The organism is Streptomyces sp. NPDC088554 (genome assembly GCF_044752945.1).
Classification (GTDB): domain Bacteria; phylum Actinomycetota; class Actinomycetes; order Streptomycetales; family Streptomycetaceae; genus Streptomyces.
Window position 1 is genome coordinate 1 of the sequence record NZ_JBIVMF010000031.1, and the last position, 57671, is coordinate 57671.

The following is a 57671-nucleotide window of genomic DNA, read 5'->3' on the forward strand; positions in this document are numbered from 1 at the left end:
TCTGCCACGGGACCAGCATGACGGGTCCGTGCCGTCCGTGCCGACACCCGGACGGCGCGCCACAACAGGGCAAACGTTGCCTGATGCGGCACTAGTTGAGAAAAATCGCCCGGCATGACCTACCCCGTACGTCCTTGAGCGGACGCTCATCGGCTGAGCATCGGCTGCATCCACAACAGTGTCGAGCCGACGGGGGCCTGTTGCGCCTCGCGGCGTAACCGCATGCCTTGAGAGGGCCCCGCTGACCATATGTCAGATAAAACTGTAGCGGTCATCGTAACGGTCTGTGCACGGTGCTAAGGAAGTTTGCCGGAGAGGTACGCCGGATCCTTGTCGAGATGGCCTGAATTGGCGCGTGCTCCAGAACGTCGGTTTCTCACCGGCTGGCACCGCCCGGGTTCGTTCGTGACTCTCTGGAGCACGAAGGCGTGTGGAGAAATGCCAGTCGAACAAGCCTCTGCCTGTACATCTGGAACCGCACCGTTCAGCCCTCGCCCTGCTGGGCGAAGGGATGGGCGACTTGGTCCATCCGTGCAGGGGCGAGCAGGCGGTCGAGCACGGCATCGTGTTCCTGGTAAACCGCCCGCCCTCCAGCGCGCAGAACGTCTGCCAGCTCGGGCTCGCATGCAGCTGGCAGTGCGCCGAGGGTTACGGCTGAGGGTGTGTGGCCTGCGGTGTGGGCGACGGCTGCTTCCATGGCGATCAGCTCGGCCCCGTAGATCTGCTGCACGGTGGCGGCGATCTGGATACCGGCGGCGTCCAGGTCGCCTGCGTAGCGCAGTGGGATGCCCTGGTCGAGGGCCAGTTGGAGGAGGGCGTGGTCGACGGCGCGCAGTTGTCCGCTGGTGCAGGCCATCGGCTGAGTGCTGGCGCGGTCCATCGCGGCTTCGAGGACAGAGGGGTTTTCGACGACGGTGAGGGTCTGCGGTGCCAGGCGGGGCGGGGTGCGGGTGAGGTCGAGAAGGTTGAGGGCCACGGGTGTGGTCGCCTCGTTGAGGCGGTGGTCGATGGGGCCGTTGCCGATGGCACGGACCTGGTGGAGCAGGACGGTGGCGGAGAGCCGGTCGGCGATGATGCCGTAGTCGGCGAGCAGGGCTCGGATGTGGTCGGGGCGGGTGGGTTCGGGCCGTCCGGCGAGTTCGGCCACTGCGGAGATGAGACGTTGTCCGGGCAGGGTCGCGGGATCGAAGTAGTGCGGGTCGCCCGCGTGGTCGTGGGCGAGTTTGGCCAGGGTGCGGGGCCGCTGATGCGGCAGTTCGCGGGTCAGGGCCGCGAGTGCGTCGATGAGCCGACGCGTCTGGGTGGCCGCGTCGTCCTCGATGCCGGCGGATTTGAGCCGGGCCAGCAGCAGTGGCAGGTGCGAAAGCCGGGTGGCGGCGTACTCCCACAGTTCCAGGCGCAGTTGGGCCGACTGGAGTCGGCTGTTCTTGCGGTTGACGATCGGGCGTCCCACGGCCCGCTCGACCAGGGTCTGCAGGTGGTCCGGGGGGAGGTCGAGGACCGCGAGGAGCTCGCGCAGGGGGATTTTGGTTCCTGCGGGTGTGTGCGGGACGCGGGTGCGGCCGCGGCGGCGCTGGGCGGGGGTGTCGAGCCAGGAGCGCAGGGCAGCCGCTCCCCCTGGTGGGAGGTCTGGCACGGTGACGGTGGCGATGTCGGCCGGGGCGTTGCCTGCGCTGAGGCGGTCGTGGATGACTCGCCATAGCGGTGCGAGGTCGGGGTCGTCGGCGATGAGTGTCAGGTCGGCCGTCACAGGCTGTCCTGGGGCTGAGGGGCCGTCAGGTCGAGGCTGAGGGGCTGGGCTTCGCCGTGGCCCCGCCACATCCACGGCACGGTGACGCGGTGGCGCCCGTTGGTGACGACCTCGTGGATCATGACGCGCTGTGTCTCCTTCTTGATCAGGGGGGTCATGAAGGGTGCAGTGGCCAGGACGTCGAAGTCCCAGGCCCTCAGCAGGGCGAGGACCTGGCGCAGGTTGGGGTCGTCGAAGGCGGCGTCGATCTCGTCGATGGACAGGAGGCGGGGGCCTCGGTAGCCGTCGGTGGAGTACATGGACCAGGCTGCGGCGAGCAGCGGGAGCATGGTGGCCAGGCGCCGTTCGCCCGTGGAGAGGGCTTCCAGCGGGTTGGAGCGAGGGGTGACTTCGCGGAACTTCTCCTTGCCGGCGGCTTCGAAGGAGGCGTGGGTGACGGAGATCTTCCAGTCGTGCCAGGCGCGGTAGTCGAAGGTGTGGGCGACGCGGTCGAGCCAGGGTTCGCCGGCCTTTTCGTTCATGCGCTGGCGCAGCACGTCGTACATCTGCTCGAAGGCGTCGTCGGACGGCGGCTGTTCGATCAGGTTCACCATGTGCTCGGCGGCCGGGTCTTTGCGGACGTCCCATTCGACTTGGACACCGACGTCGGCGACACCGGTACGGACACCCTTGAGGGTGGCGCAGATCTTGTCGACGAGGTTCCGGGCTGCTTCGCGGTGCACTTGGATGTCGCGCTGGAGCTGGGTGAACAGGCTTGTTTTGAGGGTCTGCTTGATGTCGGCGCGCAGGTCGTCCTCGAGCTGGGCGGCGGTGGCGTTGAGGGCCGTCACCGTGGTGCGGACGTCCTCGCCGCGTACGGAGGCGGGGTCGGCGACAACAGCACGCCGCCACGGGGTGTCTTCGATGCTGATGAGGGTGACTTGGCGGTCGAAGCGGGCCAGTGAGGTGCTGGCGGTGCGGGCACTGTTTTCCAGAGCGGTCAGGTGCCGGTCGCGCAGTCGTGTCAGGGCGGCGAGACGGTCGGTGCCGCCGGGAGCATCAGCGAGCAGAAGCCGGGCCCAGGCGAGTCCGGCGGTCAGATGGACGGGGTGGCCGGCGGTATCGGTGGGAACGTCGTCAGGGACGGCGGCCAGGTGTTCGTCCACGAGGCGGCCGAGACGGTGCAGGCAGGCATCCCTGGTGTTCTCGGCGGCCTCGCGCAGCGGAGTGATGGTCCGCAAAGTGGCCCGGGCTGCGCTGGCTGCCTGTGCGGCGTCCTGCTGGCGGCCTCGCAGGCTCTCGGCGTGGTCCTCGGCCTGCTGCAGAGCCTGTGCCGTGGCGTTGCGCTGGGCGGTGAGCTCTGCGTAGGCGGCTCCGTGCAGGGCTCGCATTTCGGCGACGTCGGCGGCTTCCTGCTGGGCGCTGCGCAACGCCCGCCCGGCGTCCTGCCGGGCAACGGTGCAGCGCTGCCGGCGGGTGTCGGCGTCCTGGCGGTCGCCGTCCGCGCGTGTGAGGAGGTCGGTGACGCGGCGGGCGGCGGGATCCCACGCCTGGAGGTGTCCAGTCATCTGGACAGCGGCATCGTAGTGGGCTGTGAGGCGGAGTGTGTCGGTGGGCAGTTGCCCACCGCCGGGCAGGGCCGCCGCCCGGTTGAGGGCGCGCAGGGCTTCCCGTACGGCTCCGCTGGCCTCCTTGTGGCGGCGGGTGGTCTTGATGACCTCGGTGCGGGCCTGGTTCAGGGCCTGTTCGGCAGTGTCTTCGTCCCGTTGGGCTGCCTGGACGGCCTCGATCGCCGGGTGGGGGAAGGCGGCCTGTTCGGCGTCGGCGGCTTCCTGGGCGGCTGCGGCCTGTGCGCGCGCCTGTTCGCTGCGCCGGGCTGTCTCGGTCTGTTCCTCGCACGCTGCTTCCGCGGTCTCGGCGACGGCCGCAGCCTGGGTTTCGGCCTGCCGGGCGTGCTGGTGCTCGCGCGCGGCGGCCGCCACGTGGGCGGTGCGGGCGGCCGCCGCGGCGTCCAGATCGGCCAGGACCTGTTGCAGGGCCAGGCGGGCGTCGGCCCGTAGCTGGACGGTGCGGCGCTCGGTGTCCTCGACGGCTCGGCGCTGGCGGACAACGTCATCGCGGGCCTGAAGAAGGCGGGTGGCAGGCGGGATACCGTCGCGTTCCGCGGTCGCGTCGTCGAGGTCCTGAAGGCGGCGCTGGTGCTCCAGGCGGGCGGCGTCCAGGAGCCCGAGGGCGGTGGACAGGTCTCGTTCAAGGCCTGCCACCCGTTCGCGGCGTGCCTTCTCTCGTGTCGTTCGGCCGATATAGGCCGCCCGGTAGCCGTGCGGGGCGCCGGCGGTGAGGACTCCGTGGGCGAGACGGCCCTCGGCAAGGGTGCTGCCCGGGGCGTCCACGGCGATGGCGGCCAGCACCTGGCGGACGCGGTCGGCGTCGAGGGCGGGGTCGGTTTCGACCACCAGCAGATCGGCCAGTGTGCGTCCTGTGGCTGCCGCTGTCGGGGTGAGGACGAGGTCGCCGGAGGTCACACGGCCGTCGGAAGTGACCAGGGCGTCGAGGAGACCTGCCACGAGGAGAGCGCCCTCGATGCGGTCCGCGTCGCCGGCCGGCAGGCCGGGGGCGAAGTCGACCAGGGCCCAGAGGGGAACGCCGTCGTCATGGCTGCGCGTGCGCCACAGGGGTGCGGGAGGAACGGGCGCGGCCCGGCGGCTGTCTGCCAGCTCGTTCTCGACGGCGGCGACCTTCTCGGCGGCCGCTTCCGTGTCCCGGCCGGCGGTATCCGCGCGGCCTTGCAGGCGCACCGTGGCGTGGGTGTGCGCCCGGGTCACGGCGAGCTCCAGGTCAGCCGGGCGCAGATCGTTGAGTTCGGTGGCTGGTGCGCAGAGGCCGGGCAGGGGGATGTCGGTGGCGGCCAGGTGGGTCAACTCGGTGCGCCAGGTGTGGAGTTCGCTGACCCAGGAGCCAGCTGCGTCCGTGGCGGCGGTTTCGGTGCGGGTGAGGGCGTGGCCGGCTGCGTCGAGCTCGGACTGGGCCTGGGTCTGGGTCTGCTGGTGGGTGTGGTGGGCGTCGGTGCGTCGGAGTTCGTCGGCTTCCGTGTCAGCCTGGGCCTGTTGCTGGGCAGTTTCGTGGGAGGCGGCGGCCTCGGCCGTCTCGGCCTGGGCGGCACGGTGAACCGCCCCGGCTCGAATGGAGGCTCGATTACGTGTAAGGATTGAGTCATGGCCCGTCCTTCCTCCTATCCCCCTGAGCTGCGCCGTCGCGCGGTGCGTATGGTCGCCGAGATCCGTGGCGACTACCCGACCGAGTCCGCCGCGATCAACGCGGTGGTCGCGAAGCTGGGCATCGGCTCGCGCGAGACGCTGCGCAAGTGGATCCGCCAGGACCAGATCGACTCCGGGTCCCGTCCGGGGACGACCACGGAGGACTCCGCGCAGATCAAGGCGCTCAAGAAGGAGAACGCCGAACTCCGCCGGGCCAACGACATCTCGAATGGAGGCTCGATTACGTGTAAGGATTGAGTCATGGCCCGTCCTTCCTCCTATCCCCCTGAGCTGCGCCGTCGCGCGGTGCGTATGGTCGCCGAGATCCGTGGCGACTACCCGACCGAGTCCGCCGCGATCAACGCGGTGGTCGCGAAGCTGGGCATCGGCTCGCGCGAGACGCTGCGCAAGTGGATCCGCCAGGACCAGATCGACTCCGGGTCCCGTCCGGGGACGACCACGGAGGACTCCGCGCAGATCAAGGCGCTCAAGAAGGAGAACGCCGAACTCCGCCGGGCCAACGACATCTTGAAGGCCGCAGCGAGTTTCTTCGCGGCCGAGCTCGACCGGCCACTCACACGCTCGTAGCGTTCATCGACGAGATGCGGGACCGCTTCGGCGGTGTCGAGCCGATCTGCCGCGTGCTCACCGAGCACGACTGCAGCATCGCCCCTTCCACCTACTACGCCCACAAGCAACGCCGGCAGGCACCCTCACCGCGTGCCGTGCGCGACGAGGAACTCAAAGCCCTGATCCAGGAGGTCTACGACTCCAACTACCGTGTCTACGGCGCCAGGAAGATCTGGCGGGAATTGAACCGGCAGGGACACCCAGCGGCCCGCTGCACCATTGAACGCCTCATGCGCGACATGGGCATCACCGGCGCGGTCCGCGGCAAGAAGGTCATCACCACGATCACGGACGCCTGTGCCGGGCGGGCCCCGGACCTCGTGGACCGCGATTTCGTCGCGAAGGCGCCGAACCGCTGCTGGGTCGCGGACTTCACGCATATTGCCACCTGGTCCGGCGTCGTCTACGTCGCGTTCGTCGTGGACACGTTTTCCCGCCGCATCGTCGGCTGGTCCGCCTCCACGTCCAAGGAGACCCAACTCGTGCTGGACGCACTGGAGATGGCGCTGTGGCAGCGTGACCGGGAAGGCCGCCCGCACGCGCCGGGAGAGTTGGTCCACCACTCGGATGCCGGCAGCCAGTACACCTCGTTCAGACTCGCCGAGCACCTGGACACGGCCCAGATCGCGGCCTCGATCGGATCAGTCGGCGACGCGTACGACAACGCCCTGATGGAGTCGACGATCGGGCTGTACAAGACCGAACTGATCAAACCCCGACGGCCCTGGAAGTCCCTCGCCCAGGTCGAGCTGGCCACCGCCGAGTGGGTCGACTGGTACGTCCACCGTCGCCTGCACGGTGAGATAGGGCACATCCCGCCCGCCGAGTACGAAGCCATCCACTACCAAGCAACCACGAAACACCAGGTCACAGCCACCATCTGAGATCTCCACCGAACCCGGGGCGGTTCACCACTCCGTCGAGCAGACGGCTGGGCAGTTGCAGGGCACGCACCACATCCACGACCGCCGTGCGGACCGCCGCAACGATGCCCCGCCCCAAGCGGGTCAGTGCCCACGCTTCCTGCCGCACGACCAGGCCCTGAAGACTGCGCACCGGGGCCGCGTAGTCATGAAACGGCTCGGCAAAGCGCCAGACGGCCAGCTGATCCAGCGATTTGCGCAGCTCGGTCTCCGGCAGCGGGTCGTGATAGCCGACCGCCCTCAGCTGCGCGGCGATGTCGGGCAACGTCGACATCGGCCCGCGCGTGGACAACTCCTCCAACGCGGCCAGCAGCGCCAAGTAACGCTCGCGCACCAGGTCCTCGGGCATCCCGAACACGTACCAGTCCCCCGGCACGACCTCTTGCCACCACATCCGCGGCTTCGACACACCACTCCCCCTCGCTGACATCCTGCCGTGTACCGGCGGGCCCTCCCCCAACTGCGAACTCCCGGGTGTATATCCGTTCACGGGAGTTCGGATAGCGACGCATTCGACGCTATCCACCACCACTGACAACGACACCGAGCCCTGGCGCCACAGAACCAGTTGAGACCCCGCTTCCTAATGCTGTTGTCAAGCAGCCGTAGTCATTGGAGGTGCGACTTGATAGCACCGTCGGTCACGGATCAGGGCCCACAGAACGTTGACGCGTCGGCGGGCGAGGGCGAGCACGGCCTGGACGTGCTTCTTCCCCTCCGCGCGTTTGCGGTCGTAAAACTTCCGCGAGTTGGGGTCGCAGCGGACGCTGACCAGCGCGGAGGTGTAGAACACCCGCTGGAGCCTGCGGTGGTAGGTGATCGGCCGGTGGAGGTTGCCGCTGACCTTGCCCGAATCGCGAGGCGCGGGGGCGACTCCGGCGAAGGCCGCCAGAGCGTCTGGCGAGTCGAATTCCTCCAGGCCGCCGCCGACAGCGGCGAGGAACTCCGCGCCGAGCACGGCGCCGATGCCGGGGACGCTCAGGAGGATGTCGGCGAGTTCGTGCTCGCGAAACCGGCCCTCGATGAGCTTGTCCATCTCGGAAACCTGCTGATTGAGGGCCATCACCTCCTCGGCCAGGGTGTGGACCAGCTTCGCGATGGTCTTCTCCCCGGGGACCGCGGTGTGCTGGCGCTCGGCGGCCTCGACCGCGGCCTCGGCCAGGGACCTCGCGCCTCGGACCTTGCGGTTGGCCAGCCAGGTGGTCAGCCGCGAGATCCCGGCGCGGCGGATCGCGGCCGGAGTCTGGTAGCCCGTCAACAGCCTCAGAGGCCCGGTGTTGGTGACGTCCAGGGTCCGCTCCAGGGCGGGGAACATGCTCAGCAGGGTGCCGCGCAGGCGGTTCACTGCGCGGGTGCGGTCCTCGACCAGGTCGGCCCGGCGTCCGGTCAGCAGCTTGAGTTCGATGGCGGCTTCGTCGCCGGGGCGGATGGGCCGCAGGTCGCGGCGCATCCTGGCCTGGTCGGCGATCACGTAGGCGTCACGGGCGTCGGTCTTGCCCTCGCCGCGGTAGCCGTCGGCGGCCCGGTTCACCAACCGGCCGGGGATGTAGAGGACTTCCTGGCTGTGGTTGAGCAGCAGCGCCAGCAGCAGCGCGGGTTCCCCACCCGTCATGTCGATGGCCCAGGTGACCGCGCGGCCGTCGGCCAGGTCGAGGACATCGCCGATCAGTTTCAGCAGCTCGTGCTCGTCGTTGGCGACCCGCCGCGACACCAGCGTCTCGCCTTCGGCATCCAGGGCGAGGCCGTGATGGTGGCTCTTCCCGCTGTCGATTCCCGCCCATATCCGGCTCATCGTGCTCCTGACGTTCATGTTCGTGCTGTTCCTGCCACGGACGACCTCGCCGGCATTGCTCTACGCAGCGACTTGTTCGCACTTCCTAATCGGCGGCCGAGTCGTCGTGGGGGCCGGGCGGCGAAGCGAGGTAAGCCACGAGACGGCAGCCGCCTGATAGTCACACCCAGCACCCCTGGGCGACCCAACCCTACGAATGGCTCGATCAACCCGACCAAGACGGTAGAGCCGCCTGTCTCAATGCAATGCGTACTCACTTTCGGTCCGGTCGGATTCCCAGGAGGCGAACAGGGCGTACTCATGCTCATCGCACACTGCCGCATCACTGCGGTGAACTGCAGAGTTGGACTTCCCGGCGGGGGCATAGCACGTAGCAAGATCTCGGATCTCGAGAAGAGCCCGGCCTGCCGGGCGCGGATTTCAAGGCCAGGAGAGAGTGCCTGAACAAGCCAATAATTCAAGGCACCGACAAGAATAGGAACTTCAGTTCTAATTCACTGGTGTGACCGGGCCGTGCCGACGGCGCGCAGGTGGGCGGCGATCCGGGTGAGGGTCCAAATGGTCGGGGGTGTACCGGGGCCGGCGGCCTCGGCGGCGGCGTTGACTGTCACCGCTTCGGCCACGGCCGACTCCGTTTCACGGTGGTGGTTGAGGAGCGGTCGGCGCCCTGCGGGGAACAGGGCCACGCGGTCCAGCCGCGCGGAGCCGCACCAGGATGGTGAAGACCCGTCATCGGGGCGACAGCAGGCAGCGGCTCATTGGTTCACGAAGTTCGTGCGCCACGGTTCCTCGCGCCAGCCGTCAGGTGCGATGGCCCGGACGGCTCGTAAGGCGCGGGCCCGGTGAGGAACATTCGGAGGGCTTTCCGCACGTCTTGGAGTTTCTGGTCCCAGAGGTAAGCGCGCTGGTGAGTTTCGGCACGGGCGCGTGCGCCGGCGAGGCCGGTTACCGTGCCCGCCGCGGCCCGGCCCGCGAAGCGCGGGCACGCCGTCTCCGATGCTCATGGCTTCGGCGAGAACGGCCGCCGCCGACACCGATGCGTTTCTCCCGCCCTTGCGCTACGCGAGGAAGACCGGCTGTGCGGTGTCGTCGGTCCAGTCGCCGTCGAAGAGCGGGGCAATGAGTGCGTGATGCTCCTCGGGGAGCCGGCCGGTGCGCCGGTGAGTGCGGGCCTTGGCGAACCAGGGGCCGAGCTTCACCGTTTCGCCGTCGACGAGGATCTCCTCGCGGGCGGTGGGGGCGCGGCCTTCGCGGGCGATGAAGAACTCCAGGAGCTGGACGGTCTGTTCGAAAGTCCGGCGGGGTCGGCGGGGCGAGGTGAGGGGGTTGGTGTCGGGGGTGAGGCCGATCTCGGTGAGGAGGTCTTGCTGGCGGGGGTGGAGGGTGGTGAAGCCGGTGAGCTGGCGGTGCAGCCAGCGTCCGGCCTTGACCGGGCCGATCAGCGTGTCCAGGTGCAGGGTGGCCGGGTCATGGCCGGCGGTGAGGTGGGCGCGGAGCGCGTGGTATTTGCGGTGCCAGTCGGGTCCGTGCGGGAGCTGCCAGTCGGGGTCGATGGCCGCGAGTGCTTCGGCTCGGGCGGGGTCGAACTGGTCCTTGGCGGCCAGGGAGCGCTGTTCGGCCAGGAAGGCGCCGCCGGGGGTGGCGGCGGGGATGGCGAGGTGGCCGTGGGCTCGGTGGTAGTCGGTGACGGTGGTGAGGTTGGCGCGCCAGGCGGCCTCGTGCTTGTTCCAGATCATGCCCAGGGCGTCGAGTTCGGCGATCCAGGCGGCGTCCAGGCGGCCGGCGGTGTGGGCGTCGCGCATGCCGGTGATGAAGGAGCCCAGGGTGTAGCCGGTGGGGTCTACGTGGTCGGCGGGGACGTCGAGGTGGCTGTACTGGTCGTGGAAGGACTGGGCGGCTGCGAGGCCTTCGCGGCGGGGGCGGGAGGCGGCATCGCGGGGGTCGAAGGAGGCCAGGTCCATCGCTTGGGCGATGCGTTCGGGGTGGACGGTGAAGTCGAAGTGCCAGCGGTGCTGGATGAGGCGGCTGGTCTCCTTGGAAAGTCGGTTGGCCTTGTCCGGCAGGCGCTCGGCGATGCGGTGGTCGTGGCTGGCCAGGGCGGTGGTGATCGCCCACACCGGCTCGTAGGCGGTGCCCAGGATGTCCTGCGGGTCGGCGCCGGGCGGGATGTAGACGGGGATGATCAGGCCGGCGATCTTGCCGCTCACCGACAGGCGCAGGGCTCGGCCGAGGGCCTGGACGCAGCGGCGTACGGAGCGGGTGGGGTCGGCGAAGACGATCGCGTCGACGCTGGGGATGTCGATGCCCTCGGAGATCAGTTTCGCGTTGGCGAGGATCGCACAGGGCGCGGCCGCGAAGTCGGCGAAGATGTCGGCGCGTTGCTGCGGGGTGTGCTCGCCGTGGACGAAGAACAGTTCCGGGTCTGTGTCGGGGCACAGTTCGGGGGCGGTGCGGCGCAACTGGCGCAGGGTGTGGCCGAGTTCGCGGGCGAAGCGTTTGGCGTCCTCGACGAGGTTGAAGTAGACGAGCACCCGGTGCAGTTGGTGGTCGCTCATGGCTCTGAGGACCGCGAGGTGCAGGGCGGTGGTGCGCAGGGCGTCGTCGGTGCCGGGGCGGGTGTGGCCGTTGTCGTCGGTGTCGGGGGTGGGGAGGTTGAGGCGGGTGCGCAGTTCGGTGTCGGTGAGGGTGGGGATGACGATGCGGTAGTCCGCGGCCCGGCCGTCCGCGACTGCCTGTGCGAGGGGGTATTCGTGGATCTTCTTGCCGTAGACGGCCTCGTTGTCCATCGAGTTGGCGTAGGAGTCCGGGTCGGGTGCGGTGGAGTGCCGTCGGCGGGGGCGGGTGGTGTCGGCGGACTCCGAGAGGTCTGGTGCGGCGATGAGGCGGGGGGTGGCGGTCATGTACAGGCGTCGCTCGGCGCGGATGCGGGTGGCGTCGTTGACGGCGGCCCATTTCTTGTCGGCGCGGCCAGCGATGCGGTGGGCTTCGTCCATGATCGCGAGGTCGAACGGGGGTACGTCGAAGCGGCTGTGCCGGGTGTTCTCGATCTTGTCGAGGGAGTCATAGGTACAGATCACCGTCAGAGCCGGGATCCGGTCCGCTCCCTCCCCCGTCACCGACATCAGGCCGGCCAGGGCGCGGAAGTCGCCGGTCGAGCCGACCCGGTGGGCCACCAGTGCGTCATGGCCGGAGGCATCCATCGAGGACACGATCAGCATGTGCTCGCTGTGCCCGTCGGCGCGCCAGGCCAGCGCGGTCTGCGCGGCCAGGTCCAGCGTCGGCACCACGAACAGCACCAGCCGTGCGTCGAGTTCGTCGGCGATGCGGATCGAGGCCAGGGTCTTGCCGGTGCCGGTGGCCGACACGTACAGGGCTCGTGTGCCGGGCCGGCGCAGGTGCCGCACCGCCCGCCGCACTCCCTGTTCCTGGTCCGGGAACAGCTGGGCCCGCTCGGGACGGCCGGGCCAGGACGGGGGGAGGACGGCGGTGCTCATAGCGGCCATGTTCCCAGCAGTGATGGGGCAGGCGGGCGAAGATGCGCTCGGGTCCGGGCATCACTCTGGCCGTGGTTACCCGTCCGGGAGCCTCAGGCACCGTGGTCCGGCTTCGTTGTCGGACCGGCGTGTGACGATGCGGTGGAGTACCTGGGAGGTCTGGACTTCGGCGATCGAGTGGGACAGCATCGGGCAGCCGGCCTTCGACCGGCTTGTCGAGGCACTGCTGCACTGCATGTTCGATGACAGCGGGCAGGTGGTCGTGGTCAACGGGCGCGGCGATGACGGCAGTATCGACGTGCAGGTTACCGGCGATCCCGGCTCTTGCGGATCTTCCAGCTCAAGTACCACCCGGACGGCTTCCCCGGCTCCCTGAAGGGCCGTAGGACAGCGATCAAGAAGTCGTTCCGGCGTGCCATGGCGCATCACCCGGCGGAGTGGACGCTGGTGGTGCCGTGCACGCTGACGGTCTCCGAGCGGACCTTCGTCGACAAGCTCGCCGACAAACTGCCGGTGGAGGTTTCGGTGCTGGACCGATCCGATCTGGACTGCCACTTCGCCGTACACGCCGATCTGGAGGCCAGTTTCACCCGTGATCAGTTGCGGGAGGCCGCCAAGGACTACGGTCGGGAAAAGGCTCTCCTGCTGGGTTCGGGCGATCTCGTGGAGCGTGTCCGTGCTCTGGGCTGCCGGGCGGACGGCATCGACGACCACTGGACGTGGGACTTCCAGCGCCAGGGCGACACCGTCATCCGGACGCTGCGCGGCAAGCACGCGTGGGGCCCACGAGGTCAGCTCAGTCTCCCTGCGTCTGATCGGCCGTACTGAGGCAGCGCCGACCTCAGCGCCGCGATCACCCGCACGCTCGGATTCGGGACCGCCGAAGAAGTCGTGCTGCCCCCCGAGGCGGTGGAGAGCCTGACGTGGAGAGCCTGACGGTCAACGGCCCGGCCTGGCTGTCCGAGACCGTCACCGCGACGCCGAGGTGACCTGGAAACCTGTCCCGCCGACCGCGGAGGCCGGCGCCGAAGTCGAGGTGGCCTTCCTCACCACCGACAGCGCCGTGGCCGCCCGGTACTCGGGGCGGCTGTGGACGGCCGGGACGAGCGGTGTTCGTACCCCATCCGCTCCCCCGTGGGCGCGCGGCCCCAGATCTGGGTGCGGGCGGTGCCGGCGGTCTGTTCCTCCTGGCTGGTGCACGAGGTCGGGCCCGAGGTCGAGGTGATGACCCCGACCGGTGTCTTCACCCCCGATCTGACCACGCCTCGCGGTGCATCTCTCCTACGTGAGTGCCGACGGATATGAGGCAGGCCCGAGCTTCCGCGCGCGGAACGCTTACCTGCGCGTTGCCATGGCGTTGAGTTTCAGACATCCCGCCGAAGACACATCTCAAACCAATCGGCACCAAACAGGCACGCGGTTCAAATTGTCCCTATCGGGTTAAAATAGTAGCCCGGTTGGAGTGACCAGCGAATTTTCAGGCCGGAACGCCTTATGGAGCTCGTGATGTGGCGTAAGGCGACGGCCGAGCGGGGTGCTGATCAGGCCAATCGAACGAGTGGGTGTTGCGGCCACACATGCGCCGTGAGAAATTAACGTGAGTCTTGATCCACATCGCCTACACCCATCGAAACTTTCGGCAACACGGAATTAACACATAGCCCGTTGTGCGCCTTGTTTGGTTGTCCATCGAGGCGCTTTCCCTCACCTCGCGCGCCCAAAAGAGTTCCGGGTGGGCTTGCGGTGCGTCGGCCTAGGTAAGTGCAGAAGTGACGCCACCCTCGGGGTGAGTATTTCTGCGGACATGTCTTGGCGGCCTAAACTGGGTCGCATTTTTGGCATGTCTAAAATTCGATATAAAAACATTCCCTGTGAATCCGCCTGAGGGTCTTGACCGTGTTTGATTGGGGATGCAACGATCGATGACGTAAGCGGTCAGGGAAACGCGTTGCGCTATTCCTTGATTCTCAGTCCGAAAAGGAGATTGCTATGAGCATGACCGTGTCGAAGACGGACGAGGCATACGAGCTCCGCGAGAACTCGGGTGAGTTCGGCGTCCAGGACCCGTTCCGTACCAACTGTGTGAGCTTCAAGGCGTTCGTCCAGGACGTCAAGGACGGCAAGTACGACGAGGTCATCGCCAAGTGACCTGACGCGTGGGGGCCGGCCGTACGGCCGGCCCCCACGCCACCGTCTTGTGCATTCAGCGGGAGGTGACGCCACTGCCTCCCGACAGGGTCGGCCCGTTGGCTGGTGAGCGCGTAAGCGAGAAAAGGGTGCTCCTCATGAGCATGATGCAGGCTTCTCAGGGTTCAACCATGGAGACCAGCTGTCAGCGGGACTGGTCCCCGCTGAGCAATGAGCAGCTAAGCGTCTACGAAGAGCAGGGCTACCTCCACTTCAAGGGACTCTTCACCGAGGAAGAGGTCGAGCTCGGGCTCAAGGTGGTCGAAGAAGCGCTCGCTGCCGACAACACTCACATCTCTCAGCACGCGTCCTTCGCGGACTACGAGCACACTGTCCGCATGCGCGACGCGGTAAGTTTCCTTCCTGGCCTCGACTACTTCCTCGATCACCCGAAATTGGTCGGCCCCCTCATGTCGCTGCTAAATAACAGCGTGCAGGTGCTGGGCACCGAGGTCTTCGTGCGCTCCCTAGCAGACCACGCTCTGGAATATTGGCACACTGACGGCGGTGAATACATGCAGGGTATTCAGCTTGCCCCGGGAAGCCCCAGCCTTCAGGTGAAAGCACAGATATTTCTCACCGATGTCACAGAATCCAATTGCGGAAACTTTCTCTTGATTCCCGGAAGCCATCGCCGTGTCCCCGCCGAACAAAACGCGCTGTGCTACATGGAGGACCTCGACGAACCGCTACGGCAGGGAATCCTTCCCGAGGACGCGATCGAGGTGAAGGCCGCACCCGGCGATGTGCTGCTCTTCCCGTACTCCCTGTGGCACGCGGTGGCTCCGAACACCCAGCGCGTTCGGAAGACCTTCATCTTTCGATACGGCAATCTGTGGCACCGACCCCATGACTACCTGACACAGCCTGCCGACGTACTTGAGCGCATGTCGCCACGGCTGCGACGGATGTTCGGGGACTTCGGCGAGCAGGTTCACCCCTCTGACTTCTACAAGCCGGTAGGCCAAGGCGATGTGATGGCCGGCGATGCCTTTCCGCTGTAGCCCCCACCGAAGGAACACCGGTTGGCTCTGCTGTCGGCACAGGGAGGATGAGGAAAAACAGTGAGCACAGACTGCACCATCGTGGAGGTCACCTCACGCGCTCTGTATGACTCCAACGGGAGAGTCGCGCTTGAGGTCGAAGTGCGGGACCAAGCCGGCCGAACGTCTCGCACCATCGCTCAACGAGGCTCCAGCGTAGGGGAATACGAACCCCGGCAGATGGAGGCCGCCGAGGCCCAGCCTGGTCTGGCCGCGGCGACACCTGCTCGCCGTTGCGTGTCTGAGCGAGTGGCGCCAGCACTGATCGGGCAGGACGCCTCCGACCTGACAGGCGTGGATACCATCCTCAACGAGCTGGACCCTCGGCTGACCCGAGACAGCGTCGGGGGCAATGTCACAATCGCCACCTCCATGGCGGTGGCGCAGCTCGGCGCCCTCCAGCAGGGCCTGCCCCTCCACACCTATCTGCGGGCAGTGGCCGGGCGGCCCACCACAGGTGCACCCACCAAACCGACATTCAACCTCATAGACGGGGGCCTGTGCCCGAAGTCGAAGGTCCCCCATATCGAGTTCCTTCTCTTTCCCGCACCCGACGCCCCTCTCGAAGAAGTGATTGAAACAGGCGTCCGTACGCGCGACCGAGTCCTCGAGGCGTGCTACCAGCGCGGATACGAAGGCGGAGCAAGCCAGCAGGGAGCCGTGTCTGTCCCGTTGCAGTCCTGCGAAGAAGGACTCGAGCTCCTGCTCGAAGTCCTGTCCAGCCTCGAAGGCGCCGAAGGCTGCAGACTGGGCCTGGACATGGCCGCCTCCGACGCCCATGACAACGGGCTCTATGCCTTTCCTTGGGCAGAAAGCCCCCTGAAGCCTGAGGAACTCCTGCAGCGATACCTGTCCTGGGTCCGGGACTACGGGGTGTGCTACATCGAGGACGGCTTTGCCTCTTCGGAGACCGACTGGTTTGCGCGGCTCACAGAAGCCGTGGGCGACGACATCATGGTGGCAGGAGACGATCTCTACGCCTCCAACACCGCCCGTATCACCGAGGGCGCAACTCACCACTGGGCCAACACAGCAGTAATCAAACCCAACCAAGCGGGTACCACCACTGACACGCTCAGGGCCGCGCACGCGACGGTCGACCACGGAGCCACGCTCCTCATCTCCCAGCGCAGCGGCGAAAACGAAGGATCCTTCATCAGCAGCCTGGCCCTGGCGGCCGGCGCTCACTACCTGAAAGTCGGCGGCCCAGCCCGGATCGATCGCATCGCCAAGATCAACGAACTCCTACGGGTCGGGACCACGGCATGACATCACCTTCGTCGGCAAAACGCCGCTTCGCTCTTCACCCGCGGCTGCTCACCGTCTCCGTCGGCATGGGCATTGCGGAATTCGGCGACATCGCATTCCTTGTCAGCCTCACCGCCTCTCTGTACATGAACGGTGGCTCCGCGGCACACGTCAGCTATGGAATGGCCGCCTACGGGCTGGGGAGTCTCGCCGGGGCCTGGGTCGGAGGCACCCTGATCGACAGGCTCACGCCCCGCACCTGGATGCTCGTGGGCAACCTTTTGGCCGCATGCCTCGTACTGTCGAACACGCTAACCAACTATCTGCCTGCGGTCATCCTCTTCGCAGGGCTCGTGAGTATGGCGTCGCGCGCCATGCTCGTCGGCCAGCAGACCTGCCTGCCCCTAGTTGACCCTGAGAGTAGCCTGCGGTCCAACTCCACCGTCATGGTCTTTCGGCGCATTGGCCAACTCTCCGGTCCTGGACTGGCTGGCGTCTTGGTCGCCACGGACAACCTCGACTGGGTCTACGCACTCAACGCTGTCACCTTTACCGCCGCGGGCATCGCTGCTTATATCGCTATTCCCCTGGGGTCTCTGGAGATCGAGCCTGGAGCCTCCAAACGCGGCAGCCTGTCCTACATTCTGCACAACCGAGCCGTACGCACATCGTTCATCGTGAACAGCGTCACCGGCATCATGTCAGGGGTCAGCAGCGTCTCCATCGTCGTCTTCACCGGCGAAATGCTTCACGGCGGAGCTGAGGACTATGGCATCCTCACCACCTTCAGCGCGGTCGGAGCAGTCTTGGGCACGCTCACTGCTGGCTGGCTAGGCAAGCGGTTGCCGGTGCAATACGGCACCGCGCTAGCGATGGGTATCGGCTCCCTCGCCATCGCCTTACTGCCAGCAGTCAGTTCTCTCGTTCTGGCAGGACCGCTGCGCGCAGCCACGGGATGGGCCATCAACGTCCTATTCATCTTACTGATGGCCACGCTGCACGAGGGAGCTCCTCCCGCCCTGCGCGGACGCGTCACCGCCAGCACCCGCAGCGGTCAGGATGTCCTCGTCATCGTCTGCACCATGCTCTCCGGGGCCGTCGTCGCCCAACTCAGCGTGAGTTGGCTGCTTCTCGGAGTCGGGCTGCTTGGCGTGGGCTGCGCTATCGGCCTCGGCCTGAGCAGGCATCCCTACGACTGGAACTCTACCGATGTGGACAGCCCGGCGCTGGACGACGTGCAGACTACAGAACCGCGCCAGGCGACAACGTGACCATCCCCATCGAGAGATCCGGGCAGGGATAGGCCGCGCCACTCCTCGGGAGACGGCGGGCAAGGCGGCGTGACGACAATTGGCGAGAGGCAAAGACGACGTGCAGGCGGACGAGATCGGGCAACCAGCGACGGATGCGTCCCTATGGAAGACCGGAGCTTGGATAGACGGACGCTGGGTGCAAGACCCTGCAATGCCTCTGTACACCAGTGCTGCACTCTACGGCGCCTCCGTCTTCGACAACTGCCGGGCCTGGCACGCTGATGCGGCCAGCCTCGTATATGGCCTGGCCGAGCACATTGAGCGTTTCAAGGAGTCTGCAGAAGAAGCACTCCTGACCTTGCCCTCAGACGCCGAGATCACCGCCGGCATCTGGGCGGTGCTGCGACGGTGCCGCGGCCGCACATTCGTCCGCGTACGCATGCTCGCCTACGGAACAGGCCACGATATCGGTTCGCGGCAATCCTCACTAAGCGTTTTCGCCCTCCCCGTGGCTGGTTACGCACCAGCCGCACCGCACCTAATGACAACGAAGACCGTCCGCAGAGCCGAAGGCGACCTGCCCCGAGCCCTCAAGAGCCCCAGCACATACCTGCGCGTGCGTCGCGACGTGGTCGCCGCGCGGGAAGCGGGATACGACGACCTAGTGGTCCTCAACGAACACCAGCGGGTCTCCGAAGCCACGCGCTCCAACATTGTCATGGTCAAGGATGGAACTCTGTGCACCCCCCCGCTCAACGAAGGCGCCCTGCCGGGCATCACCAAACGGATTCTGCGACGGCTCGCCGTCGAGGACGGCATTCCGTGGGAGGAGCGGCCGATTCATCGCAAGGAACTGGACCAGGCAGAGGCGCTCCTGCTCACTAGTTCCTCTCTCGGCGTGGTAGTGGCCGATTCCTTGGACGGGCGCCGCTTCGGTCCCTCCCCTTTGGCGGCACAAATACAGCGGCGCTACACGCGGCTGCCTGAGGAACACCCAGACCATGAGTGCCTCACGTCACTGGCTGACGAGCCGACGTCGTCACCCGAGGAGGCGTTGTGACGGACACCGAGACCGACATTGCGGCTCTCCGACACCGCGTCCTGAAACTCATCGCCGATGCGGGTTCCGGGCATCCGGGCAGTTCCCTCTCTTGCCTGCACATCCTCCAGGTGCTGTACCAGCAGGTCCTGCGCGGCATCCGTGAACAGGACGAACAACGCGACCGATTTCTGCTGTCCAAGGGGCACGCAGCGCCAGCCCTATACGTTTGTCTTGAGGAGCAAGGCCTCTTCCCAGAGGGCGAGGACCGTCGGCTTCGAGAGCCCGACTCGATTCTTCAGGGACATCCCGACCGCCTGCGTACGCCCGGCGTCGAAGCTAGTTCCGGCTCTCTAGGCCAAGGACTGTCCCAGGCAGTCGGACTGGCACTAGGCATGCGTCTGCGTGACAACCCCGCCCATGTGTACGTACTCCTCGGAGACGGTGAGCTTCAGGAAGGCCAGGTCTGGGAAGCTGCAGCCACGGCATCCCACTACAACCTGTGCAATATCACAGCCATCGTCGACCGAAATCGTTACCAACACGACGGGCCTACAGAAGCCGTCATGACACTTGAGCCCCTGGCCGACCGGTGGCGGGCCTTCGGCTGGCATGTGCAGGAGATCGACGGCCATGACGCACCCGCCATCCAGGCCGCGGTGCTTACCCGCCCAGGCCAGCCCAGCGTAGTTATTGCCCATACCCACAAAGGGCATGGGGTGCCCTTCATGGAGGGTGACTCCCCCTGGCACTCGGTCAAGGACGCTGGTCTTCTGCGCCGCTACGTCCAGCAACTCGACACCGAAGGAGCAGACCGGTGAGGGCAACATTTGGCGACTCGCTGATCGTGCTCAAGGAGAAGATCGAGCATCTCGTCGTCCTTGACGGTGACAATGCGACGTCAACCAAGACCGATCTCTTCGCTACGCAGCACCCGCAGTCCTTCTTTAACGTGGGCATCGCCGAGCAGAACCTCGTGAGCGTCGCGGCCGGCCTCGCCCTGGCTGGCTGCAGACCGGTGGTCTGTGCCTTCGCGTCCATGCTTGTCAACCGGGCACTCGACCAGATCACGCACTCGGTGGCTTATCAGAACCTGGGCGTAGTGCTGGTAGGTCACTACGCCGGAATTTCCGGAAGCCGCGAAGGGGCGTGCCACCACTCGATCAGCGACATCGCAGCTTTGCGCGGCATACCCCACCTGACTCTGCTGGCCCCTGCCTGTGACGGCGACACCGAGCCGCTACTGCACAGGGCACTCACCTCAGGCACACCCCACTACGTGAGACTCAGTAGAGAGACCTTTGCTGATCTGCCGGTACCCGACTCCGGTGGTGTCGCCGCGGGATGGCGCTACTGGGGACCGCCCGAGCCCGAGGTGGTCGTGGTGGCCGCCGGGACGACCAGTAGCCTCGCGCTCGAGGCTCTGGAGTTGGTGCGTCCACGCACCGGTGTCTTCAACCCCTTGGTGCTCTCCCCATTTCCGTACGAGGCGCTGGGGATGGTGGCCGAGCGGGCGCGGGCTCTGGTCACCGTCGAAGAGCACTCACTGCGAGGGGGCGTAGGCAGCACCGTCGCCGAATGGACGGCTGAACACGGTGGGCCAAAATGCCGCCGCATCGGACTCCCCCACGAGTTCACAGTCTCCGGCAGCTATTCCAACCTGATGACCCGCTATGGCCTCACTCCTCAGAGCATTGCCTCTGCGGTCAACGACATCGGCAGGTGAACATGACTATCTCCTACACCGCCCAGCAGGACGTCACTCGCGCCATCCACCCGGGAGTGAGACTGCGCCAACTGCTTACACAGGGTACCCCTGCGAAGATCATGGGTGCACACGATGGTCTGAGTGCAAGGATCGCCGCCGACGCCGGCTTCGACGCCCTCTGGGCCTCAGGACTGTGTATGTCCTCGGTCCTGGGCGTGCGTGACAGCGACGAAGCGTCCTGGACCGATCTGCTGGCCGTCGCCTCTCGCATCGTCGAGGCGACCCCGCTGCCTGTTCTCGTCGACGGTGATACGGGCTACGGCAACTTCAATACCGCCCGGCGCTTCGCTCGCCAGGCGGAACGCCTAGGGGCCGCGGGCATCTGCCTTGAGGACAAGGTCTTTCCGAAGATGAACTCGTTTGTCGGAAACAACCACAAACTCGCCCCGGTTTCCGAATTCTGCGGCAAACTGCGCGCCTGCCGTGAGTCCCTGCGCGATCCATCGTTTGTCGTGGTAGCCCGAACGGAAGCCTTGATTGCAGGCTTGGAGATCAGCGAAGCACTGCAGAGGGCCGAGGCTTACCGCCAGGCCGGCGCGGACGCTATCTTCATCCACTCGCGTAAGTCAACAGTTGATGAGATAGCAGATTTCGTGCGGGAATGGGATGACCGTCTCCCGGTCGTCATCTGCCCCACCACCTACTACCGCACCCCTCAACAGACCTATGAGGAGATGGGGATAGGCGGCGTCATCTGGGCAAATCAGAGCATGCGTGCCGCAGTTGCCGCGATGCGTGAGGCCTGCCGGTTGATGTACGCCCACGGGCCGACCGCCGTGGAGGAGACGATTGCCTCTCTTGCAGAGGTGTTTGAGCTCTTGGCGTACGACCAACTGGCGAAGGATGAGGAGCGATACCAACTGTGATTTCGGCTGGCTTTCTCCTCGACCAGCTCTCGAAGCGCGGGGTTTCGGAGATCGTAGGAGTGCCGTGTTCCTACCTCACCCCAGTGATCAACATGGTGGCAACCGACCCCAGGGTGCGCTACGTGCGCGCGTCGCAGGAGGGGGAAGCCGTAGCGTCGGCCACGGGTAGTTGGCTGGCTGGTGCGACCACATGTGTTATCGCCCAGAATTCAGGGCTGGGTAACATGGTCAACCCTCTGACGTCCCTGAACTGCCCGGCACGGATTCCGGTGCCCATCCTTGTGACATGGCGCGGCGAGCCAGGCCGCCCCGACGAACCGCAGCACGAGCTCATGGGCGACATCACGCTGGAGTTGCTGTCTCTGATGCGGATCCGCAACACTGTTCTCCCGTCTGAGTCAGCCTCGGTGGAGGAGACTCTTCGGCAAGGATGGGAGGAAATGGAGGGCAGCTCGCTGCCTTTCGCTTTCGTACTGCGCGACGGCACCGTCGCGGCCGAGGGGTTGAGTGAACCGCCACCGCCCCGCTTTCCTGCCCCCCACACGGTGGCGCGGGATACGGCTGTAGACAGGCCCACCAGGTTCGCAGCCCTCAACGCTCTGCTAGAAACCCTGCCGGAGCACGCCGCGGTCATCTCGACCACCGGCAAGACCAGCAGAGAACTTTTCACCATCACCGATCGGCCCCAGCACTTCTACTTGGTGGGAGCTATGGGGTCCGCGAGCGCCGTCGGCCTAGGCGTGTCGCGACACACTGCGAAACCAGTTGTTGTCGTCGACGGGGACGCTGCCGCACTCATGCGTCTGGGCACCTTCGCCGCGATAGGCGCGCATGCCGGCCCAGGACTGACACATGTTCTCCTTGACAACGGTGTACATGATTCGACCGGGGGGCAGCTCAGCCTCTCCGCGTACGCTGACTTCCCGGCCATAGCGGTGGCTTGCGGATACCGACACGTTTACGACTGCCGCAGCACAAGCGAGTTCGTCTCGGCAATGCGAGCAAGTCTACGCGAGACCGGCCCATCGCTGGTGCACCTGAAGATCCGCCCGGGATCGCTACCCAAACTCGCGCGCCCCGATGTGCACCCCCAAGATGTTGCGCACCGTTTTAAGGAATTCCTCGCCCATGGAGTCGAGTCGTCACGAACAAGAAATGATCTAATCATCGAAAGGAACAGCCCGTGACACCTGACGATTCCTGGCTCGCACGTAGTGAGGTACAGAGCGCCCTCACATCACTTATGAACCATTACGCGGCCCTCGGCTGCACAATAGAGGGCGAGCGTCTGGCGGAGTTCCTTAAAACAGTTGAACGATATCAGACTGCCGAGGCGCGAGAAATGCTTCGGGTAGGCTTCGCGCCATCCTCCGGGGCGGCGGGGAATGCCGCGAGGATTCGCTCCTTGTCCGCTGGCACCTGGATGACATTCCTTGAACCAAGGCAGGGCCTAGCCGAGGTTATTGACACCTTCGCTCCAAATGAGGAGGGCGCGAGCTGGCCGGGAGCCTTCGGCCGGAAGTGGGCGAGTGGAGCAAGTAGCTCGGCATGGACGGTATGGATTTCCTCATGTTCTTCCGCTCGTTCCAACCTTACGTGAAGAAATGGCATTATCGTGATCGGCCACGTGGCCGCTGATGCCTTCTGAACTCCGTCGGTAATTAGGAAGTAGAGTCAAACCGGCGCTGCGGCTATAGGTGGCCACATGTGCCCGGAAGAGGGCTCACTGGAAATCCTGACTGCTCCGACGAAACTGGGGACTCCGAGTCGGGTACTGGGCAATATCAAGAGAATTTCAAGTCAGTAACTAGGCTGATGGGTGCTCAAGTGGGGGGTGTGGATTGGCAGTTCCGGGCAATTGTGTCCGCCTGCGCCATGTCCGGCTACGGTAATTACCTCAACCTGATCGCGCTGAGTCTGTTCGCCTACGACGTCACGGGTACCGCGTTCGGTGTCGGCGCGGTCATGGCGTTACGACTGTTCTCCGGTTTCCTGGCCGGGCTCACTGCAGGGGCGCTGTCGGCCAGGGTCGCGCGGCGGACCTCGATGATCTGCGCGGACGTCGCCCAGGCCGCCGCCATGACCGTGCTGGCGCTGTGCGTCTCGCGGATGCCGCTGTGGCTGCTCGCCTGCGTGGTCATGGTCCTGGGCGCGGGGAACACGTTTTTCACCGTTGCCCTGCGTAGCGCGGTTCCGGTCATGGTCGGCCAGGATGCCCGCTCTCATGCGAACGGGTTGCTGGTCACGGCGCGGTCCTTCGCCACGGTGCTCGGCTTCGCCTCGGCAGCGCCGGTCATCGGCCTGGGCGGCTACACCGCCGCGTTCGCCGTCAACGCCGCAAGCTTCATGGTGTCCGCCACCGTGCTGCTGGTCCTGCGCCCGCGCACGGACGAGGTGGGAACCGGCAACTCCGAGGAAGACGCCGAGCCCGACGGCCGGAGAAGCGCCGGGCCGCTGCTCTCCCGGTCGTGCCGTATCCGGATACGACACGCGACAGCAGGCGTGCCCGCTCTTCTGATGGGCATGATCCTGCTCAGAGGAGTCGACGCCCTGGCCTCCTCCTCACACAATGTGGCCTTGCCCGTAGTCGCGCACTCCACCACCCCGTCCAGCCCGGCAGTGCTCATGACCCAGTTCTGGGTGGCCTGGGCGATAGGTACCCTCGTCGCCCACCAGGTGCTCAAACGCAGGCGGGACGCGGCAGCGTGGGGCGAGCGCATGTTCGCGGTCGCCACCTGCTTGATGTCGCTCTCCTTCGTGGTCGCGTTCGCCGGACTGCCCACTCCGGCACTGATAGTGGCGGCTGCGTCGGCGGGATTCGCCGACGGCTGCACCGAGATCATCTACACCTCGCGCCTGCAGGCGGCCCCCGACCTGCAGCGCAGCCGACTGTTCGGATGGTCCGCCACGGCGGAGCAGTCCGGATTCGCGCTGGGAACGGTCGCCGCGGCCGCGGCTCTCGAGGTACTTCCCGCCCTGACCGTCGTGGCCGCCTTCCACGGCGCGGCGGTGTGCGGGGCACTGGCTCTGCTGGTCACCGCCACCCGCCGCGGCACGGCTGCGCCGCTGTCGTCCACCAGCAAAGAAGACGGAGAGGACGCACATGGAACACGTACGGGGGCAGACCCTCTGCCGAGGGCCTGAGCCGGAGCACACCGAGGACGATCCGCGGAGTGCCGTGCAGGCGCTGCTGCGCGCTGCGGGTTCCGGCTCTGACGCGGCGGTCGTCACCATCGCCCCGGACGGTTCCGCGACCGAGCTGCCGTATCCCGAACTGCTGGCCCGGGCTCGCCGGATGCTCACCGGGCTGCGGGAGCGCGGGCTGCGCGCCGGTGACGTGCTGGTGCTGTGCGGATTGCCGCTGGACGAGTTCTTCCCCGCCTTCTGGGCCGGTGTGCTCGGTGGTGCCCGGCCGATGGCCATCGCGGAGCGCGCCGCCGAGGGCTCTCCTGCGCTGGAACGCCTGCTGCACGCCTGTACGTTGCTGGACCAGCCACTGGTACTCAGCGACGCGGCCGGGGCGGCGGCTCTGGCCCGGACGGCTCCGCAGCTGCGGGTCGCGGTGGCGCAGGACTGCCTGAACGCGCTGCCTGCGGACGATCACGCTGAGCCGTCCGCATCCGACGTCGCGCTGCTGATGCTGTCCTCCGGCAGTACCGGTGTGCCCAAGGCCGCGCAGCTGACGCACGCCGGGCTGGCGGACTTCGCCGCGAGCAGCCGGCGCATCCTGGATGTCGGCCCGGACGACACCATGGTGAACTGGCTGCCAGTCGACCACAGCGGCGCGTTTCTGCTGTATCATCTTCTCGCGGTCTTCGCGGGATGCACCAACGTCCACGCACCGACCGATCTGGTCCTGGCCGAACCGCTGCGCTGGCTCGACCTCCTCGACGAGTACGAGGCGCAGCACAGTTGGGCGCCGACGTTCGCCTACCAGCTCGTCGCGGACGCCCTCGCCGAACGGCCGGAGGGCAGCTGGCACTTCGGCCGTGTCAAATCCCTGGTCTGCGGGGGCGAGCAGATCGCCCTGCCGGTGCTGCGCCGCTTCCTTGACGCGACAGCCGCGCACGGAATCCGAGAGGGGCACATCGTTCCGGCGTGGGGCATGGCCGAGACGGTCACGGCCGTCACCTACGGCCGACTCGACCGGCCGGGAACCGTGCACCGCCTCCTCAAGAGCAGCCTGAGCGGCGACCTGATACGGGCCGACGAGCAGACACCCGAGCGCGACTGCGTCACCTTCGTCGCGGCGGGCTCGCCGGCGCACGGGGTCACCCTGCGCATCGTGGACGACCGTGGCGATCCGGCGCCCGAAGGCCGGATCGGTCGGCTTCAAGTGCACTCGCCCGCCCGTCTGATCCCGGGCTATGTGAACAACCCGTCGGCGGACGAGGCGGCCTTCCCCGGCGGACGTGACTGGCTGGACACCGGTGATCTGGCTTTTCTCGATGCGGGACAGGTCGTGGTCACTGGCCGGCGCAAGGACATGATCATCATCAACGGGCACAACATCTACTGCCACGAGGTCGAGGAAGCCGCCACCACCGTCGCCGGCATCCGGGCAGGGGAGGTCGCGGCCTGCGGCGTTCCGCACCCGGAGAGCGGAACGGAGGAGCTGGCCCTGTTCTTCGTGAGCCGCGGCGTCCACGACGACGCGCGCATCACACGGGAAGTGAAGGCGGCGCTGTTCTCCCGGCTCCGCCTCACCGCCGCCCATGTCCTGCCCATTCCGCACGGCGAGTTCCCGAGGACGCCCGCGGGAAAGGTGCGCCGTACCGAACTCAGGGACCGCCTGATCGACGGCGGGCTACGGACGGCACCCCCCCTGCGCGTCGCGGCGGACCCCGACGAGTTGGCGCGGGCAGTGCAGGAGGAGTTGTCCGCCGTGCTGGGGCACCGAGCGGAGGTGGACACGCCGTTCTACGAACAGGGCCTGACGTCCGTGCTCCTCGTACGCCTGCGGGCGCGCCTTGAGTCGCGGTTCGCAACGACGATCACGCAGACCGCGTTCTTCGAACATCCCACGGCCGCCGCGCTCGCCGCGCATGTGGCCGAAGCCGCCGGGGTGCCGCCGGTACCCGCCTACACCAGTGCCGAGTCCGCCGACGGCTCCGAAAACATAGCCGACCACCGCATCGCGATCGTCGGACTCTCCTTGCGCTTCCCGGGCGCCGACACGGTGGAACGGTTCTGGGCCAACCTGCGGGACGGCGTGGACAGCATCCGTGTCTTCGACGAGGAAGAGCTCGCGGCGGCCGGGCTGTCCCCGGAGCAGCGTCGCGCACCTGACCTGGTGCCTGTCGCCGGGGTCCTCGACGGCGTCGACGAATTCGACGCGGACTTCTTCGGGATAAGCCCCAAGGAGGCGGGGCTCACGCACCCCGCGCACCGGCTGTTCCTGGAGTGCTGCCACGAGGCGCTTGAGGACGGCGGTTACGCTGCGGCTGAACCGGGCACCAGCATCGGGGTGTTCGCGGGTTCGGGCATGAACCTCTACGACCACCAGCAGCCTTCGGCGGCCGGTGCCCCGTACGACGGGAGCGACCCCGCCACCGGCATGCAGGCCGCCGTCGGGCAGCAGCCGGACTTCCTCGCCTCCCGAGCCGCCTACCGGCTCGGGCTCACCGGCCCCGCCATCGGCGTGCAGACGGCCTGCTCCACCTCGCTGGTCGCCGTGCACCTCGCGGTCCAGTCCCTGCTGAGCGGTGAGTCGGACCTGGCGCTTGCGGGCGCCGCCGCTGTGCACCTCCCCCAGGAGACGGGTTACCGCAGTCATCCTGGCTCCATCCTGTCGCCCACCGGACGCTGCCGGGCCTTCGACGCGGACGCCGACGGGACCGTGGGCGGCAACGGCGTGGCCGCCGTCCTGCTGAAGCGACTCGACCGGGCACTGGCCGACGGTGACACCGTGCACGCGGTGATTCTGGGCTCCGCGGTCAACAACGACGGTGCGGAAAAGGTGGGCTTCAGCGCTCCCGGCGTCGCGGGGCAGGTCGAGGTCGTACGTCAGGCGTTGCGCAGGGCGGCTGTCCCCGCGGGCACGATCTCGTACGTGGAAGCGCACGGGACCGGCACCAGGCTCGGCGATCCGATCGAGCTCGAAGCACTGAGCCGGGCCCTTGGCGAAGGCACACCCAACACTGCCTTCTGCACCGTCGGATCAGTGAAGCCGAACATCGGGCACCTCGACAGCTGTGCCGGAATGGCCGGGCTGATCAAGACGGTCCTCATGCTGCGGCACCGCACGCTGGTGCCGACGCTGCATCTGACCCGCCCTAACCCCGAACTTCCTCTGGCAGACGGTCCGTTGGCGCTGGGAACCGAGCTGCGGCCATGGCCGTCGCCGCACGGTGTGCCACGGCGGGCCGGGGTCAGCGCTCTCGGGGTCGGCGGCACCAACGCCCATGTGGTGTTGGAGGAGCCCCCGTCGCCGACAGCGCCCCTGGCCGCTGAGACTGACTTGCCCGTACTCGTTCCGGTGTCGGCCCGCGACGCGCAGGCTCTGGGCGCACTGACCGAACGGCTCAGGGACCGGCTGCGACAGCGGCCGGAACTCGCGGCCAGGGACATTGCGGCCACCATGGCACTCGGCAGGCCACACCGTCCGGCACGGACCGCAGCCGTAGGCCGCACGGCCGAGGAACTCGCCCGCGCTCTGCAAGGGCAGTCGGTACCGTCCGGTCCGCTCGGTCCGCTCGCGTTCGCCTTCTCCGGACAGGGCAGCGCCCGCCCCGGCATGGCGAGCGGTCTCTACGCCGCGTATTCCGCGGCCCGGCGCACGCTCGACCGGTGCGAGGAGATCTACGCCGACGAGTTCGGCGGCACCCTGCTCCCGCTCCTGCTCGACGAGCCGGACCAGTCCGCGGCTGAAGGCCATGTGTGGTCCACCGAGACGGCCCAGGCTGCCCTCTTCGCACACCAGTCGGCACTGGTCGAGGTGTGGCGCACCGCCGGTATCCGCCCCACGCTGCTGCTCGGCCACAGTGTCGGCGAGTACGCGGCCCTGTATGCGGGCGGCGCCCTGACCTTCGAGGAGGGACTGCGGCTCACCGCATGGCGCGGCAGGCTGATGCACACCCTCTGCCCGCCCGGCGGCATGCTGGCGGTCCGCGCCGACACAGCGGTCGCGCAGCGCATCGCACAGGCCACCGGAGCCGAACTGGCCGCAGTCAACGGGCCGCACTCCCAGGTGCTCTCCGGCTCACCACAGGCCGTCGAGCAGACGATGCGCCTGCTGGATCAGGAAGGGCTGCGATGGCAGGCGCTCGCCGTCGACCGGGCCTTCCACTCGGCCGCGGTAGAGCCGGCGCTGCGCGACTTCCGCTTGCAAGCGGAGCGCGTGACGTACGAGCCGCTGCGCGTGCCATTGGTCACCGCCGCCGACGGCGAACTGCGTCCGGCGGGCTGGACCGTCGACGCGGACTACCTCTGCCGACAGGCGCGGCAGCCGGTCCGCTTCGATCTGGCCATGGCAGCCGCAGCGGAGCACGGGTGCGAGGACTTCGTGGAGATCGGTTCCGGGGACACTCTCGCCGGCCTCGGCAGGCACTGCTTCCCTGAGAGCCGCTGGGTGAGCGGGCAGGGCCAGGGCACGCGAGCCGACCAGGTGCGCGGGCTCCTGACGGCGCTGGGCTCGCTGTACCGCAAAGGCGCCGAGCTGGACTGGCGTGCGATCACAGAAGACGGAGGCAGGGTGCCGTTGCCTGGGCATCCCCTGCGGCGCCGCAGGGTGGCACCCCGATCCGTCCTGCCGACGCAGGCTCCCGGGCACTCACAGCAACCACCGGCCACCCCCGCGGAGCCTGCTGCGCCGAGCGAACTACTTGATCTGGTACGGGAGCTGACGGCCGACAAACTCGGCAGCGAGGCGGGGGACGTCGCACCCGACAGCTCGTTCTTCGAGCTGGGCGCGGACTCCCTCTCCCTGATGGGCATGACGACGGAGCTGGAACACCGGTACGGCGTACGCATACCCATCAGGGAGCTGTTCTCCTCGGCCGACACCCCGCGCAAGCTTGCCGACCGCCTGGCGTCGCTGCGGGGCGGCGCGACCGAAGTCCCTTCGGCGGAGTCGTGCGTGGAGACGGAGGCGACCGTCTCCACGCACCGGCAGCTTCGGGAACCGGCGCCGGTCCCCGAAGCTGCCGGTGAGCACCACGACCTGTTCGCTCAGCAGCTGAGGCTGGCGGAGCAACTCGTCGATCAGGTGACCGGGGTGATCTCCCGGCAGCTTGACGTGCTCGCGTCCGCTTCCTCCGCCGCTGCCGTCGCTCCGGCCCTGGCACGGCGGACCTCAGCCGCCAGCCCCGTACCCGTACCCGTACCGCCGAAGGCCAGGCCGGAGCCTGAACCAGCGCCTGCGGTACGCCATCCGGCGGCCCTTTCACCCGGATGCGACTTCAGCCTGTATTTCTTCGGCGACTACCCCGAGGACGCCGAACACGACAAATACACACTGATCATGGACGCCGCGGATTTCGCCGACCACCACGGTTTCCACGCCCTGTGGTTCCCGGAGAGGCACTTCAACTCCTTCGGCGCGCTCTTCCCCAACCCCTCCGTGCTCGCCGCCGCGCTCGCAGCCAGGACCAGCCGTATCCGGCTGCACGCGGGTTCCGTGGTACTGCCTCTGCACCACCCGATCCGGGTCGCGGAAGAGTGGTCGATGGTCGACAACATCTCCGGCGGACGGGCGGGCCTGTGCTTCGCGAGCGGCTGGCACGCCACCGACTTCGCGCTCGCTCCGGAGCACTTCGGCCGGCACCGCGAGGTGATGTACGAGCAGCTGGCCACCGTACGGCAGCTCTGGTCGGGGCAGCCGGTCACGGTGACCGCGGGCGACGGCAAACCTGCCGAGATCCGACTGTATCCCCGCCCTGTGCAGGAACAGCCCCCCATGTACGTGGCTGTGGTGGGCAACCCGGACAGCTACCGTCAGGCTGCCGCCCACGACCTGGGTGTGGTCACCAATCTGATGACGCAGACCGTCGAGCAGCTGGCGGAGAACATCGCCCTGTACCGGCGCACGCGCGCCGAGCACGGGCTCGATCCCGCAGCGGGCAGAGTTGTGGTGCTGGTGCACACCTATCTCGGCGACAACGCCGAGCGGGCGCGGGCCGAGGCGTACCGGCCGTTCGTGTCCTACCTGCGCTCCTCGCTGTCGCTTTTCGACCAGGTCACCAACAGCCTTGGCTTCGAGGTCGACCTGGACAACACCTCCGAGGACGACGTGGAGTTCCTGCTCGGGCGCGCCTACGAACGCTACTGCGACTCCCGCGCGCTGATCGGCGACGAGCACACGGCCGCCGAGACGGTGCGTCGGCTGGTGGACGCAGGAGCGGACGAGATCGCCTGCTTCGTGGACTTCGGCGTGCCGAAGGAGAAGGTACTGGCGGCCCTGCCCGCGCTCGACCGGGTCCGGCGACGTGAGCAGCCGACGGCTCGGCAGCGAGCGGCACTTGTGCCGAAGCGGCTGCCCCTGTCGCCCGCCCAGCGCCGCATCTGGTTCCTGGAGCAACTCCACCCCGGTACCAGCATGTACCACGAGCCCAAGGCGATCCGGCTGGACGGCCCACTGAACGTGCCCGCGCTGCAAGGGGCACTGCAACGGGTCACGGACCGGCATCCGGCGCTGCGTACCGTGTTCCCGGACGCCGACGGCATTCCATACCAGGAAATCCGTCCCCAGGCGCGCCTCGACTGTCCGGTCGACGACCACAGCGGGGTATCGGAGGAGAAGGCGCTGCGCGGCGTTCTGGAGACCGAGGGACGCCGGATCTTCGACCTGAGCACCGGACCGCTGGTCTCGGCCCGGCTGCTGCGCCTGTCGGAAGAGCGACACCTCCTCTTTCTGCTGGCCCATCACATCGTCTTCGATTCGTCTTCCACAGCGGTGCTGGCCCGCGACCTTGCGGCCTGTTACCGCTCCTGGCCGCACGGCGATACCGAACTGCCACCCTTGACCGGCGGGCACGCGCCAAATGAGCCCGATCCCGCGGAGATTGCCGCGTCCCTCGACTTCTGGCGGCGCGAGCTCAGCGGTGCCCCGGAACTCTCGCTGCCCACGGACCGGCCACGTCCGCCGGTCAGGTCGGGGGCGGGGGCGAGCCTCACCCACGCGCTGGACGCCGAACTCGTCGGCAGGTTGCGGGCGTTCGCCGCCGGACACCGAGCCACGGTCTTCATGACGCTGACCGGTGCCATCGCGGCGGTGCTCGGCCGCTTCAGTGGACAGGAGGACGTGGTACTCGGCACCGCGGTCGCCGCCCGGCCCTCCGACGCAGAGCACCACATCGGCCTGTTCCTCGACACCGTGGCCCTGCGCCTGGACCTCTCCGGCGACCCGGACTTCCCGACGCTGCTGCACCGGGTGAGGGAGAGCAGCACTTCGGCGTACGAACACCGCGCCGTCCCCTTCGACGAGTTGGTCGGCACGCTGAACCCGCGCCGCGACCCGAGCCGCAATCCGCTCTTCCAGGTGTTGGTGGAGTACGAGAACGAGGGCGAGGTGGAGTTCGACCCGCCCCGGTTGACGGCCGCACTGCTGGATATGCCGAGCGAACGCGCCCCCTTCGACCTCAGCGTGTATCTCACGCACCACCGTGACGGTGTGCGGTTCATGGTCGAGTACGACACGGCTCTGTTCGACGAGAGCACAGTGCGCCGCATTGTGGACTACGTCGAGCAGACGCTGCGCCGTGCCCTCGATGCTCCCGGCGCACCGTTGCGCGAACTGACCATGGTCACCGATACCGACCGGACGGCCCTGGCACGGCTGGGACACCGGGACGCACCACTGCCCGACGCCGAGGACACCCTGCACGGGCTCTTCGAACAGCAGGCGCGACGCACGCCGGACGCCGTCGCGCTGGTGAGCGGTGAAGAGAGGCTCAGCTACGGGGAGTTGGGCACGCGCGCGGAAAGGCTCGCCCGGCAACTGCGCGCCAGGGGTGCGACGCGCGGAGAGCGCGTGGCAGTACTGCTGCCCCGCGGGACGCAGCTGATCACCGCGCTGCTGGGGGTACTCAAGAGCGGCGCCGCGTATCTGCCCCTGGACCCGTCCGTGCCCACCCCGCGACTCGCCGCCCTCCTCGACGACGGCATGCCTGTCCTGCTGCTGACATCTGATGCCCTCCTCGCCCGGCATCCAGAGCTCGCCGCCCGGTGGCCTGTACACCTGGTGGACGATGCGGGTGACTTGGACGAAGCGGACGACGTCCTGGACGACGGAGCGCGGTCGGAGGACCCGGCGTACTGCATCTACACCTCGGGCTCGACCGGCCGTCCCAAGGGAGTCGTCGTGCCCCACCGCGGACCGGTCAACCTCGTACGCGGGCATGTGGCACAACATCCCGCGCTGCGTACCCTGCAGTGGACCTCGCCCGCGTTCGACGTCAGCGTGCAGGAGATCTTCACCACGCTGGCCTCCGGAGCCGCGCTCGTGCTGATCGATGACGAGGTGCGGCACGATCCGGCGGCCGTCGCGGAGGCGGTTCGCCGCCACGACGTGCAGCGGATGTTCATGCCCTGTACGCCGCTGAAGTACCTGATCGGGACCGGCCCCGAACTGCCTTCCCTCCGCGAACTGTTCTCGGCGGGCGAGGCGCTGCAGCTCACCGATGCGTTCCGCCGCTTCCTCGCCGCGCACCCACAGTGCGCCCTGTACAACCAGTACGGCCCCACGGAGACCTCCGTCATCGTCACCTCGCACCGCGTCGACCCCGGTGGCGAGGAGTGGCCGCCGATCGGTACCCCGGTGCCGGGGGCGCGGATTCTGCTGCGGGACGGCGCCGGGCGTGAGGTGCCGGTGGGCGCCGTCGGCGAGATCCATGTGAGCGGTGCTCCGGTCGCACACGGCTATCACGCGCGGCCCGCCGAGACGGCCGCGGCTTTCCTCGACGACTCTGCGGGATCGGTGCTGTACCGGACGGGTGACCTCGGACGCTGGCGCACGGACGGCTCCCTCCAGTACTGCGGCCGAACCGACGACCAGGTCAAGATCCGCGGTCACCGGGTCGAACCCGCCGAGGTTCTCACAGCGCTGACGGCGCTTCCCGGAGTCCGCGACGCGGCCGTCGTCCCCCGCCGCGACCGGCACGGAGAAGTGGAGTTCGTCGCCTATGTGGTCCCCGAGACACCTGCCGACGACCTGCGCCGCCTGCGTGCCACGCTCTCCGCGGAACTTCCCGACCACCTGGTGCCGGGCCACTGGGTGAGCCTGGAGCGGCTCCCGGTCAACGCCTCCGGCAAGCTGGACCGGGGCCGGCTGCCCGAGCCCGCGCCCGCTGACGAGGCCCGGGGCGCGGACGCGGAGCCCACCACCCGGCTGGAGAAGTCCCTGCACGAACTGTGGTGTGACGAACTCGGCGCGCACCAGGTGCCGGTGACCCGCTCCTTCTTCGAACTCGGCGGCCACTCCCTGAGCGCCATCAGACTGCTGCACCGGATGGCGGATCAGCTGGACGTCGAGGTGTCCATGGCCGACTTCTTCCAGGATCCGACCATCCGGGGCGTCGCGGCACGCCGGGAACAGTCCGGGCCCGAACTGTCCGAACCCGTCGCCGGCGCGGATGAGGTCGTGGACACCGTGCCGATGCCCTCAACTCTGCGCCGGTTGTGGCATCGGCATCACCAGCTCACCGACCCCGCCGTCTACAACGTCGCCCACCGCATCGACCTGCACGGCGACTTGGACCACGGAATCCTCACGCGCGCCCTGGAAGACCTGGTGGGGCGCCACCACGCGCTGCGCAGCAGGGCTGTACGGCGCGACGGCCAGTACGTCGTCGAGGTGCTGGCCGACGTCCCCGCGGACCTGCCGGTCACCGATCTCACCGAACACACCAAGGACGCCGCGTTCGTCGAACGGTGGTGTCTGGACCACGCGTCCCCCGCGTTCGCGATGGACCGCGCGCCGCTGTTCCGCTTCCGGCTGGCACGACTCGGCCCCGATCGCTGGGTGCTGGTGACCGTGTTCCACCACGCGATCTGCGACGGCTGGTCCATGGGCATCATCTGGCACGAACTGCAGGAGCTCTACAACTCCCGGCGCAGCGGCACCAACGCCCCACTGGCTCCACCCGCAGTGCAGTTCACGGACTGCGCACGAGCGGAACACCGGCTGGACGACACGCGCAGGGCGGAACTCGAGAAGTTCTGGCGCACCGAACTCGACGGTGCACCACTGCGTTTGGAGCTTCCCTACGACCGGCCGCGCCCTGAGTCATTGTCCGGCCGGGGCGCCCTGCACACCTGGACCATCGAAGGAGACACACCCGGTCGGGTCGCGGACACCGCAGCCCGCCTGGGGACAACCCCATACACCGTGCTGGCCGCGGCGTTCGCCACCTGGGCGGCCCGACTGTGCGGCCGGCCTGACGATGTCGTGCTGGCCGCGTCCAGCGCGAACCGCACGCAACGCGAGCGGTCGGACGTGGTCGGACTGCTGGGTGACGCCATCCTGCTGCGCGCCCGGCTCGGCGAGGCCGAGACATTCGCCGATCTCGTGAAGCAGCTGGGCTCGACCCTCTTCACCGTGCTCGACCACCAAGAACTACCGCTGAGCGAGGTGGCGGAGCTCGTTTCGCCCGGAACCGCCGACTCACTGTTCCCCACCGTACTGTTCACCGTGATCACCACACCGCCACCAGCGCTGGACCTGCGATCGGCGACAACCACGGTACGCGGCCTCCCCACGTCGGGCGTAGCACGGAACGAGCTCTACGTGGTCCTGTCGCCCGGGGATGACACCATAACCGTCACCTTCGAGTACTCCACCGATCTGTTCGAGCAGACGACAATTGAGACATGGGGCCAACGCTTCGCTGAAGTCCTGCAGGATGCTACGGAGAGCCACTGGCGTCCACTGCGGAGCCTGCTACGTCTCTGAGCCGGACAAGGGCCTAAGGGGCCGTAAAGAATCAACACGTTGCTTCCCGGTCTGCCTGTCGTTGGTGTGGTATGTCCATACCGAACGAGGTTCGTGACCAACTTGCCCTGAAACTCGGGGTGTTGTTACCTCATCTGAATGAGCGGCAGCAGCGGCTGGCGCTGGCCGCCGAGGCCCGGCTGCTGGGGCACGGCGGGGTTCGGGCCGTCGCTCATGCCGCAGGGGTGAGCGAGACGACGGTGCGCAAGGGGGTCTTCGAGCTGGAGGGCGGTGAGGACCCATTGCCCGATGGCCGGGTGCGCCGGGCCGGCGGCGGTCGCAAGAGCGCCGAGGAGCTTGACCCGCTGCTCGTTCCGGCGTTGCTGGCGCTGGTCGAGCCGGATGAGCGGGGCGATCCGATGTCGCCGCTGCGGTGGACGACCAGGTCGCTGCGGTCTCTGGCCGGGGAGCTGACGAGGCAGGGCCATGCCGCCTCGGCGCCGACCGTGGGCAGGCTGCTGCGCGAGAACGGTTTCAGTCTGCAGGCCAATGCCAAGACCCTTGAGGGCGCTCAACACCCCGACCGCGACGCGCAGTTCCGGTACATCAACGACCAGGTCAAGGACCATCAGGCGGACGGCGAGCCGGTGGTCAGTGTGGACACGAAAAAGAAGGAAGTCGTCGGGGAGTTCAAGAACGTGGGACGTCAATGGCGGCCGGCTGGTGAGCCCGTGCGGGTTGACGTCCATGACTTCCCCGGTGATGCACTGGGCAAGGCCCTGCCCTACGGCATCTACGACCTGGCGGCGAACACCGGCTGGGTGAACGTCGGTACGGATCACGACACCGCAGCCTTCGCGGTCGAATCGATCCGCCGTTGGTGGAACGGGCAAGGATGCCTCGATTATCCGCAGGCCAGACGTCTACTGATCAGTGCCGATGCTGGCGGCTCCAACGGCTATCGCACCCGGGCCTTCAAGACCGAGCTGGCCGCGTTCGCCGCCCGGACCGGCCTGGCCGTCACGGTCTGCCACATGCCGCCGGGCACATCGAAGTGGAACAAAGTGGAACATCGGCTGTTCTCCGCGATCACCATGAACTGGCGCGGCAGACCGCTGAACAGCCACGAAGTCGTTGTGCAGTCCATCGCCGCGACCACCACCCGCACCGGTCTCACCGTCCACGCGGAACTCGACACCGACGCCTATCCCATCGGTGTGAAGGTCAGCGATGCCGAGCTGAACGCAGTGCCGGTCACCGGACATGCCTTTCACGGCGAATGGAACTACACCGTGCACCCACACCCCGCCAGCCCGGCAGGCCCCATCGGACCAACACCCGGGCCGACGGCGGTCTTCGACCGCGGAGCTCTGTCACATCCCGCGCTGACCGGTATGACCTGCACCGCACTGACCGAGCTGACTGAGACCCTGACCGCCGACTGGCAGACGCTGCAGAAACAGGACCCCGCCGCCCGACGCGACGGCGGCGAGCGACGCCGGGCCCCGGGCGGCGGCCGCAAAGCCAAACTCGATCTGGCCGACCGGGTCCTGGCCACCGTGCTGCAACAAAACCTCGCCCTGCCGCCTACCGTGCTGGCCCACCTCTTCGCCGTCAGCAAGGACACCATCCGCCACACCACCAGCGAGATCCGGCGACTGATGGACCAGCACGCACACACACCCCGGCCCCCAGCAGCACACCTCAACACCGTGGCCGGACTCCTCGTCCACGCCGCAGCACACGGCGTGACCCTCACGACAGAGACCGAAGCAACGTGTTGATTCTTTACGGCCCCTAATACTCCAGCGGTAGTTCGCTATCGTCCCTGGTCAGGGGCTTGCTATTGAGTCTAGTTGACTGACGGTGCGTCATGTTGTGGCAGTTCGTGACCGGCGGTGCGATGGGCGTAGTGGCAGCGTTTGGCGGTGGCTTGGTGGCGTCTCCTGAAGCGGGACCAAGTCAGTGCGCGGTCGGGATGCCGGTGACGCGTGGGGCTGGGACGGAGAGCTTCCAGGAGTCTCCGGATTTCTGCCAGGGTGAGGGGCGCGAGAGTGCGGTAATCGTTTCTTCGGCCCCCTTTTCGATCTCGGCGGCGGCCATGGCGGCGAGGAAGGCGTGGGCGAGCATGGCCAAGGTGATGTGCCGGTACCAGCCCGGGTAGCGGCGGACTTCGTACTGGTCGAGGCCGCATTCGTTCTTCGCGGCCTGGAAGCATTCCTCGATCGCCCACCGTGATCCTGCGATGCGGACCAGGTCTTCGACGGTGACACCGTCGGGTGCGTAGGCCAGGTAGTAGGCGAGCTCGTCCGGTCGGGCCAGGCTGCGGCGGGCCAGCACCCAGCGGCGGTGGGTGGGTGTGTCGCCGTCGAAGATGTCGATGACCGGCAGCTGGGCGGCTGCCCAGTGGTAGACACGCGGGCCCTTCGCGCCATCGCCGCAGGACAGGCGCTGCCAGACGTCATCGGGCGCTTCGGCCATGAGCTGGTCGATGCGCCAGATTCCTGCCAGTGACTTGACCTGCTGCGATTTCGGGACAGCGAGCACATAGCCGACACCCGCCTCTTCAAGCATTCGCCGGAAGCCCCACTCCTGCCCGTAGGCGGAATCGGCGGTGACCCATGCGATGGGCAGGTCGGAGGCGAGGGCGCGCAGCACCAGGCTCCGGGCCAGTTCGCCTTTGGTCGCGAAGACCCGCTCGTCGGGGATCTTCGCTGCCCGGCACCGGTCCCGGTCGCCCGTCCAGGATTTGGGCAGATACAGCTCGCGGTCGACCAGCGCCCGGCCCTTGGCCGAGGCATAGGCGGCGAACACGCCGATCTGGCAGTTCTCGGTGCGGCCGGCAGTGCCCGAATACTGCCGTTGGACCCCGGCCGAGGTGGTGCCCTTCTTGAGGAACCCGGTGTCGTCGAGGATCAGGATGCCGCTCTCGTCGCCGAGCTTCTCGGCCACGTACGCCTGCACGTCGTCACGGAGTGCATCCGCGTCCCAGCGTGCCCGGTTCAGGAGGTGTTGGAGCGCGTCCGGTGTGCTGTGACCTGCGAATTCGGCGAGCTGCCAGCCGTTCTTGCGGCCTACCGGCCCCAGCAGGCCACGCACATAGGCGCGCATCCTCCACCGAAGATCCACCCGGCCGAACCGCTGCCCGACCCGCAGCAGCAACTCCTCCAGCTCCGCCGCCCACCCCGCCGCCAGCTCCATCTCGTGCACACCCGGAACAACGGTCGCACCGCACCGCCGGTCACGAACTGCCACAACATGACGCACCGTCAGTCAACTAGACTCAATAGCAAGCCCCTGACCAGGGACGATAGCGAACTACCGCTGGAGTATTAGAGGATGTCTCACGTGGCGTGACGTTTGTGCGGCATGATGCCGGTTGTGGGTGCTGATCTGTCGCAGCGGCTGGTTCCTGATGAACTGTGGGAACTGGTCGCCCCGTTACTGCCGTCGTTCGCTGCTCGTCCGCAGGGTGGCGGGACCGCTCCGTGTGATGAGCGGGCCGTGTTCACTGCTGTGGTGTACGTGCTGACCAGCGGTTGCGCCTGGCGGCATCTGCCGCCGACGTTCGGCACGTCTGCCGCGACGGCGCATCGCCGGTTCACGGTGTGGACCGAGGCGGGCCTGTGGCGCCGACTGCATCGGGCGGTGTTGGACGAACTCGGCGCCAGGGGCGAGGTCGACTGGACCTCGGCGATCATTGACGCGGCCTCAGTCCGGGCGAAAAGGGGGGCGCCCTGACCGGGCCGAATCCGGTTGATCGTCGACAGAGGCCCTTCGCGGACAGCGAGAGCACCATCTCGTCCACGCCGGTCAGCCGGCGCTGCCGCTTCTTGACGATGGCCGGCTCGAAGGAGCCCTCCCGGTCGCGGGGCACGTCAATCTCGACCGGCCCGATGTCCGTCAGCACCGTCTTGGACCGGGTGCCGTTACGGGAGTTGCCGCCGTCCTTGCCCGCCGGGTCGTGCTTGTCATAGCCGAGGTGGTCGGTGATCTCGCCCTCCAGGGCGGACTCCAGAACCGCCTTGGTCAGCTGCTGCAGCAGCCCGCCCTCGCCGGTCAACTGCAGCCCCTTGCTGCGGGCCTGCCCGACGAGCTGGTCGATCAGTTTCTGCTCGACCGTCGCGGCCTCCGGCGACGGTTCCGCCTGGTCGTCGGTGGCCACGAACTCGGTCACGGTGTCAGTCACTTGATATCTCTTCCATGATCATCAATTACACCGGTGAGCGTACAGACCCGTCGGACGAGAATCAGAAATCGAGCTCGATGTAGTCGATGTCGGTGAAGGCCACCTGCAGACCGGCAGCACGAAGTCCGCGGTCTTTGAAGTAGATCTCCTGCAGGCCTTCGGCGGCGATCTCCCGGAGCTGCTGGTCGGTGGCGCCTGCAGTGTGGGCGTCGAGGAGACGGGCCGCGTAGTCGGGGGGAAGGTGCTGGGTGATCAGGCGGACGCGGGCGTCGTCGGTGGTGCCGGGGGCGGCGGTGTAGCCGAACCGGGCCCGGGTCTCGATCATGATGCCGCCTATGGTGGCTGCCTGCTGTCTGGCCTTCGCGCGTACGCGGGGCTGCCAGCGTCGGCGGACTTCGTCGGTAAGGCGGGTGGCGAGTTCCGGGCGGGGCTGTTTGATCTGGCCTTTCACGTAGCGTTCGACGGTGCGCTGGGAGATGCCCAGCATGTTGGCTGCGGCCCGGGTGCCCTTGGCGGTTTTGACGAGGAAGCGCATCTGGGCCTGCGGGGACTTGGGCAGGGGCCGGGTGAGGGTGTTGGCGGTCGCTTTGTCGAGGCTGTCGCTGAAGATGCCCATGTGCGGTTCCTACTCCCCGCCCGCGGCGGCGTCGGTGCCTTTGATGTGCCGGGCGGGGTTGTGGCCTTCGTCGAGCATCTTCACCGCCCACATCAGTGACTGGGTGCCTTCGTGCTTGACCATGCCGGGGCTGACCCCGAGGCGGAAGCCGCCGGGCAGCGGCTTGCCCTCGGGGGTGCGGGGCAGGAAGTCCAAAGGGGTGGGGCCGTCGGAGAGGTAGACGGCGCAGTCGGACAGCACGGCGATCGGGAACAGGCCGGTGGCGGCAAGTTTGAGCATCTTGCGGTGCATGTTGACGCGGGCGGTGGCGATGACGGCGGCACGGATGTCGGGCCGCCAGGTGGGGCGCTCCAGAGCGGGCCAGCGCTCGCCGGGCCGGTAGCCGGCGCCCTGGGGGCGTTCGCGGAGCTTGCCGATGCCGCCCTTGACGGTTGCCTTGATCGCGGAGAGGACAGCGGCCTGGGCGGGATCGGTGCCCTTGTGGTGTTCCATGGCGGCCAGGAAGTCCGCCTCGTTCATGCCCGCGCTGACGCCGAGGCGTTCCATGGTGGCCAGGTAGGCGTCGCGCAGCCGGGTGTACCAGCCGTCCAGGTAGGAACCGGACTCGGGGCGCAGCCAGGCCTCAAGCGGGGTGCTGTCGCAGCCGAGTTCGGCGGCGTAGGCGACGGTGGGGGTCGCGTACCAGGCCGGGCCTTCGGGCCGTAGGCCGTGTGGGGTGAAGGGGTTGGGCAGGCGGGTGTCGAGGTTGATGTGGGAGAGGTCGACGAGCCAGCTGCCGGGCGTTTTCTTGTCGAAGCGGGGGTGGTTGACGTGGACGGGGGCGCCAAGGCCGACGGTGAGCCGGTTGACGGCTGCGGCGAAGGCCATGTTGACGTCGATGCCCACCGCGAACGGCTTTGCGCATTCGTCGTCGGTGAGCTGTTCCGGGTCGCGGATCCACTCGAAGGCTTCTTCGTCGAGGACCTCCGCGGGGGTGCGCTGGTGGCTGCGCGGGGAGCGGGCGGTGACGACGGGGTGCTCGTCGGGTGCTTCCGGCGCTGCGGGGTCGACCGCCTGGGTGAGGGCGCCGGGGTTCGGTCCGGACATCCAGGTGTCGGTGGCGGGGTCTTTGACGGGGCGGGTGGGCGGGCGCAGCGCGGTCATGAGTTCCAGGCCGCATACGGCCGCGGAACCGCGCGGGGTGATCACGCGGGTGGCGTAGTCGCCGAGGATCTGGGCCAGTTCGGGGGCCGGGAGTTGGCCGGCGCTCCCCCAGGTGCGGGTGTCGAGAGCCCCCCAGGGCAGTACGGCGAGCTGGACGCACTGACGTCGGCCGCCCTCGGCGGGCCGGTAGACGCGGGCCCAGGGGCCGAATCCGCGGCGCGTCAGCTTCCACTTGGCGCGGGCGAGTTCACGCACCAGCGGGTGGTTGTCGGCCAGGCGCAGCGCGCGGCGGTCCTCCAGCGCGGGGGGCAGGCCGAAGCGGGCGGCGGCCTGGGCGGTGAGGACGATCAGCGGATCGGAGTCCTTGCCATGGCGGTGCAGTCTCTCGGCACCGAGTCCGGACTCCTTCAGTGCCCAGTCGGCCAGTTGCGGGATGGTGGCCGCGGGACACTCCAGCAGCACTCCGCCCGGGCAGTACGCGGTGCCGTCTGCGTCCAGCACCGCCAGCGGCCCGTTCGGGAACCGCGAGTCGGCGGCTGGTGCGGCATCCGTCGGCCGGGACGGGCGCGGCGCAACCGGCGTGGGGGTGTGTGGCATGTCGTGCGCCGGGGGTGCCGTGGGTGAAGCCGTCGCAGCGCCCACTGCTGTCTGGACCGACGGCACGGAGAGGGGCTCTGCTGGGATCGCGGGCCTGCCGGGGGGCGGGACGGGTGCGGGATGGCGCTGGGCGAGGCCCTCGAGCAGCCTGCGGTAGGCCTCGCGGCGCTCCCCTTTCGGCTCGGCCCGTCCGGCCTCCCATGCCTCGATGCTCGGCACGCGCACGCCGAGAGCCTGGGCGAGGGCCGCCCGGGTCAGCCCGGCTGCTTCACGCAGCCTCACTCTCTCGGCCGGGAGGGGCAGCACGGTGCCATCGTCGACGGCGGCAAGCAGCGAGTCGACGGCTGCGAACAGTTCATGGGACTGGTCCGTCATATGTGCTCCTCCCCCTACCTGACGCCCTGGCGGATCTCTTCGAGGCGGGTCATCAGCCGCTGATAGCGCTGCGAAGCAGCCTGGGAGGAGTTGAGCCCCTGATGCTGGGCGACCTGCCGCCAGTCCATGTCGCGACGCCTGGCCTCGATGACCACCTGGGATTCCAGCCGGTCCAGCTGATGCCGCATGTCCTCGAACAAGCCGAGTGCCGCACCCACATCATCCGGGGTCACGTCCACTGCCTGCCCGCCGCTTTGTTGATGATTGGCCGCAGCCATCATCAACCGCCCCAGCAGTGCGGCGTCCTGTTCCAAGCTGCGCGCCGGGGCCCAGTGGGCGGTGGAGTCCTCCGCAAGTGCGGACAACCGCCGGCGGGCCTCGTCGCGAGCATCACGTGCCATACGGCCAGCCTACCACAACGGTTCAACTAAACAACATATTGTTGTTTAGTTTCCGCATCGCGATGCCGTCCGAGTGCAGGCTTCCTGTCGCTTGGGTGACGATGGGGACATGCCCGTTCAAGAGGAGACGCCGGATGCGCCTCTGCCGCAGATCCCTCGCCGCATCCGGGCCGTCGGCCCGGGCTGGCACCCTGTACTGCTCCGCCTGCACAAGCAGTTGGGCGCCGTCTGCCCTGACTACCGCGTAGTCGACGTGAAAGAGAAGTTCGGCGGCCTGCGGGTGTATATCGAAACCGCCGAAGGAAGCGCCAGCGGCCCACTTGCGTCTCTCATCAGGGCCGCCGAGGCGGATACTTCCGTCCTCTGCGAGTTCTGCGGCGCTCCGGGGCGGGCGAGGTCCCGCGGTGACGCACCGGCAGGGTGGATCAAGACGGTGTGCGACAGATGCCACCGGGCATGGTCCGCGCGCGAGTTGATGATCGTCAACGGTGCGGTCTGGCCGTCAGGCCGAGGTCCTGATACCTCTGCGGCACAGGGCTGATGGCCAGAGCGCCTATGCCGAACTGCCGTCCGCCTCAGTCCAGTTGCTGTCTTCACCGAGGAGCTGCAGTCCAGCACGTGGCAGCAGCGAGCCGTGCTGAACGAGTTGGCGCGCTTGCTCAATTTGAGCGTGGTGAACCGGCATGGACCATGTCAACAGCAGCCGGCCCATGCCGTCGGCTGGTGCTCAGGCAGCGCGCAGTGCTCCGCTCCGGTGGTGTGCGGTAGGGCGGGTACGGGGGGCGTGGCTGTGCCAGACCATGCCGATCGAGGTGAGTGCCAGGATCTCGTACGGCGTCAGTTCACTGCGGTGGCTGCGTTTACGGGACAGCCACCGGCCCAGGTGGAAACGCTGCCGACGGCTGGTCTCCATATGCCGGTAGGGGACGTTGAGGTGTCCTTCGCGGGCCCGGTGGGCGGCTGCGGCCAGCAGACCGGTGTGGAAGGCGGTACCGCGGCGCCCGGTCAGGCGGTGGCGCAGGAAGTGGTCGGCGGTGGGGCTGGCTCCGATGTTGGTCAGAAGGTGGCGCTGGGTGGGGTGCAGGCGCAGCCAGGTGACGTGCTGGCGCTCCAGCCAGGGCTCCAGGTCCTGGCCGGTGGGGGTGGGGACGCCGGTGGGCGTGTCCGGGCTGCGGTCCTGGCCGGCCTGGGCGCGGGCGAGGTGGTAGGCGCGCTGCCAGGTGAGGGACCAGGGCGGGTTCCAGTAGGGGTCCAGGGCGGCGAGGGCCTGGGCGTGTGCGTGCGGGAGCGGGCGGTGGCGCTGGGCGGAGAGCCAGTTGCCCAGGCGGTGGCCGCCGACGGCGTGCCTGGTGGGGACGGCGAGGTGCCCGTGCCGGCGGGCGTAGGCGGTGGCGACGGCGAGGTGGCGGTCGAAGGTGTTGGCGGGCCGCTTCCACAGCATGCCGATGTGATCGAGTGCCTCGACGCGTTCGGGGGCCAGGTTTCCGGTGGCGTGCAGTTTGCGCTGGTGGGTGATCCACAGGCCGATCGGTCGGTGGCGGTCGTCGGTGTAGCGGGCGGGGATGTCGAGGTGTCCGAAGGTGTGCAGGTAGTCGATGGCGGCATCCAGGCCCATGCCCCAGGAGCCGTTGTCGGGCTGCAGCATGCGCAGGCCCATGACCATCGCGATCTCGTTCACGCGTTCGGGTGCGTCGGGTCCGGGTTGCTCGACGGTGGCCAGCAGGTCGCGCAGGAGCGGCTCGAGGCGTTCGCGGAAGCGTTCGTCGTGGGCGCGCAGGCCCTGCAGGATCTGCCACAGGGTGCGGTAGTCGGAGGAGTTCAGGACCGATTCGACGTCCTGGCCGCGGGCGATGTAGACGGGGACGACGATGGTGGCCTTCTTGCCCTGGCCGGGGGCTTGGCGAAGGGCGCGGCCGACGGCCTGGATGGCGGCGATGGCGCTGCGTTTGGGGGCCAGGAAGACCACCGCGTCGATCGCGGGCGCGTCCACTCCTTCGCGGAAGACGTTGACGTTGGCCATCACGGCCCGGCGCAGCCGTGCCCGGGTGCGGCCGGTGGCCGCCAGGGGGTGGGCGGAGAACTCGCCGATCAGCCGGCGGCGGGTGGCGGGTGAGTGGCGGCCGCTGACGTAGGCGGTCCACAGGTTGGCCAGGCGCAGGTGGTCGGGGGCGGCCGCGGCGGCGGTGGCGAAGGTGCGGGCGAAGACCTTGGCGTGGCGCACCCGGGAGGTGAAGACCAGGACCCGGCGCAGTTTCTTCTCGTTCATGGCGCGCAGCACCATGGCCTGCTTCGCGCCCAGGCGTAGCCGGTCGAAGTCGGCGGTGGTGCCGTCGGGGATCGCGGCGAGGATCGCGTGCAGTTCGCTGTTGTTGATCTGCGGGACGATGACCTCGTAGTCGGCGAGGATGCCCATGCTGATGGCGGTGGGCAGGTCGAGGCGGAACACCGTGGGGCCGAAGATCTTGGGATCGTCCATCGAGGCGGCGGGTGCGGTGTCGGGGCCGAGGCCGCGGTCGGTGTCCTTCCACACGCGCGGGGTCGCGGTCATGTAGAGGCGGCGGCGGGCGGGGATCTTGGCGTCCTGGTGGATGGCGGCCCAGGGGCTGGTCAGGGCACCGCAGGTGCGGTGGGCCTCGTCGACGACAACCAGGTCCCAGGGCGGCAGGCGGTGCTTCCTGTGGGCCTGGACCAGGCGTTGCAGGGAGGCGTAGGTGGCGAACACGGTGACCGGGCCCTCGTGGTCGCGTACGTGGCGGGCGATCGCGGCCGGGGCGGTGGTGACGGCGTCGAAGCCGGCGCGGGCCGGATCCTTGGACGGCAGGTGGTACACGCCGATCCGCGCTCCCGGGCGCCCTGCCTGGGCCCATTCCCGGGCGGTCTGGGTGAGCAGGTCCACGCTGGGGACCAGGACCAGGGCCCGGCCGGCGGGGGCCAGGCGCTGTGCCGCGTGCGCGGCCATGATCGTCTTGCCGGTACCGCAGGCCGAGACCGCGGTGGCGCGCGGCAGGTGCTCCAGCGCGGCGGTGATCGCGTCGACCGCCTGCACCTGGTGCGGCCGCAGGACCTTGACGGCCGCCGTGCCCGGTGGGGTGCCGGTGGTCAACAGATGCCTCCCGCACGGATGTCGGCGTAGGGCGGCGCGGGTGGCGCGCCCTGCTTCCCCGAGCGTCGGCGGTCGGGGGCCGGCCGTGGCGGCGATCCGCGCCCGGATTCACCCGAAGGGGTGAATCCGGGGTGCTGCACGGTTTGGGCACCGGGGCGCGGTGGGCAGATGGCGCCGCGAGCCGCCGTCCGGGCCGCGGAACCGGCCACGGGCGCAGGGAGGCCGGAGTGCCGCGCACGCAGGAGCAGGGACCCGCCCTCGATGATGGGCCAGCCGTTCTGGACAGCGGCGCGTTCGAGGCGTGGGAACTCGACGACCGTGCCGCCTGGCGGCCGGCGGGGGCGTTGCCGATCAAGGTCCGGGCGCTGGGCGGGGAGTCGAACGGCTCCTACCTGGACCGGCTGGCCCGGGGGAACGGGCTGGCCCTGGACCGGCTGCTGCGCGGCCTGGGCGAGGGCGCCTTCGCCTCGGAGCCGGATGCCGCCGAGATCTACTTCAACCCGGCCGCCGCGCAGTTGCTCTCCGTGGTCTGCGGGCGGCCGGTGGAACATCTGCGGCGGGCCCTGCCGAGCCTGGCGCCGCAGCGGATGCTGACCCAGGGACCGGACCCGGTGTGGCAGTGGCCCTGGCGGCGCGCGTGCACGCTGGTTCCCGCGTGCCAGTTGTGCGCGGCGCGTCACGGTGCGCAGGGTCCGGTGTGGCTGGCCAGCTCGGACGGGTGGCAGGTGTGCGCCCGGCACGGACAATGGCTGGACGACGGACGCCGGGCCGGTCGCGGTTTCGTGGACCTGGGCCCGCTGCCGCAGGTCCTGGCCGCGCACCGGGAGCGGATCGTGCTGCAGCGGCGTCTGGGCCCCCTGGGGCGGGCGCTGTTCGCCGACGCGTTCCACATCGCGGCGTACTGGTGGACCCGCCGGGAGAGCACGCCGCGGGTGTGGGGGGTGCGGGCGCGGGCGGTGCGGATCGCTCCCACCGACGTGCGCGGCGCGGCGCTGTCGTTCTACCCCGAGGCCGTGGCGCTGACGCGGGCCCTGGCGCAGGCAGAACTGGCCCACCGCCGCGGGACGTTGACCGCGGAGCGCTACCAAAGCTGGCAGGAGCGCACGCAGGCGCTGGCGGCCGGGTGGGGAGTGCGTCGGGGGCCCGCGCTGGCGGACCCGCTGCGCAGGTGGGCGCTGCGGCACCGGCTGACTCCGGTCACCGCCTGCGATGCCCGGGGCGGGCGGGCACCAAGAGCGGACCGGTGCGCCGGTCACCAGCACCCGGCCACGGGCGCCCCCGCCGAGGCGTCTTGCGGGCTGGCCCAGGAGACGTGCCTGCCGTGGCGGCTGGGCTCAGCGGTGAGCGTGGTTGCAGCCGTCCATGGCCACCATGCCGGTCAACGGCCTTAGCAGCAGCGGATGTTGGACGGACCGGTGCCGGTGTGAAGTCATCCGTTCGGGTGAATGCTCGCGGCTCAGGCCCCGTTGCGGGCACGGTCGCTTGCCATGGTGGTGACAGCGGCTCGGGCCCACGCCGGGTTGTGCGCACCCCTCGGGCTGCCCGCGTGGAACTCGTGGAAGGGCCTGTCATGCCCGTCACCGTCCATCACCTGACCGAGCGCGGCGGCAAGGCCTGCGGGACTCCCGCGCAGGTCGCCGGCGTCGCCTTCGAGGAGCGTGACCCGGTGTGGCAGCCGAAGGCGTATCCGGGCCGGCGCGCCCAGATGGGCTGGTGGCCCGAGACCGCAAGCGGCCGCCGCGTCGGCTTCTCCTCCCTGGCCCGCGGCCGTATCGCCCTGCTGCTGGACTTCGCCCCCGACATCCGGACCTTCTCCTCGTGGCCGATGCGGCTCGTCTGGCCCCACGCGGACGGGAGCGAGCGCACGATGGTGCCCGACTTCTTCGCCCGCCGCTGCGACGGGGCCGGCCTGCTGGTGGCCTGCCCGCCCGCTGACGGATCCTCCCGAAAGTGGGACACGCACCAGGCGGTGCTCGGACAGGTGTGCGTGCAGGCCGACTGGCATCTGGCCACCCCGCAGGTCCCCGATTCCCCGGCCATGGCGGTGCTGGCGATGCTCGGCGAGTACCGCACGGTGCCCGCGCCGCGCCCCGATCTGGAGAAGCAGCTCCTGGAAGCGTTCGCCCGGCCGCGGCCTCTGGAGGAGGGGGTGGCCTCGGTGGGCGACCCGATCGCGCTGCTGCCGTGGGCCTACCACCTGATGTGGCGTCAGCTGCTGTGCCTGGACTTCGCCAGCCCCCTGCACCTGGGCGCCCTGGTGTGGACGGACGCGTCATGAGCGCGGTGACGGCGGGGGTCCTCGAGCCGTGCCAGGGCGTCCTGGTCGTCGGCGACCAGGTGCGCTGGGACGGGAACCTGTACCGGGTCGCCATGCTGCGCGGCAGCATGGTCCATCTGGAACCCGAGCCCGGCACGCCCGGGGTGGCGCGGCTGGCGGACGTGAGCCTGCTGGCCGCCGCCGGCCGCTTCGAACTGGCCGCGGAGCGCACCATGGTGGTGCCCGACCTGCCGTCCACCGACCTGCTGGCGGGGCTGGCCGAGCATGCCGAACAGGACGCGCGGGACTGGGAGGCGCACATCATCGAGTGCCACACCGGCCTGATGCCCGGGCGCACCGTGCCCAGGGCCGGCTACGACCCGGCCGCCACCACCCTGGTCCAGCGCTACCAGGCCAAGTCCGCGGAACTGGCCGAACAGGGCGCGGAGGTGTCCTGGCAGACGATCCAGCGCAAACGCCTGCGCTGGGTCGAACAGGGGCTGTGGGGCCTGGTGGACAAGCGGCACACCCGCTGCGCCACCGCGTTCGGGCGGGTGGACGCGCGCGTGGTCGACGCACTGCGCGCGATCCGCCGCAAGGAGGCCGAGGACCGGGAGTCCCCCGGCAACGGCAAGCGGCTCCAGGAGCGCCTGGAGCGGTACGTCAGCGACCACGCCAAGGACTGGGGAGGCGATGTGCCCAGGCTCCCGTCGAAGACCACCTTCTACAACCTGCTGGTCAAACTGGGCATCCGGCCGCGCCGGCACGCCCACCTGGAGCGCGGCGGCGGCAGGAAGCCGTCGACCGCGTACACGCCCACGCTGGCGAGCAGGCCCGGTGAGGCCGTGCAGATGGACACCACCGATCTGGACGTGATGGTCATCGGGTCCTTCGGGCAGCCGGTGCCGGTCGAGCTGGTGCTGGCCGTCGACGTGGCCACGCGCAGCATCTGCGCGGCGGTCCTGCGCGAGAAACTGACCGCGGAGAAGGAACCGCGCCGCAGCCGCGCGAAGGGACGCAGGAGCCGCAGAGGGAAGAAGCAGGCGAAGCGGCGTGTGCTGCGGCGCGGCCGCGCCCACAAGGGCATCGACTGCGCCCTGCTGCTGGGGCGGATGCTGGTGCCCGAGCCGATGCGCCCCACCTGGCCGCAGCGCGCCGCGATGACGTCCTCGCGGATGCCGCACCAGCGGCTGATCGAGATCGACGCCCGTCTGGGCCAGGCGACCGCCCGCCCCGTGATCACACCCAAGCACGTCTACATCGACCAGGGCGGCCCCTACATCTCCCAGACGTTCCTGGACGCCTGCGCCAGCATGCGGATCGTGGTGCACCCCTGCCGGTACGTCACCCCCACCGACAAGTCGGTCGTCGAGCGGACCATCCTGTCGGTCAAGACCCTGCTCGCACAGCACCTGAAGGGCTACACCGGCGGCGACCCCGCCCACCGCGGCCGCGGCACGGCCGCCGGCCCGCTGTTCACCCTGTACGAGGCCAACGAGATCCTGCAGCAGTGGATCGTGTTCGGCTGGCAGGAGCGCGAGCACGACGAACTGCGCGACCCACAGGTGCGCGGGCGGGCGCTGACCCCGAACGAGAAGTACACCGCGTGCGTGGCCACCGCCGGCTACCTGCCGGTCCCCATGGACGCCGACCGCTACCTGAGCCTGATGAACACCGCCTTCGCACCGGTCACCGACCAGGGCATCGAGATCGACCACCGCCGCTACGACAGCGACGAGCTGGGCAGCTACCGGCACACCCCCTCAGGGCTCAAACGCACCCCGAAGTGGATGATCCGCCACGACCCCTACGACCTGTCGCGGGTGTGGCTGTGCGACACCCGCGGCCCCGAGCGCCGCTGGGTCCCGGCCCTGTTCACCGACCTGTCGCTGATCGGCGGCCCGTTCACCCAGGACATGTGGGAAGCCGCCCGCCAGCAGCACCTGAGCGAGGGCGGCCGCAAGGAGGACCAGGACGCCGTCGCACGCCTGACAGCCGACCTGCTCGCCCGCGCCAGCGCCGGCCCCAAGACACTGCGCCCGGAACTGGTCGCCGCTCCCCCGCCCCTGCTTGGCGCCCGCCCGCCCCTGCCCGGCGACCAGCTCGACCTGACCGGCCTGCCGCCGCTGGACCCCGCCACCGTGCAGCCCTTCGGGGAGTTCGACCCCGACGAAGACGAGAACACCTACACGATCGGCCACCCCCACTTCCAGGCCGTCGCCCGCCGCCCCGCCCAGCCCCGCCCCAGCAAGCCCGCAGCCGCCCCGCTCACCGTGCAGGAAGCCGCCCGCATCAAGGGCCTGGGCAACGCCGAGGACGACGACTGACCCGCCCCACCTCACCGCATGCGTCCGAGCGAGCGAAGGAAGCCGACCCGATGGTGCAACCGCCCCCGCAGGACCCCGCCCCGGACGCAGAGCCGCCCCCCGGCCCCGGCCCGGACACAGACGCGGAGCGCAACGAGCTGCCCATCACCTTCCCCGCCTGGCACGCCTTCGCCGAACGCGAACTGGTACGCCCCGACCTGGCACTGTGCCCGCCCGCGGGCACCAAACTGCTCCCGAACCACCCGAGGATGCGCTACCACAGCAGGCTGACCGTGGTGCGCACCCCGGCCCTGGTGGAAGCACGCAAACGCGTCACCCAGCTGGTGCGGGTGGGTTCCGGCCGCGACGGGGTCCACCTGGGCCTGGTCCTGGACGGCCGCGGCGGCACCGGCAAGACCACGATCCTGCAGCAGGTGGGCCGCGCCCACCAGCGCCGCCTGCGCCGCCAGTACCCCCAGCTGGACGACACCATCCCGGTCGTCTACATCGCCCTGCCCGCCCAGAACGACCGCAACAACGCCTACAACATGTTCGTCGCGATCGCCGAGTTCCTGCAGCTGCCCACCACCGGGTCGCTCACCAGCCTGGTGGCGTCGATCCGCACCGTGATGGACCGGGCCCGCACCGAGCTGATCCTGGTCGACGAGATCCACCTGCTCGCCGACGCCGCCGACCGCGAGCACACCTCGGACCACCTCAAGACCCTCAGCGAGCGGCTGTCCGCGACGATCGTGTACGCCGGCATCGACGCCTGGAACATCATGACCTCGGGCACGCGCGGCGATCAGATCGCCCGCCGCAACCAGCGTCTTCAGATCCGCCCGTTCAACTACACCACCGCCGAGGAGCGGGCCCTGTGGCACAGCGCGGTCGCCAGCTACGACGACGCCCTGTGCCTGTTCCACCACACCCCCGGCGAGCTGACCGCGCTCGCCGACTACCTCTACGACCGCACCCAGGGCTTCATCGGGGCCCTGTCCTACCTGGTGTGCATCGCCGCCCAGGAAGCCATCAGCGACGGCACCGAACGCATCACCCCTGACCTGCTGGAGAGCATCTACATCGACGGCGCCAGCGAGCAGGGCCACGGCGGCCACGCCGCCTGACCGATGCCGCGCAACGAACCGAGGAGCACCCCCATGAACGAGCCGGAGCCGGACACCGGCTTCACGATCGTCCCCTCCACCTGCACCCAGGGACCCGTCCACATCGTGCTGGGCGCGGACCGGGCCACCGGCTCGATCGTCCTGGGCGCGGTGACCGACCGTTGCCCCGACGCGGTGATCGAGGAGTTCCTCGCCACACGGAAAGCATCCTGACGGACCCTCACCGATCAGACCTCCTCCCTGCGCGGGACCGGCGGCCGGGGGCACCGGGGCGCAGCCGCTGCCGGTCGCGGTGTCACCGGCCGGGGACGACGCTGTCGGCCAGGCTGGCCCGCAGCGCGGGAACGGACAGGCCGGCGCCGAGCAGCCGGACGAAGTCCTCCAGCCCCCAGGTGATCAACTGGCCGCTGCGGGTGAGGTAGAGGCCCACCCGGTCCAGGCCGAAGCGGTCCTCGAAATCCAGCAGCGCGTACCCGGCGAGCTGGTACACCGCGGACGGGGCGAGCCGGACCGGGTCCTTCAGGGCCTTGAAGTCCACCAACAGGCCGCCCGCGATCAGGTCCGCGTCGGCGCCGCCCACCGCGCGCGAACCCGCGAAAGTGGGCCCGGAGTGACAGTTGTCCCGGCTGGTTTCGGCGCGCAGCCCGGCGAGTGCGTGCTGCGCGAGGCCCACCTGCACCTCCAGGTCCCGGACCACGTAGCCGGGAACCTCCGCCAGCAGGGCGGACAGCGTCAGACCGGCGCCCAGGCGGGCGAGCGGGCCGGTCACGGCGAGGACGCCGCTGCGGTACACCTCCTCGAACCAGACCATCGCCACGCACAAACGGTCCAGGCGTTCTTCGGCCGCCGCCTCCAGAAGCACGGGCCGGTCCCGGTCGTCGGGACGCTCCCGCTCCAGCAGGCCGGCCAGTTCGGCCACCAGGTCGGCGCCGACGGCCAGCAGCGCCTCGGCACGCCGCGCCTGCACCGCCAGCGACGCCGCGTACTCAATGCCTTGGCGAACGGCTCCGTCCACGATGTCGCGGCAGGTGAAGGCGTAGCGCAGACGGTGGTCGATCGCCGCGCCGATCGTGCCCCAGGCCGGCGTGGTACCCGTCGGAGCTGCGGGCTGCTGCGGCGCCGGCGCGGCGCGGGCGGCTGTGCGGTAGCCGTCCATCACGGTTCGCTGGCGGGGCAGGTGCCGGGAGGCGAACATGGCGAACGGGCTGTCGGGCGCGCTGATCTGCGAGGTCAGGGACACGGCCACGGCCCCCTTCCCGGGGAGCGTGCGCGAGCGGGGTGCCGGATACTCCGCGCGCAACAGCGCCATCGTCGCGGCGCTCCCGCCCCGATGGTGGTGCTTCAGCAACTGCGCCACCGGCGCACCGAGGCACCCGACCGCCTGCGGCCCACATAGTGTGCGCCGGAGCGCAGTTGACTGTCCGGCAGGAACCCGGGCTCGCAGTGCACCGTGCCGGGGCGGCTCAGCGCCCCCGGTGTTCACGGTAGGCCGCCGACAGTTTCTGAAGGTCCTCCTGACAGGCTCGGAGCAGGTCATCGGGTTCACGCAGCGCCGTGTCCAGGAGCCATACGCCGCGCCGGAAGGGGCGGAAGCCGATGCTCTCCCACAAGGCTGCGATCTTCGTCTTCGCCCGCTGCCGGTAGTCCTCGGTGACCTCGTCCCGGTTGCCGGGGTACTCGGACATCGCCGGGTAGGCCGCGACCGCACAGCATCCGCCGGACAAGCGGCGGATCGCTTCCGCAGCGCACAGCGGCCCGAGCCCGAAGCCGCGCCATGCCTTGTCCAGCCGGACCCGGTCCAGGATCAGCAGGTCACCGACCGGCATCTCGACGGCTTTGTCGAAGGCCTTCGCGTACGTGCCATGCTTGCGGGAGAACACCGCGCTCGCGATGACCTCCAGGTCTCCCGAATGCGCGTCGGCGACCTGCCAGCGGTCGCGTCCGGTGACATCCCGCAACCGGTACAGCATGATGCCGCCCACCGACGCACCCGGCGCGGGCTGTTCGGGCAGACCGCTGTCCTCGTCACCGCCCGCCTCCGCCTCGTCCTCGTCACCGGGAAGTCCGTAGGTGATCGCGACGTGCCAGCACTCCAGAGTGTCCTCGTCCTCCCACTGCTCGGCCGGGTGGCCGTGGCTGTAGGAGAAGTACAGGCGGGCCGGATCGCCCGGGAGCTCATCAACGGAACGCGTGAGTGTGCGGCTCATGCTCTGAGCGTAACGGCCGGGTGTGACAGGCAGTCTGAGGTTCCGTCAGAGTGAGGCCCGCCGAGGCAGTGGGGCCGCCCAGCGCCTTCTCCGGCCCCGGACCACGCCAAGATCGCGTCCGCCGACTCCCCTGCCGGCTCCGGGCATCCGTCCCAGCAACCGCCGCTTGCCGGCCGGCCCACGCCACCGCCACGGATCCCACCGGACATGATCTCCACGCCCAACCGAGATCAAAACCCCGGCAGTTGATCACCACCACACACGGCCACAAGATGGACAAAGCGTGACAATCAAAACCCAAGATCGCCACCGGCTTCCTATGTGCGACCCGAGACACCTGCGACATCCCATCAGACTTGCAACATTGATCTACAGCCACTAGAGCAAACCGTCAGGAAACGATCCAAACCTCCCCGGCAAGCCGTCAAGTATCGCAACTATCCGAGGAAACGATCTCCAAGATCCTTCCAGACATACTTGAAACAGCGCAGGTCAGAGATCCATCAATGTCGCAAGAGCACCGGGCGGCGACAGTGAATGGCACCTGTATCCAGACCGTGGCTCTGATGATCGCGTCAGGTGAATTCCGACTCTTGTCCGGTCCGGTCGCCCGTATCTCCGCAACGCTTCCCGTCATTCATAAATCTGCGAGGCACCCGTATGCCTGATTCAGCACCGCACATCAATCTGGTGGATCCCGAACTCTATTCCCAGGGCGATCCTTTTGTGCAGTGGAAATGGTTGCGCGCCAACGATCCGGTGCACTGGCACCGGCCGACCGAGCTTCCGGGTTTCTGGTCCCTGACCCGCTACCACGACATCCGCACCGCGTACCGGGACGCGGAGACGTTCAGTTCGGCACAGGGCATCCTGCTGCGGCCGGCCGACCACGGGGCAGATCCGGGCGGCGGACGCACGCTGGCGCTGACGGACGCGCCGCGGCACAAGCAGTTGCGAGGGCTGGTCGACGGCTGGTTCGCCGTGCGGTCCGTGCGCGCGCTGGAGGCGGAGATGCAGGGCATCGCCGAACGCGTGGTGAACACCGCACTGGAGCAGGGCAGTTGTGACTTCGTCACGGACGTCGCAGCCCGGATCCCGCTGTTCGTGATCTGCAGGATGATGGGAGTGCCGGAGTCCGACTGGGAGCACCTGTACGACCTCACGAGCCAGGCGTTCGCGGCGGGTGATCCGCTCACGCGCCGCTTCGCACACCTCAACATCCTCGGGTACTTCGAGACGCTGCAGGCCGAGAAGGCGCAGAAGCCAGGCGACGACCTGGTGAGCGTGCTGGCGACGGCGGAGGTCGAGGGCGAACGGCTGAGCGCTGACGACGTCATCCTCAACTGCGACAACCTGCTGGTCGGTGGCACCGAGAACACCCGCATCGCGGCCGCGGGCGGCATGCTGGCACTGCTGGAGCACCCCGGTCAGTGGCAGGCCGTGCGAGACGGCCACGAACTGCTGCCGTCCACGGTCGAGGAGGTGCTGCGCTGGACGTCGACGGCCACACACATCATGCGTACCGCGGTGCGGCCGACGGAGATTCACGGACAGCGCATCGAGGTGGGCGACAAGGTGGTGTTCTGGCTGCCCTCAGCCAACCGCGACGAGTCGGTCTTCACCGACCCCGACACCTTCGACGTGCACCGCACGCCCAATCGCCATCTTTCGCTGGGCTTCGGCGAGCACTTCTGCCTGGGCAGCATGCTGGCGCGCGTCGAACTGCGTCTACTGTACGGGGAGTTGCTGCGCCAGGGCGTACACGTCGAGCTGGACGGCGAGCCGAAGCTCCTCGACTCGATTGTGGTCAACGGCCCGGAGAGCATGCCCGTGCGGATGAAGGCCGCCTGAACGCAAAGGCGAAGGGGGCGCCCAAGGTGCAGGTGGGCGCCCCCTTCACGTACCGGATGCGGCTCAGTCGGACATGGCGACCAGCACCCTGCGGTCCCCGGTGAAGGGGCGTCGTCCGTGACCCACCGCGACGTTGTCGATGACCATCAGGTCGCCCTGCCGCCAGTCGACGTCGACGGCGACCTCCAGGCCCCGGTCGTGGATGTGGAGGATGTACGCGTCCGGGATGGCGTTGCCGTCGGCGAACGTGACGGACTGCGGCAGCTCCTCGGGCGGCAGGATCTGCGCGAGTTCACGCGAGGTCTCGTCGCCCAGGGCGGCGGGGTGGAAGTGGTCGGCCTGGTTGAACCACACCTCGGCGCCCGTCACGGGGTGTGTGACTGTGGCCGGCCGGATCGGGCTGATCATCCGCAGCCCGCTGTCGGGAGTCCAGTGCCACTCGAACCCGCCGGCTTCCAGGAACGCTTCGACCTTCTGCCTGTCGTCCGTCTCGAAGGTCTGGCGCCAACTGCGTCCGAGACCGAAACCGTCGTGCAGGTTCTGGGTGTAGCGGATGCCGCCAGCGAACGCTTCGCGGACCTCGGTGTCGAGGGATGCCAGCCACAACCCTCCGTCCACGACCGGTGTGGCGCCGCCGGAGCCGGGGGTGGTGGCGCAGTAGAAGAAGAGCCGCTCCGGCCAGTGGTGGCTGTAGGACAGCTCGTTGTGCATGGCGATGGTCTGGTCCGGCGGGTACTCGGTGGAGGTGTACAGGTTCCCGCCGAGCTGGGTGCGCGGCGAGGTGCCGTGCACGTAGCCGAGCCGGTTGGGCAGCAACAGGGCCGTCGCCGTCCCGACGTCCTGCTCGGGTACCTCGAATCCGCGGAAGACCACGGCCTTGGCCCGGGCGAGCAGCGCGCCGAAGTCGCCGAGGGCTGCGAGGCGTTCGCGTATCCCGTCGACACCGGTCGGCCCGGCGGGACACACCTCCAGCGGCTTCCAGTGCGCGAGGTCGTCCGTGGGGCTCGTCTCGCTGATGGTGCTCAGGTCGCTCATGGCGCAGACTCCTCGACTGCTAGCTCGTTGTCCGTGCGGGAACACCTGGCCCTTGATCTCAGGCGGTCGCATCGAGGTGGACCGGGCTGCCCCGGCGACGGCGGCAGACGTCCACGTGGTGCAGCCAGCTGGTGGCCCGGTGCGTCACGCCGCCCGGTACTCACCCCTTCGCATGGCTGCGGGCCGGTGCGACGGGCACGGGAGCGGACAGGACACGGGAGTTCCGGGGCCGGAACCCCGGGCTTCTGCCACGGCGTCGGACGAGCCGACGGGCAGGGCCGGACGGTCACTATGCCCTCACCGTACGCGGTCGGGTCAACGCTGGGCCGTCGATCGTTCAACTGCGTGCCCGACCCGGTTGAACAGGACCACGAGAGTGCCCAACCACCTCTCTTGATCAGCCAGTTGGTCCCGTGTCATCGTGTGGCGCCCGACAGTGCCGGAGGCTGCGGCCCGGTACCGACTGTCACACGAGTCGTCCACGTCGCCGAACGGCCCGACTGCCGCCATGGGCACCCGCGGCGGGCGGGGACGTTCGTATGCATTCCGTGCGCCTGCCCTGCAACGACTTCGTCGACGACGACCTGGAGGCCCTCGTGCACCCCAAGACCGAGACCGAGGGCGCGCCATGCCCTATGTGACCTCGAACGGCATCCGGCTCTCGTACCAGCGCCACGGCCGAGGAGAGCCGGTGCTCCTCATCATGGGATCGGGCGCCGCCGGGCACGTCTGGACCACGCACCAGACACCGGCCCTGAATGCCGCCGGCTACGAGACCGTCATCTTCGACAACCGGGGCATCGGTGCGTCCGACGCGCCCGTCGGCATGTACGCACTCGCCGACATGGTCGCCGACACGAAGGGCCTGATCGAAACCCTGGGGCTCGGGCCGTGCCGCGTCGTCGGCACCTCGATGGGCGCGATGATCGCCCAGGAGCTGGCGGCCCGGTATCCGCACCTGGTGCGCTCGGCCGTCCTGATCGCCACGCGTGCACGGTCCGATGCGACGCGGCGCGCGCTGACGGAGGCGGACCTCGCGTTGCGTGAGAGCGGCGTCCGGCTGCCCCCGAAGTACGAGGCGATGCGCACCGTCCTGGAGATGCTCTCCCCCACGACCCTCAACGACGACCTGGCCGCGAAGAGCTGGCTGGAGATCTTCGAGCTGACTGGAGGCAGTGCGGGTGGCGAAGGGCAGGCGGGCGTGGACCGGGCGGGCGACCGCCGCGAGGTGCTGCGCTCGATCACCGTGCCGTGCCGCACGATCGCCTTCTCGGACGACTTGATCTGTCCGCCGCACCTGGTGGCGGAGGTGGCCGACGCCATTCCCGGCTGCGACCACGTGGAGATCGAGTCCTGCGGGCACCTGGG

At 68.6% G+C, this 57671-nt stretch carries 37 protein-coding genes and 2 pseudogenes (1 of these 39 running past the window's edge); 24 read left to right on the forward strand and 15 right to left on the reverse strand.

Going from position 1 to position 57671, the window contains the following annotated elements; all coding sequences use genetic code 11:
- Window positions 1–484: 484 nt before the first annotated feature.
- Together ACIP8W_RS27720 and ACIP8W_RS27725 are read right to left on the reverse strand one after the other, a co-directional pair.
- Window positions 485–1750, reverse strand: coding sequence for a DUF2399 domain-containing protein (locus ACIP8W_RS27720; protein WP_402205052.1), 1266 nt, complete (start codon window positions 1748–1750; stop codon window positions 485–487).
- Entirely contained in the window at window positions 1747–4650 is a 2904-nt protein-coding gene (locus tag ACIP8W_RS27725) for an SbcC/MukB-like Walker B domain-containing protein (protein WP_402205054.1), read from the reverse strand. The genes ACIP8W_RS27720 and ACIP8W_RS27725 overlap by 4 nt, the downstream gene beginning before the upstream one ends.
- Before the next feature lie 78 nt (window positions 4651–4728).
- On the opposite strand from ACIP8W_RS27725, the gene ACIP8W_RS27730 reads away from it, so the two are divergent.
- From ACIP8W_RS27730 to ACIP8W_RS27740, 3 genes and pseudogenes are all read left to right on the forward strand, one after another.
- On the forward strand, window positions 4729–4941 hold the full coding sequence (locus ACIP8W_RS27730) for a hypothetical protein (RefSeq protein WP_402205055.1): 213 nt from the start codon (window positions 4729–4731) through the stop codon (window positions 4939–4941).
- 3 nt (window positions 4942–4944) lie between these two features.
- A pseudogene (locus ACIP8W_RS27735) lies at window positions 4945–5211 on the forward strand (transposase); the annotation flags it as partial.
- A 36-nt stretch (window positions 5212–5247) separates the two neighbouring features.
- A protein-coding gene (locus ACIP8W_RS27740) for an IS3 family transposase (protein ID WP_402205057.1) occupies window positions 5248–6500 on the forward strand; the annotation gives its coding sequence in 2 pieces (ribosomal slippage) (window positions 5248–5530 and window positions 5530–6500; 1254 coding nt in all).
- Here ACIP8W_RS27740 and ACIP8W_RS27745 read toward each other — a convergent pair.
- The 4 genes from ACIP8W_RS27745 to ACIP8W_RS27760 form a co-directional block, all read right to left on the reverse strand.
- Window positions 6484–6948: a hypothetical protein gene (locus ACIP8W_RS27745; RefSeq protein ID WP_402205059.1), complete on the reverse strand. Its 465-nt coding sequence runs from the start codon at window positions 6946–6948 to the stop codon at window positions 6484–6486. The two genes, ACIP8W_RS27740 and ACIP8W_RS27745, sit on opposite strands and share 17 nt — an antisense overlap.
- Before the next feature lie 186 nt (window positions 6949–7134).
- Window positions 7135–8331 carry an IS110 family transposase gene (locus ACIP8W_RS27750; RefSeq protein WP_402205123.1) on the reverse strand — a complete coding sequence of 399 codons (1197 nt, stop codon included), beginning with the start codon at window positions 8329–8331 and terminating at the stop codon, window positions 7135–7137.
- Window positions 8332–8825: 494 nt separating this feature from the next.
- Window positions 8826–8954 (reverse strand): hypothetical protein, encoded by a 129-nt coding sequence (locus tag ACIP8W_RS27755; RefSeq protein WP_402205061.1) that lies wholly within the window; start codon window positions 8952–8954, stop codon window positions 8826–8828.
- 435 nt (window positions 8955–9389) lie between these two features.
- Window positions 9390–11825, reverse strand: a complete 2436-nt coding sequence (locus ACIP8W_RS27760) for a Helicase associated domain protein (protein WP_402205063.1) — start codon at window positions 11823–11825, stop codon at window positions 9390–9392.
- A gap of 324 nt (window positions 11826–12149) precedes the next feature.
- On the opposite strand from ACIP8W_RS27760, the gene ACIP8W_RS27765 reads away from it, so the two are divergent.
- The 13 genes from ACIP8W_RS27765 (at window position 12150) to ACIP8W_RS27825 (ending at window position 36880) form a co-directional block, all read left to right on the forward strand.
- Window positions 12150–12653 carry a hypothetical protein gene (locus ACIP8W_RS27765; RefSeq protein ID WP_402205065.1) on the forward strand — a complete coding sequence of 168 codons (504 nt, stop codon included), beginning with the start codon at window positions 12150–12152 and terminating at the stop codon, window positions 12651–12653.
- 1161 nt (window positions 12654–13814) lie between these two features.
- Window positions 13815–13973: a hypothetical protein gene (locus ACIP8W_RS27770; RefSeq protein WP_402205066.1), complete on the forward strand. Its 159-nt coding sequence runs from the start codon at window positions 13815–13817 to the stop codon at window positions 13971–13973.
- Window positions 13974–14110: 137 nt separating this feature from the next.
- Window positions 14111–15016 (forward strand): phytanoyl-CoA dioxygenase family protein, encoded by a 906-nt coding sequence (locus ACIP8W_RS27775; protein WP_402205068.1) that lies wholly within the window; start codon window positions 14111–14113, stop codon window positions 15014–15016.
- Between the two features lie 81 nt (window positions 15017–15097).
- Entirely contained in the window at window positions 15098–16324 is a 1227-nt protein-coding gene (locus ACIP8W_RS27780; RefSeq protein WP_402205125.1) for a hypothetical protein, read from the forward strand.
- Window positions 16321–17574 carry an MFS transporter gene (locus ACIP8W_RS27785; protein ID WP_402205070.1) on the forward strand — a complete coding sequence of 418 codons (1254 nt, stop codon included), beginning with the start codon at window positions 16321–16323 and terminating at the stop codon, window positions 17572–17574. The genes ACIP8W_RS27780 and ACIP8W_RS27785 overlap by 4 nt, the downstream gene beginning before the upstream one ends.
- 193 nt (window positions 17575–17767) lie before the next feature.
- Window positions 17768–18616, forward strand: a complete 849-nt coding sequence (locus tag ACIP8W_RS27790; protein WP_402205072.1) for an aminotransferase class IV — start codon at window positions 17768–17770, stop codon at window positions 18614–18616.
- Window positions 18613–19416, forward strand: a complete 804-nt coding sequence (locus ACIP8W_RS27795) for a transketolase (protein ID WP_402205074.1) — start codon at window positions 18613–18615, stop codon at window positions 19414–19416. The genes ACIP8W_RS27790 and ACIP8W_RS27795 overlap by 4 nt, the downstream gene beginning before the upstream one ends.
- The gene (locus ACIP8W_RS27800; RefSeq protein WP_402205075.1) at window positions 19413–20321 is read left to right on the forward strand and encodes a transketolase family protein; all 909 of its coding nucleotides are present in this window, start codon (window positions 19413–19415) and stop codon (window positions 20319–20321) included. The genes ACIP8W_RS27795 and ACIP8W_RS27800 overlap by 4 nt, the downstream gene beginning before the upstream one ends.
- Window positions 20322–20323: 2 nt before the next feature.
- Window positions 20324–21229, forward strand: coding sequence for a phosphoenolpyruvate mutase (gene aepX / locus ACIP8W_RS27805; protein WP_402205077.1), 906 nt, complete (start codon window positions 20324–20326; stop codon window positions 21227–21229).
- Window positions 21226–22416 carry a phosphonopyruvate decarboxylase gene (aepY, locus tag ACIP8W_RS27810; RefSeq protein WP_402205079.1) on the forward strand — a complete coding sequence of 397 codons (1191 nt, stop codon included), beginning with the start codon at window positions 21226–21228 and terminating at the stop codon, window positions 22414–22416. The genes aepX and aepY overlap by 4 nt, the downstream gene beginning before the upstream one ends.
- A 688-nt stretch (window positions 22417–23104) precedes the next feature.
- Window positions 23105–24373, forward strand: coding sequence for an MFS transporter (locus tag ACIP8W_RS27815; protein WP_402205081.1), 1269 nt, complete (start codon window positions 23105–23107; stop codon window positions 24371–24373).
- Entirely contained in the window at window positions 24333–35117 is a 10785-nt protein-coding gene (locus ACIP8W_RS27820; protein WP_402205083.1) for an amino acid adenylation domain-containing protein, read from the forward strand. Before ACIP8W_RS27815 ends, ACIP8W_RS27820 begins: the two co-directional genes overlap by 41 nt.
- A gap of 71 nt (window positions 35118–35188) precedes the next feature.
- Window positions 35189–36880, forward strand: coding sequence for an ISAzo13 family transposase (locus tag ACIP8W_RS27825; protein ID WP_402205085.1), 1692 nt, complete (start codon window positions 35189–35191; stop codon window positions 36878–36880).
- A 178-nt stretch (window positions 36881–37058) separates the two neighbouring features.
- Here ACIP8W_RS27825 and ACIP8W_RS27830 read toward each other — a convergent pair whose 3' ends face one another.
- On the reverse strand, window positions 37059–38297 hold the full coding sequence (locus tag ACIP8W_RS27830) for an IS701 family transposase (RefSeq protein ID WP_402205127.1): 1239 nt from the start codon (window positions 38295–38297) through the stop codon (window positions 37059–37061).
- Between the two features lie 180 nt (window positions 38298–38477).
- On the opposite strand from ACIP8W_RS27830, the gene ACIP8W_RS27835 reads away from it, so the two are divergent.
- Window positions 38478–38837 carry a transposase gene (locus tag ACIP8W_RS27835; RefSeq protein ID WP_402205087.1) on the forward strand — a complete coding sequence of 120 codons (360 nt, stop codon included), beginning with the start codon at window positions 38478–38480 and terminating at the stop codon, window positions 38835–38837.
- A gap of 28 nt (window positions 38838–38865) precedes the next feature.
- On the opposite strand, the pseudogene ACIP8W_RS27840 reads toward ACIP8W_RS27835, so the two are convergent.
- From ACIP8W_RS27840 to ACIP8W_RS27860, 5 genes and pseudogenes are all read right to left on the reverse strand, one after another.
- Window positions 38866–39204 (reverse strand): annotated as a pseudogene (locus ACIP8W_RS27840) (transposase); the annotation flags it as partial.
- 142 nt (window positions 39205–39346) lie between these two features.
- Complete coding sequence (gene tpg / locus ACIP8W_RS27845) at window positions 39347–39901, reverse strand: telomere-protecting terminal protein Tpg (RefSeq protein ID WP_402205088.1); 555 nt, start codon at window positions 39899–39901, stop codon at window positions 39347–39349.
- A 9-nt stretch (window positions 39902–39910) separates the two neighbouring features.
- Entirely contained in the window at window positions 39911–42016 is a 2106-nt protein-coding gene (tap, locus tag ACIP8W_RS27850; protein ID WP_402205090.1) for a telomere-associated protein Tap, read from the reverse strand.
- Window positions 42017–42030: 14 nt separating this feature from the next.
- Window positions 42031–42417, reverse strand: a complete 387-nt coding sequence (locus ACIP8W_RS27855) for a hypothetical protein (protein WP_402205092.1) — start codon at window positions 42415–42417, stop codon at window positions 42031–42033.
- Between the two features lie 727 nt (window positions 42418–43144).
- Complete coding sequence (locus ACIP8W_RS27860) at window positions 43145–45520, reverse strand: Helicase associated domain protein (RefSeq protein ID WP_402205094.1); 2376 nt, start codon at window positions 45518–45520, stop codon at window positions 43145–43147.
- A gap of 227 nt (window positions 45521–45747) precedes the next feature.
- On the opposite strand from ACIP8W_RS27860, the gene ACIP8W_RS27865 reads away from it, so the two are divergent.
- The 5 genes from ACIP8W_RS27865 to ACIP8W_RS27885 all read left to right on the forward strand — a co-directional run bounded on the left by ACIP8W_RS27865 (window position 45748) and on the right by ACIP8W_RS27885 (window position 51423).
- The gene (locus tag ACIP8W_RS27865) at window positions 45748–46911 is read left to right on the forward strand and encodes a TniQ family protein (protein ID WP_402205096.1); all 1164 of its coding nucleotides are present in this window, start codon (window positions 45748–45750) and stop codon (window positions 46909–46911) included.
- Window positions 46912–47090: 179 nt separating this feature from the next.
- Complete coding sequence (locus ACIP8W_RS27870; protein ID WP_402205098.1) at window positions 47091–47798, forward strand: TnsA-like heteromeric transposase endonuclease subunit; 708 nt, start codon at window positions 47091–47093, stop codon at window positions 47796–47798.
- The gene (locus ACIP8W_RS27875) at window positions 47795–50104 is read left to right on the forward strand and encodes a Mu transposase C-terminal domain-containing protein (protein ID WP_402205100.1); all 2310 of its coding nucleotides are present in this window, start codon (window positions 47795–47797) and stop codon (window positions 50102–50104) included. Before ACIP8W_RS27870 ends, ACIP8W_RS27875 begins: the two co-directional genes overlap by 4 nt.
- Window positions 50105–50154: 50 nt before the next feature.
- Window positions 50155–51210, forward strand: coding sequence for a TniB family NTP-binding protein (locus ACIP8W_RS27880; protein WP_402205102.1), 1056 nt, complete (start codon window positions 50155–50157; stop codon window positions 51208–51210).
- A gap of 33 nt (window positions 51211–51243) precedes the next feature.
- Window positions 51244–51423, forward strand: a complete 180-nt coding sequence (locus ACIP8W_RS27885; protein ID WP_402205104.1) for a hypothetical protein — start codon at window positions 51244–51246, stop codon at window positions 51421–51423.
- Window positions 51424–51505: 82 nt separating this feature from the next.
- Here the strand turns inward: ACIP8W_RS27885 and ACIP8W_RS27890 are convergent, their stop codons facing one another.
- Together ACIP8W_RS27890 and ACIP8W_RS27895 are read right to left on the reverse strand one after the other, a co-directional pair.
- Window positions 51506–52567 carry a hypothetical protein gene (locus ACIP8W_RS27890; RefSeq protein WP_402205106.1) on the reverse strand — a complete coding sequence of 354 codons (1062 nt, stop codon included), beginning with the start codon at window positions 52565–52567 and terminating at the stop codon, window positions 51506–51508.
- A 106-nt stretch (window positions 52568–52673) separates the two neighbouring features.
- Window positions 52674–53417, reverse strand: a complete 744-nt coding sequence (locus tag ACIP8W_RS27895) for a hypothetical protein (protein WP_402205108.1) — start codon at window positions 53415–53417, stop codon at window positions 52674–52676.
- Window positions 53418–54107: 690 nt separating this feature from the next.
- Between ACIP8W_RS27895 and ACIP8W_RS27900 the strand changes: the two genes are divergently transcribed.
- The gene (locus ACIP8W_RS27900; RefSeq protein ID WP_402205109.1) at window positions 54108–55268 is read left to right on the forward strand and encodes a cytochrome P450; all 1161 of its coding nucleotides are present in this window, start codon (window positions 54108–54110) and stop codon (window positions 55266–55268) included.
- A 63-nt stretch (window positions 55269–55331) separates the two neighbouring features.
- Here the strand turns inward: ACIP8W_RS27900 and ACIP8W_RS27905 are convergent, their stop codons facing one another.
- A complete protein-coding gene (locus ACIP8W_RS27905) occupies window positions 55332–56303 on the reverse strand; it encodes a TauD/TfdA family dioxygenase (protein WP_402205111.1) in 972 nt (323 codons plus the stop codon).
- Between the two features lie 628 nt (window positions 56304–56931).
- On the opposite strand from ACIP8W_RS27905, the gene ACIP8W_RS27910 reads away from it, so the two are divergent.
- On the forward strand, window positions 56932–57671 hold the 5' portion of the coding sequence (locus tag ACIP8W_RS27910; RefSeq protein WP_386296556.1) for an alpha/beta fold hydrolase. The gene runs 61 nt beyond the window's last position; 740 of the gene's 801 nt are visible here — the first part of the coding sequence; its start codon is at window positions 56932–56934; its stop codon lies beyond the right edge, outside the window.

Bases quoted from the DNA above. Each gene is read 5' to 3' on its own strand.
- ACIP8W_RS27750 (WP_402205123.1), bottom strand. From the start codon at position 8,331: ATGAGCCGGATATGGGCGGGAATCGACAGCGGGAAGAGCCACCATCAC.
- ACIP8W_RS27760 (WP_402205063.1), bottom strand. From the start codon at position 11,825: ATGAGCACCGCCGTCCTCCCCCCGTCCTGGCCCGGCCGTCCCGAGCGG.
- ACIP8W_RS27770 (WP_402205066.1), top strand. From the start codon at position 13,815: ATGAGCATGACCGTGTCGAAGACGGACGAGGCATACGAGCTCCGCGAG.
- ACIP8W_RS27775 (WP_402205068.1), top strand. From the start codon at position 14,111: ATGAGCATGATGCAGGCTTCTCAGGGTTCAACCATGGAGACCAGCTGT.
- ACIP8W_RS27785 (WP_402205070.1), top strand. From the start codon at position 16,321: ATGACATCACCTTCGTCGGCAAAACGCCGCTTCGCTCTTCACCCGCGG.
- ACIP8W_RS27790 (WP_402205072.1), top strand. From the start codon at position 17,768: ATGCCTCTGTACACCAGTGCTGCACTCTACGGCGCCTCCGTCTTCGAC.
- aepX (WP_402205077.1), top strand. From the start codon at position 20,324: ATGACTATCTCCTACACCGCCCAGCAGGACGTCACTCGCGCCATCCAC.
- ACIP8W_RS27815 (WP_402205081.1), top strand. From the start codon at position 23,105: ATGTCCGGCTACGGTAATTACCTCAACCTGATCGCGCTGAGTCTGTTC.
- ACIP8W_RS27820 (WP_402205083.1), top strand. From the start codon at position 24,333: ATGGAACACGTACGGGGGCAGACCCTCTGCCGAGGGCCTGAGCCGGAG.
- ACIP8W_RS27825 (WP_402205085.1), top strand. From the start codon at position 35,189: ATGTCCATACCGAACGAGGTTCGTGACCAACTTGCCCTGAAACTCGGG.
- ACIP8W_RS27830 (WP_402205127.1), bottom strand. From the start codon at position 38,297: ATGGAGCTGGCGGCGGGGTGGGCGGCGGAGCTGGAGGAGTTGCTGCTG.
- tpg (WP_402205088.1), bottom strand. From the start codon at position 39,901: ATGGGCATCTTCAGCGACAGCCTCGACAAAGCGACCGCCAACACCCTC.
- tap (WP_402205090.1), bottom strand. From the start codon at position 42,016: ATGACGGACCAGTCCCATGAACTGTTCGCAGCCGTCGACTCGCTGCTT.
- ACIP8W_RS27855 (WP_402205092.1), bottom strand. From the start codon at position 42,417: ATGGCACGTGATGCTCGCGACGAGGCCCGCCGGCGGTTGTCCGCACTT.
- ACIP8W_RS27870 (WP_402205098.1), top strand. From the start codon at position 47,091: ATGCCCGTCACCGTCCATCACCTGACCGAGCGCGGCGGCAAGGCCTGC.
- ACIP8W_RS27875 (WP_402205100.1), top strand. From the start codon at position 47,795: ATGAGCGCGGTGACGGCGGGGGTCCTCGAGCCGTGCCAGGGCGTCCTG.
- ACIP8W_RS27880 (WP_402205102.1), top strand. From the start codon at position 50,155: ATGGTGCAACCGCCCCCGCAGGACCCCGCCCCGGACGCAGAGCCGCCC.
- ACIP8W_RS27885 (WP_402205104.1), top strand. From the start codon at position 51,244: ATGAACGAGCCGGAGCCGGACACCGGCTTCACGATCGTCCCCTCCACC.
- ACIP8W_RS27895 (WP_402205108.1), bottom strand. From the start codon at position 53,417: ATGAGCCGCACACTCACGCGTTCCGTTGATGAGCTCCCGGGCGATCCG.
- ACIP8W_RS27905 (WP_402205111.1), bottom strand. From the start codon at position 56,303: ATGAGCGACCTGAGCACCATCAGCGAGACGAGCCCCACGGACGACCTC.